This window comes from Pectobacterium peruviense (genome assembly GCF_002847345.1).
Taxonomy (GTDB): domain Bacteria; phylum Pseudomonadota; class Gammaproteobacteria; order Enterobacterales; family Enterobacteriaceae; genus Pectobacterium; species Pectobacterium peruviense.
In genome coordinates, this window is sequence record NZ_LXFV01000019.1 from 57,672 (window position 1) to 112,288 (window position 54,617).

Consider the following 54,617-nt stretch of genomic DNA (forward strand, 5'->3'; position numbering starts at 1 on the left):
ACCTATGCTCGTTTCCTGCCCTTTGCGTTCTCACAACGGAAGCCGTTTATGCCATCCCACTCGCCGTCAGATTTGATGCAGCACGCCAAAACACATCTCAGTGCAATTAATGCACGCTGGGCCAGCGTGATCGAGCAGGTCGGCGACTGTCGTCATCAAACTGCACCACACCGGGAACCCTATGAGGCGCTGATGCGTGCGGTTGCCTATCAGCAACTGACGACGCGTGCCGGAGATGCGATGGTCGCGAAGCTCCTGAGAGTGCATGACGATGTCTTTCCCAGCCCGGAACAGATGCTGACCTGCCCCACCGACACACTGCGGCAGTGCGGCTTTTCTGCCCGCAAATCGGATACGCTACATGGCATTGCACAGGGTGCACTCAGCGGGCTGGTGCCGAGCCTCGAACGGGCCGCAAATATGGACGATGATACGCTTATCCAGCAGCTCACCTCGCTCAAGGGAATCGGGCGCTGGACGGTAGAAATGTTTTTGATTTATTCGCTGGAACGCACCGACATCATGCCGCTCGACGATTTGGGCATTCGTCAGGGATTGCGCTACGTCTATGATTTACCGGATATGCCGAAACCGCGCGATTTGCAGGCACTGAGCCTGCAATGTCAGCCTTATCGCACGGTGGCATCATGGTATTTATGGCGATCGCTTGAGCTACCGGCGTATCAGAGTTTCAAACTGACACACCGGTAAAGGAAGGGACTAGCGCAAGCGGGAGTTCGCCGACACGTGTTGAACATGATTGCGACGATTCACAATTCGCTCACGTAACGTGTCGTAAGCCCAGTTATACACCACGGTGTAGGGCAGGAAGAACAGGAAGAAGCCGATCTCCACCATCAGCGCCTGCCACAGCGTAACGTTCAGCATCCACGCCGCCAGCGGCAGACCAATCAGGATAAAACCGCCTTCAAACCCCAACGCATGCGCGACACGGATCGGCAGCCGACGCTTCACGCGATCCGCAGGCCATAAGCGATCAAATATCGAGTTGTAGATCATATTCCAGATCATCGCGACGCTGGACAACATAATCGCCAACGCGCCCATATCGAAAAGGGATTTATTCAGCAGCCAGGCACCCGCTGGCGCACAAATCATCAACGCAATCAGCTCAAAGCCTACGGCATGGCACAGGCGTTCACGTAAGGTTTTGCTGCTCTTATTCTGCATAGCATATTCACTTTTATTTATTGCACGTTACTGGTCAGTTTTTTGCCATGACCATGGATGGCATCGTATTACGGCCTTATTTTCATCGCATAAGATGGTAGAGTACAGTTAGATTCCATCGATAAAAACGATAGGTGCATTATGCGTTATTCACCAGAATCCTTGCTGGCTTTTATCACCGCCGTTGATGCAGGCTCGTTTTCTGCCGCCGCACGACGATTACATAAAAGCCAGTCCACCATCAGCGCCGCCATTGCCAATCTGGAAGCCGATCTGGGGCTGACGCTATTTGATCGATCCGGTCACCAGCCCGTTCTTACGTTGGCAGGCAGAAAAGTGCTTTCTCACGTACAGGCTATCTTATCCGCCAGCGAGCAGTTGGATGAACTGGCGATCCGTCTGGCCGACCATATCGAGCCCCACCTGACGTTCGTGCTGTCCGACATCTGGCAAGCCACCCATTACGAACCCGTGATTCAGCGTTTCGCACACAACTTTCCCGATATTGAATTTGAATGTCTGGTTGCGGAAGGCGACGATGTCATCGACCTGCTGCAAATGGACCGCGCGCATGTCGGGCTATTACGCGCTCAGACAGATTATCCACCCGATATTGCCGCTGCGCGTTTGCAGGTTAAGACTGAAATGGCCGTTTTCGTGTCGGCAGCTCACCCGCTCGCGACTGAAAAAACCGTAACACGTAGCCAGTTGGCGACCGTCCGCCAGCTCTATCTCAATACCTATAAACGTAGCGACCGACTGCAACCGGAAGGGATCGTCTGGTCTGCACCGTCCTACCTTATGCTGTTGGAAATGGCACAGCAGGGGCATGGTTGGAGCATCCTGCCGCGCTGGCTGGTGGCGCAATACGACCGACAAAAACTGGTGGAACTGCCTGTGTCAGGCTGGCCGCAGTGGATTGACGTCGATGTCGTCTGGTCTAAACCTCATCCGCCCGGCCCTGCTGGCCTGTGGATGATCGACAATCTCCTTGCTCAACAAGAGAATACGCCGTCATAACGCAGGCAAAATCACAGCGGTCATCCTACGGGTCACAGCACTATGGCTTTTGTGATGCGCTCGTTTTCCATGAAGAGATAAAAAGCCGACAACGGTTCCTTTATATCGCCAATGGATAACATTAAAGATTAAATGGTTATTATTTTTAATTTCACCGTTTACTTTACTTAATTAAGGCAATTAAAAGAGGAATATTTCCACGCTAATCCGTGTGCATTTTCCTGTGTCACCTGCACACGAAAAACCTGTGCTGCGCCGCGGCTTCTCTCGTCTGTCACAGGAAAAAATAATGCACATCATCATTATTATTGTGATGTACCAAAGTAGTACTTCCCGACAAAAAACCATACTATTATAGGGATTACTACTTTTGTATTCGAGACATCCCTGTGGTGCTGCGGTAATACGCCTTACCTTAATAATAAGACGTTGAATCCTATAAAGGTCGGAATTTACTAATTAATGCAATTGCAAGTGAGAAAAAAATGTCGAATAAACCCTTCTATTACCAAGATCCTTTTCCACTAAGTAAAGATGACACCGAATATCGCCTGCTGAGCAGCGATTTTGTCTCTGTCGCGCAATTTGAAGGCCAGGATATCCTGAAAGTCGAGCCAGCAGCGTTGACCCTTCTGGCACAGCAAGCCTTCCACGATGCTTCTTTCATGCTCCGCCCCGCTCATCAGCAGCAAGTTGCCGATATTCTCCACGACCCAGAAGCCAGCGAAAACGATAAATACGTTGCCCTGCAATTCCTGCGCAACTCAGAAATTTCCGCCAAGGGCATTCTGCCGACCTGTCAGGATACCGGTACCGCGATTATCGTCGGTAAAAAAGGCCAGAACGTCTGGACTGGCAGTAACGATGCCGAAGCACTGTCGCAGGGCGTGTACAACACGTTCATTGAAGACAACCTGCGCTACTCGCAGAACGCCGCGCTGGATATGTACCAAGAGGTCAACACTGGCACCAACCTGCCAGCACAAATTGACCTCTACAGTACCGAGGGCGAAGACTATAAATTCCTGTTCGTCACCAAAGGCGGCGGTTCTGCCAACAAGACCTACTTGTATCAGGAAACCAAAGCGCTGCTGACGCCGGGTAAATTGAAGAGCTTCCTGATCGAGAAAATGCGTTCATTGGGTACGGCGGCCTGTCCGCCGTACCACATCGCGTTTGTGATTGGCGGTACCTCGGCAGAAACCACGCTGAAAACGGTGAAGCTGGCCTCGACTAAGTACTATGACGCGCTGCCAACCGAGGGCAACGAGCACGGTCAGGCATTCCGCGATGTCGCACTGGAGCAGGAGATTCTGGAAGCGGCACGCGATCTGGGTCTGGGGGCGCAGTTCGGCGGTAAATATTTTGCGCACGACGTGCGGATTATCCGCCTGCCGCGCCACGGTGCTTCTTGTCCGGTCGGGATGGGCGTATCCTGTTCCGCTGACCGTAACATCAAAGGCAAGATCAACCGCAAGGGCGTCTGGCTAGAGCAGCTAGAGCAGAATCCGGGCAAATATATCCCTGAGCACCTGCGTGAAACGGGCGAAGGCGATGCAGTTAAAATCGACTTGAACCGCCCGATGGCCGAGATCCTGAAGACGCTGTCGCAGTATCCGGTATCCACCCGTCTTTCCCTGACCGGCACCATCATCGTGGGTCGTGACATTGCTCACGCCAAGCTGAAAGAGCGTCTGGATAACGGTGAAGGTCTGCCGCAGTACATTAAAGATCACCCGATCTACTACGCAGGCCCAGCGAAAACGCCGGAAGGCTACCCGTCCGGTTCGTTAGGCCCAACCACCGCAGGCCGCATGGATTCCTACGTCGATTTGCTGCAAGCCAACGGCGGCAGCATGATCATGCTGGCAAAAGGTAACCGCAGCCAGCAGGTGACCGACGCATGTCATAAACACGGTGGCTTCTACCTCGGCAGCATCGGCGGCCCGGCAGCGATTCTGGCGCAGAACAGCATCAAGAGCCTGACCTGCGTCGAGTACCCTGAACTGGGTATGGAAGCTATCTGGAAAATCGAAGTCGAAGATTTCCCTGCCTTTATTCTGGTTGATGATAAAGGCAACGATTTCTTCCAGGTGATTCAGAGCGCCAAATGCGTGAAATGCGGTTAACTCACTTCTGCTGTGACTAGAGGTGAAGCATCAGCGCCCCGATTTTAGGGGCGTTTTTTATTTGATGCCCAGTCGCTTTGCCAGACGGTGTAGGTTGCCGCTGTCCATTTCCAGTTCTCTTGCACAGGATGACCAGTTGCCCTCATGGCGCGCCAGCGTTTGTTGGATAATCCGACGCTGGTAATCATCCGTTGCCTCTCGCAGGCCGCCGCTGATGAAATACGCGGGCGCGGTTTCAATAGCATTCGACGATCCTGATCTGGAATGAATAGGTTGAGAGGGAAGTTCGAGATTGAAATGCTCAGGGCCTAAAAGCACCTCGCCCGATTCTTGTCCGGCACGCGCCAGCACAGTGGCGCGGTAAATGGCGTGCTCCAGCTCGCGTACGTTCCCCGGCCAGTCGTACTGTTCCAGCAATGCGCCCGCTTCCGCGGTTAACGCCAGACGTGCCAGCCCAAGCTGTGCACGACTGCGCTCACAGAAGAAACCGGCTAACAGCGCCACATCCTGACTGCGCTCACGTAGCGGCGGAACAGACAGCGGGAACACGCTCAAGCGGTGGAATAAATCAGCACGAAACGCGCCATCCAGCACCGCCTGCCGCAGATCGCGGTTAGTTGCTGCCAGCACGCGCACGTTCACTTTCAGGCTGCTGTCATCCCCCACGCGCTGTAGGTCGCCATACTGCAACACGCGCAGCAGCTTCGCCTGGAGCGTCAACGACAGCTCGCCAATCTCATCCAGAAACAGCGTACCGTTGTCCGCCATTTCAAACTTGCCGGTTCGATGATGAATCGCACCAGTAAACGCCCCTTTCACATGACCAAATAATTCGCTCTCTGCTACCGATTCCGGCAGCGCGGCGCAGTTCAGATACACCAGAGGATGATTTGCACGACTGGAACCATGATGAATCGCCCGTGCTACCAGTTCTTTACCGACGCCAGTCTCTCCCATGATCAGCACGTTCAGATCGGAACCCGCGACGATATCGACCTCTTTCTTCAACCGCTGCATCGGTTCTGATAATCCAACCATTTCTTCCACGCTTTCCGCTGCCGGACTTTCGGCACGCACCGGCGCGGGCAACTGCCGTTCAAGGCGTTCCATCAGCAGCGCATTACTTAGCGCCGCCGCCGCCATCGCCCCCACCAGCCGCAGTTCCTCATCACTAAAATGATCGAACTGGCACGGGTCCATGCCGTCTACGGTCAGCGCCCCGATCAGGTTCTGATTGGCAAACAGCGGCAGGCCGACGCAGGCGTGCACCTTAAGATCCTCCTGACTGGGAATCAGGCCGTCATACGGATCGGGAAGCTGACTGTCCGCCGGAAAACGCACGACATCCCCAGCACGGGCAATCGCCTCTAGACGAGGATGATCGGACAGACGAAAACGTCGCCCCAGCACGTCCGGTGCCAGGCCATCTATCGCCAGCGGGCGGAATAGCTGATTTTCGTAACGCAGCAACGCCGACGCATCACAACGCAGCAGTTGGCGCAGGCTGTTGATCAAGCGCTGAAAACGATCCTGATTCGATAGCCCCATTTGCAGCTCGATAGCGATATGGGCAAGGGCGTTAATAGAAAGCGTCATGGTGTGTCCTAATGACAATACCTGTGTCATTAAGACAATAGATAAAGTGTGTCACTTTGACAAATGCTATTTATCAAAACCTTATAAATCAATATATTAAAAACTGGCACGCTTCCTGCAATCCTTACAGCATATTTTCTCGCATATGCTTATTGAGGTTTCAGAACATGACGATTCACGTAAAGAACAACATCCACTGGGTTGGACAACGAGACTGGGAAGTCCGTGATTTTCACGGCACGGAATACAAAACGCTGCAAGGCAGTAGCTACAACAGCTATCTGATCCGCGAGGAGAAAACCGTACTGATCGATACCGTCGATCACAAATTCAGCCGTGAGTTTGTGCAGAACCTGATGGCGGAAGTGGATCTGAACACGATTGACTACATCGTGATCAACCATGCCGAAGAGGATCACGCTGGCGCGCTGAGCGAGCTGATGGCGCGTATTCCCAACACGCCGATTTACTGCACCTATAATGCGATCGATTCCATTACCGGCCATCACCATCATCCTGAATGGAATTTCCACACCGTCAAAACTGGCGACACGTTGGATATCGGCAACGGCAAGCAGTTGATCTTTATCGAAACACCGATGCTGCACTGGCCGGACAGCATGATGACCTACATGACCGAGGATGCCGTGCTGTTCAGTAACGATGCGTTCGGTCAGCACTACTGTGATGAGCATCTGTTTAATGACGAGGTGGATCAAACTGAGCTGTTCGAGCAGTGTCAGCGCTATTTTGCCAATATTCTGACGCCATTCAGCCGTCTGGTAACTGCCAAGATCCACGAAGTCCTCGGCTTTAATCTGCCACTGTCGATGGTCGCGACCTCGCACGGTGTGGTGTGGCGCGACGATCCTGCCCAGATCATCCACCTCTATCTGAAGTGGGCGGACAGTTATCAGGAAGATCGCATTACGCTGTTTTACGACACCATGTCCAATAACACCCGCATGATGGCCGACGCCATTGCGCAAGGCATCAATGATGTCGATCCGGGCGTCGCGGTGAAAATCTATAACGTCGCTCGCCACGACAAGAACGAAATCCTGACGCAGGTCTTCCGCTCGAAAGGCGTGTTAGTCGGTTCATCCACCATGAATAACGTAATGATGCCGAAAGTTGCTGCCATGCTGGAAGAGATCACTGGCCTGCGTTTCCAAAATAAGAAAGCCTCGGCATTTGGTAGCTATGGCTGGAACGGCGGTGCGGTAGACCGCGTTCAAACCCGCCTGATGGACGCCGGTTTTGAAACCACGCTGGCGCTGAAAACCAAGTGGCGTCCTGACGGTTCAGCGCTGGAAATTTGCCGCGAGCACGGCCGCGAAATTGCTCGCCAGTGGGCGCTGCATCCGCTGGATGATACGCCCGCCCGTCGCGTCATCTCGCCCACAAAACAGGCCGTCGTATCGCAAGCCGCAACCGCACCACAAAGTGTAAGCGCCCCTGCCGAAAGCGCCTGTGGATGCAACGAAGTCGCTGCACCACAGTCAGCAGCACAGCCAACGGTGCAGTCAGAAAGCGGCTGTATGCAGTGCAGCGTCTGCCAGTGGATCTACGATCCGGCACTTGGCGAACCGATGCAGGATGTCACACCTGGCACCATGTGGTCGGATGTACCCGACAGCTTCCTCTGTCCGGAATGCGGGCTGGGTAAAGACGTTTTCAATCCGATTCGCTAAGGAGAGGGTGATGAAAGATATCGTGATTATTGGCGCAGGCTTTGCTGCCCGCCAGCTTATCCGGCAGCTACGTAAGCTAGATGCCCACTGCCCTATCCGCTTGATCACCGCCGACAGCGGCGATGAGTACAACAAGCCGGATTTAAGCCATGTGATGAGCCTGCAACAGCACGCCGACGATCTGACCAAGATGCAGGCAACCGCGTTTGCTGAAGAAAACCGCATTGCGCTGCTAGCCAATACGCGCGTTACCGCCATTGACCGCAACGCGCAACAGGTTGTCTGTGGCACGAAGCGTTACGATTACCACAAGCTGGTGTTCGCGACCGGGGCTAGCGCAATCGTGCCACCGATTCCAGGGTGCGAACATATGCTGACGCTCAACAGTCAGCAAGAATACCGCACTCACGAAGCCCGACTCTGGCAGGCCGAACGCGTGCTGGTGCTCGGTGCCGGACTCATCGGCACTGAACTGGCAATGGATTTGGGTCGTGCCGGAAAACGCGTCACGCTGGTTGACTGCGCCAGCAGCATTTTGCCTGCGTTGATGCCGCCTGAAGTCAGCGCACGTCTGCAATTCACGCTGACACAGCAGGGCGTTTCTCTGCTGCTGAACACAACCGTGCAGCAGTTGGAGAAAAACGAAACCGGCGTGCAGGCTATGTTTACCGATGGGCGCACGGTGGAAGTAGACGAAATCATCTCCGCTGTCGGTTTGCAGGCCAATACACAATTGGCGAAAGCGGCAGATTTAGCGGTGCAGAAAGGCATCCAAACCAATGCACAACTACAGACCATCGATCCGCAGATTTATGCGCTAGGCGACTGCGCGGAAATTGGCGGTAAACTTTTACCGTTCCTGCAACCCATTCAGCTCAGCGCGATTACGCTGGCGAAAAACCTGCTGGGCGCCAATGAGGCGTTAACCCTGCCGCCGATGCTGGTTAAAATCAAGACGCCGCTGTTTCCCTTACAGATGGCAGGCGATACCACCAGCAGCGATTTGCACTGGCAGCAGGAATGGAACGAACAGGGTATGGTGGCCAAAGCACTGGATAGTCAGCAAAGGCTGCGTGCCTTTGTGGTCGGCGGCGAGCGGATGAAAGAGGCATTTCCGCTACTTCGACAGCTTTCTGCCACCGTCTGAGACGGCAAAAATAAATAATGCATTTAAAATACATATTTCTGGTCAGCCTGCGTGCGGATTAATAGAATACGGCTATACCCTAAATAATTCGAGTTTCAGGAAGGCGGCAAGGGAAGGAATCCCGATGAGCTTACTAAGGTAAGTGATTCGGGTGAGTGAACGCAGCCAACGCACATGCAACGTGAAGTATGACGGGTATATAGATTGTAGAATTTACAGACCGAGGTAACGATGCAAGATCTCATTTGTTATAAGAAGATGCCACAGTGGAACAGCCAGACGCTGCCTGCCGCGTTTCAGGAAAAGCACAACACGCAGGAAGGCACTTGGGCAAAACTGACCGTATTGAAAGGGGAAATGACCTTTTCCATGCTGACCGAAGATGGCGATACGCTGGAGACGTTCCACTTCTCTGAGCAAAATCAGCCGCCGTTTGTGGAGCCGCAGGCGTGGCATCGCATCGTCTCGTTCTCTGACGATCTGGAATGTCAGCTTAGCTTTTTCTGTTCGGCGGAAGATTTCTACCATAAAAAATACGGCCTGACGCGAACCCATTCCGAAGTGATCAACGCAGTACAGCACATCAAACCGGGTAAAACGCTGGATTTAGGCTGCGGTGGCGGACGTAACTCGCTGTATCTGAACCTGCGCGGGTTTGACGTGACCGCCTGTGATAAACACGAGCAAAGCATTGATTCGCTGAATAACATCATCCAGAGCGAAGCGCTGGAAAACATTCGAGCGGGCGTTTACAACATCAATCTGGCTGAAATCAAAGAGCAGTACGACTTCATCCTGTCGACCGTCGTATTGATGTTCCTGGAACGCGACCGTATTCCGCACATCATCAGCAATATGCAAAACAGCACCGTTGACGGTGGCTATAACCTGATTATCGCAGCAATGTCGACGGAAGACTGTCCGTGCCCGATGCCCTTCTCGTTTACCTTTAAAGAAGACGAGTTGAAGAACTATTACACCGATTGGGAAATCCTTAAATACAACGAGGACATGGGCGAACTACACAAGACAGATGCGCAGGGTAATCGCATCAAGCTGCGTTTCGCTACGCTGTTGGCAAGAAAAATCTAATCGCATCAGCCGTTAAAAAGCCTAATTCATTAAGAAATAGGTCGTTAACAACCTGAACCATAAAATAGAAAAGGGCCGATTAATCGGCCCTTTTGGTTCTCTATCTGCGTGAATCAGCTCGCTTTGCGCTCTGCCGCTATGCGGTAAGCAACGAGATCTTCAATCGTCAGCACCGGCATGTCGTGCTGCTTGGCAAACGTGATCACTTCCGGCGCGTGCGCCATTGAGCCGTCATCGTTCGTCAGCTCACACAGTACGCCAGACTGCTTCAGGCCCGCCAGCGTCATCAGATCGACTGTCGCTTCAGTGTGACCACCGCGCGTTAGTACACCACCCGGCTGAGCACGCAACGGGAATACATGACCAGGGCGATTCAGATCGCTCGGTCTAGCGTTATCCGCAATCGCAGCACGAATGGTGGTCAGACGATCGGCAGCGGAAACACCTGTCGTCACGCCTTCAGCGGCTTCGATCGTCACAGTGAACGCCGTTTGGTAATGGCTGGAGTTCTTCTCAACCATCATCGGCAATTCCAGTTGCTGGCGACGCTCTTCCGTCAGGCACAGGCACACAATGCCACTGCCGTGACGAATCGTCAGCGCCATTTGTTCAACGGTCATATTTTCAGCGGAAAAGATCATGTCACCTTCGTTTTCACGATCTTCATCATCCAGTACCAACACGCCGCGGCCATGACGCAATGCATCAAGTGCGCGTTCTACGCGTTCAGTAGGATTGCCAAATTCAGAAAGTAATGTCTGATTCATGGTAAAAAACCTCAATGTTATTATGGGTTACCAGAATCAGGGCGAGCTTGAGGAGTAACCACTACTACTAGTTGCATAGCAATGGTTAACAAAAATAACGCGAGCGAGCATAAAGCTCGACAGATACCGTTACTCTCTCCCATCCGGACTTTAACCGTCGGCCCCGGAATTACACCGGGTCTGCTGACCTCACGTTGTGAAATCGATAATAAAATCGGAAAACCAATCAATATCGAAAAACATAGCGTGAGCGCTCGCGGGCTTCCAGTACACAGAACCTTATTCGTTCATATGTTCACTGGTTTACCGCCGGTGGGGAATTACACCCCGCCCTGAGAATAAGCGGGTTTACTATAACGCTAATACCTCGAGAGGGCAATTGATCCACGGCAGGAAATAGGGCAAAACGTATGCTGGATTACAGTAAAATTATGCTGAATATGTGCAAAGCAGATGTCGGATTTCGTTTATAGGCATTACACTTGCTTTTGCTATAGTCATTACTTACATAACCTAATCAGGAAAGCGACATGATTGACCCAAAGAAGATTGAGCAAATCGCCCGTCAAGTGCATGAATCCATGCCAAAAGGTATCCGGGAATTGGGTGATGATGTGGAGAAAAAGATTCGTCAGGTCTTGCAAGCACAGTTGACCCGACTGGATTTGGTGAACCGTGAAGAGTTCGATATTCAGACGCAAGTTCTGCTGCGCACGCGCGAGAAGGTTGCGCGCCTGGAACAACGCATGACCGACCTGGAAGCAAAATTGTCTGCGGAAGAAAAGCCAGCCGTAGTGCAGGAAGTCGCGCCGGAAAACGACTAATCATCATCGCGATACAACGCCCTGCTCAGGGCGTTGCTCGATTATCACCACAACAGCGACGATCGCCCGCTCAGTGGGAAATCAGTTCAACCGACTTGCGCGGCAGAAACAGCCATAACACGGCCAGCATAATTAACGCGTACAGCGATTTCCAGCCGATCATCAGCAACAGCGCACAACAAATCATGCCTCCTATTGCCGCCATCACTCTGGCGCGGCCTTTCAGCAAACGCCACCCTGCCAGCATACACAGCAGATAGATCAGCACAAAGATGCCATTCGCGTACACAATCAGCATATCCAACGGCAGCCTGAGCCAATAAATTAACAGGCAGCACACCAGACAACAGGCAACAACAATCGACAGCGCATTCACCGGCGCCTGCCCTGCGGACAGCTTCGCCAGCGCACTGCCTTTCGGTGCCTGCGACCAGACTAAACGGGCGAATCCCTGCGTGTAGATATTCACGCTGGCAAAACAGGCCAGATACCCAACAAAGCAGGCAATCCACAAGGCGTGCTGACCAAACAACTGCACGACGATCCCTGGCAGTGACGCCGTTGCGGCAATCCCCTCCCCGTAAGCCTTAAAATGCAATACCGCTACCGTGCATCCCCAATAAACCGCGCCAGCAACCAGCATGCCGATGAGTAAAGCCCGTGGAAAATCTCGCTCCGGCACCCGAAATTCCGTCGCCATGTGAGCGAACGCTTCAAGACCAACGAAGCACCAGAACATCACAGCCAGCGCGCCGAAGGTGTTAGGCCATGACAGTTCACTCACCGACGGCCAAGGAATGTGCGCAGGCGCAATATCACCCTGCCACCAGATCGCGGCAACCAGCCCTACAACTAACATCGCGATGACGATCTGAATGTTAGCGCTGGACCCTGCACTGCGCAGGCCAAGCAGCCAGATACCACCTAACGTCAACAGTTGTACGCAGAGCAGCCCCAGATCGCTCCAGCCAAATGCCGCCTGCCAGAACCCCGCAGCAATCTGCAAAGCCGCAGGCAGGCCAAGAGGAATAACGGAAAGGAATAGCCAGCCGGTCACACGCGCCATGCGCGGCCCAAAGGCTAAATGAACAAAGTGTGCGGCACCGCCCGCATGAGGAAAACGTTGCCCCAGCGCAGCAAAGCCAATGGCGATAGGAAAAACAAACAGGATCAATATCGGCCATGCCCACAGACTGTCTTGCTGTGCCAATTGCGCGACCAGCGCAGGAACCGCAAACACCCCGGTCCCCAATAGCGAAGTAGAAAGCAGCCCAACGCCTTGAATCAGGCCAAGCTCTTGTTTTAATCCTTTTGCTTCACTCACAACGTTTCACCTTTTCCTGCTTTTCTACATCAATGTCGGATCAAAGAATCACGGTCGGATCGAAGGATAAAAAAAAGCCTCCACTGACGGAGGCTTCTCTCTCACCTACTGCTTTCACATACATTATGCTATCAAGTGTTGGCCTTCAGCACATCGCGAATGCGAGCTTTGTAGGATTCAACCTTTTGCGGCGTCATCATACGACGCTCATCGTCCTGCACTACACCGCCAACATCGTCAGCGATACGCTGCGCAGACTGTAGCATCAGTTTAAAATTTTGGCTGGCGTCACCATAAGACGGCACCATCATGAAAATGGACACGCCGGGCGTCGAGAATTCAGACATTGTGTCCACATTAAACGAACCAGGTTTAACCATATTCGCCAAGCTGAACAACACCGGCCCTGCGCCAGCGGGGTTCACATGGCGATGGAAAATATTCATTTCACCAAACTGGAAACCGGCCTGAAGCAGGCTTTGTAACAGCAGTTCACCACCGATGACACCGCCTTGATGTGCCACCACGTGCAGCACCAAAACGGCTTCTTTTGCCGCAGCAGGTTCAGCAGGTTGCTGAGGTGCAGGCTGTACTTTCTCATGTAGCGAATGCGCGACAGGCTGTTGTGGCGCAGATGGCGGAGCATCATATGCAAACGGTTCACGCGGGGCGTCAGGAATAGGGTTTTCTCTAGGGTCGACAGCAAGCGGATTGGCATCGCCACGCACCTGAGAACGCGGAGAATCTACTGGCGTCGCTTCGTCCAGTAACGGATCGTAAGAAGAGACGGGAGACAGATGTTCAAACGGCGATTTCGCCTCTGAACGAGCCTCTTCGCGCGCGTTGTAGTTATCAAACGAAGTGTTATCAAATGAGGAATGATCAACCGAAGCACTGCCAAATGAAGGTTCGCTCTGCTGCGGACGAGCACCTTTCACGCGAACTTCGCCAACGCCTTCATCCAGATCGTCAAGCGGCGTTTCATCGCGCGCTTTCTTTGCACGTTTAACCGGGCGGTCACGAAAAAGGGACGAACGCTCTTTACGGCTGGTCCACAAGCCGTGAAGTAAAAGCGCTATTATAGCGATAGCGCCAACAACGATTAATATCAGACGCAAGTCCTGCATCATTGCTATCCCAATTTTTCCGACAATACATTGCCAACATGACAAATACTTATACTACTAACTCTATTTGCCTGAGTACACAAGTGCAAGCCTGCACGGTACTTTATGACAATAAAGATAGGCATAACGCACTTTTTTGCTGTTTTTTCATCCAAATGCAGGCTAGCCAGCATAAGATCATCCCGATATGATGCCTTAACAAACAAATGACTGAGTATATCGGCACCATGTTTCCAGAAAAACCATCGTCTTCCGAAAAACCGTCTTACAACAACACGCCAGACCAAACTCGCAGCGGCGTACACTATTTTCTTGCCGGATGGCGCTTGATCTCACTGCCGGGCATCCGGCGTTTCGTTATTCTTCCTTTGCTCATGAACATCGTGCTGATGGGCGGCGCTTTTTGGTGGCTTTTCACTCAGCTGAATGCCTGGATTCCTCAGATCATGAGTCATATTCCAAGCTGGCTTCAATGGCTCAGCTACCTCATTTGGCCACTCGCCGTACTCTCCATCTTGCTAGTATTCAGCTACCTATTCAGTACTATCGCCAATTTTATTGCCGCACCGTTTAACGGCTTGCTGGCGGAGCAGTTAGAAGCAAAATTAACCGGCCAAACGCTGCCAGACAGCGGCATATTGGGTATCGCCAAAGACGTCCCTCGCATCATGAAGCGTGAGGTCCAAAAGCTGGCGTACTACCTGCCGCGCGCCATTGTGCTATTGCTTCTCTATTTCATTCCCGGCATCGGGCAAACTGTTGCTCCGGTTCTGTGGTTCCTATTCAGCGCGTGGATGTTGGCAATTCAGTACTGCGATTATCCTTTTGATAACCACAAAGTGGGCTTTGCCACGATGCGGCAGGCATTACGCCGCCACAAGGTCGCCAATATGCAGTTTGGCGCATTGGTCAGCCTGTTTACGCTGGTACCTTTTTTGAATCTGGTCATCATGCCCGTCGCAGTCTGTGGCGCAACGCAGCTGTGGGTGGATCGTTATCGGAATCTATCCGCAACGCTGCCGAAAAAAGCGCCATAAGAAACAATGTGCACTGGCTCACAGCGGCCAGTGCTTTCTATTGTAATGAAAAGATATTTCTTAAGAACATAACGATATAGCAATTCTTTACTTCACTGAAAAGTGTGAACGGGTATTCTCTCTACGTTCGCAAAAATTTCATACAGTTATAAGGACAGGCTATGAGCAAGATCTACGAAGACAATTCTTTCACAATCGGCCATACGCCGCTGGTTCGCCTGAACCGTATCGGCAACGGACGCATTCTGGCTAAAGTAGAATCCCGCAACCCCAGCTTCAGCGTAAAATGCCGTATCGGTTCCAACCTGATTTGGGATGCAGAAAAGCGCGGCGTTCTCAAACCGGGTATCGAACTGGTTGAACCTACCAGCGGAAACACAGGGATTGCCCTGGCCTACGTCGCGGCGGCTCGCGGTTACAAACTCACGCTCACCATGCCTGAAACCATGAGTATCGAGCGTCGTAAGCTGCTGAAAGCGTTGGGTGCTAACCTGGTGCTGACCGAAGGCGCAAAAGGCATGAAAGGAGCTATCGCCAAAGCAGAAGAGATTGTCGCTAGCGATCCGAGCCGTTATCTGCTGTTGCAGCAGTTCAGCAACCCAGCTAACCCAGAGATCCACGAAAAAACCACTGGCCCTGAAATCTGGGAAGATACCGACGGTCAGGTTGATGTCTTTATCTCTGGTGTCGGTACAGGCGGTACGCTGACTGGCGTGAGCCGCTATATCAAGAACACCAAAGGCAAAGCCATCATCAGCGTGGCGGTTGAACCTACTGATTCACCAGTAATCACCCAAGCGCTAGCAGGCCAAGAATTAAAACCAGGCCCACACAAGATTCAGGGCATCGGCGCAGGTTTCATTCCCGGTAACCTGGATCTGGAACTGATTGACCGCGTAGAAAAAGTAACGAATGAAGAAGCGATCAGCACCGCACGCCGTTTGATGGAAGAAGAAGGCATTCTGGCTGGTATTTCTTCCGGTGCAGCCGTTGCCGCAGCGCTGAATTTGCTCAAAGAGAAAGAGTTCGACGGTAAAACTATCGTCGTAATTTTGCCTTCTTCCGGCGAACGTTACCTCAGCACCGCACTCTTTGCCGACCTGTTCACCGAGCAGGAACTGCAACAATAGTCCACTAGGTCATCCTCGGACAATAAGTAACCAATGTGTTAAAAAAGCACCTATTTAGGTGCTTTTTTGTGGCACACTTCAAACTTTCCACCACATACAGATTGCTTTTCTGCATCAGGTTTAGTATTTAACCGAACAATTATTTTGATGCGTGAAATTAATATCCGACAAAGACCACGCCCCATCACATTGTTTTGTCCTGCGTACGACGGTTTGTTTCCTGCGCACGATAGCCCACATCGCCGTTTTGCGACTGAGGTTAAGATAATGGGTGGCGGAATCTGCGGTGTTTGATGGTATTTTATTCAGGAAATACGTTTGACGGTTTTCTTGTCGCATCGTGGCCTGCCCCTGTAACATAAATCAGGAGCTAACCAAACAGGCTAAAGTTCAGTGAATCAGCTAAACTTTAGTTCCACAACATTAATCTAATCCATAAGTTGGGGAAAAAAGCATGTTCCAGCAAGAAGTGACTATCACCGCACCGAATGGCCTGCACACTCGTCCCGCTGCTCAGTTCGTCAAAGAAGCTAAAGGCTTCACATCAGACATCACCGTGACGTCCAACGGCAAGAGCGCTAGCGCCAAGAGCCTGTTCAAATTACAAACACTCGGCTTAACACAAGGAACTGTGGTTACTATCGCTGCGGAAGGCGAAGACGAACAAAAAGCGGTTGAACACCTGGTCAAGCTGATGGCTGAGCTCGAGTAACCGACGAGTTTTTTAGTGAACACCAGAATCGAGTAAGGTAGGGTTATGATTTCAGGCATATTAGTATCACCGGGTATTGCTTTTGGTAAGGCACTGTTACTGAAAGAAGATGAAATTCTCATCAACCGGAAAAAAATCTCTGCGGATCAGGTAGAGCAGGAAATTGAACGTTTTCTGACTGGCCGTTCCAAAGCATCCGCACAGTTGGAAGCTATCAAGAAGAAAGCGGGCGAAACGCTGGGCGCAGAGAAAGAAGCCATCTTTGAAGGGCACATCATGCTGCTTGAAGATGAAGAGTTCGAGCAGGAAATCATAGCCCTGATTAAAGATGAACATGCTTCCGCCGACGCTGCTGCGTTTTCCGTTATTGAAAATCAGGCCAAAGCACTGGAAGAGCTTGATGATGAATATCTGAAAGAACGCGCTGCGGACATGCGTGATATTGGGAAGCGTTTGCTACGCAACATTCTCAATATGACCATCGTCGATCTGGGCGATATTCAGGATGAAGTCATTCTGGTCGCAACGGACCTGACACCGTCAGAAACCGCGCAGTTGAATCTGGACAAAGTGCTGGGCTTCATTACCGATATCGGTGGCCGCACGTCCCACACCTCCATTATGGCCCGTTCTCTGGAACTGCCTGCGATCGTCGGCACGACCGATGTGACCCGTCAGGTCAAAAACGGCGACTATCTGATTCTGGATGCGGTAAACAACAAGATTTACCAGAATCCGACTGCGGATAAAATTGAAGAATTAAAAGCTGTTCAGCAGCAATACCACGCTGAAAAGTATGAGCTGGCCAAGCTCAAAGATCTGCCAGCCATCACGCTGGACGGTCATCAGGTTGAAGTCTGTGCCAACATCGGTACCGTGCGTGATGTCGCAGGTGCAGAACGTAACGGCGCAGAAGGTGTCGGCCTGTATCGTACCGAATTCCTGTTCATGGATCGTGACTCACTGCCAACCGAAGAAGAGCAGTTCCAAGCGTATAAGGCCGTTGCCGAAGCCGTTGGCGCTCAGGCCGTTATCGTCCGTACCATGGATATCGGCGGCGACAAAGACCTGCCTTACATGAACCTGCCGAAGGAAGAGAACCCGTTCCTTGGCTGGCGTGCCATCCGTATCTGTCTGGATCGTAAAGAAATCCTGCACGCACAGCTGCGTGCTATTCTGCGCGCGTCCAAATTTGGCAAACTGCGTATCATGTTCCCGATGATCATCTCCGTGGAAGAAGTACGTGAGCTGAAAGCCGAACTGGAGATGCTAAAAGCGCAGCTGAGAGAAGAAGGTAAAGCCTTCGACGAAAGCATTGAAGTCGGCGTTATGGTTGAAACACCTGCCGCCGCTGCTATCGCGCCACATTTAGCCAAAGAAGTCGACTTCTTTAGTATTGGGACAAATGACTTAACCCAGTATACTCTGGCAGTTGATCGCGGTAATGAGCTGATTTCTCATCTCTATAATCCGATGTCCCCAGCCGTTCTGACGCTGATTAAGCAAGTCATCGACGCATCTCACGCCGAAGGCAAATGGACAGGGATGTGCGGTGAGCTCGCCGGTGACGAACGTGCTACACTACTGTTATTGGGAATGGGTCTGGACGAATTCAGCATGAGTGCGATCTCTATCCCGAGCATCAAGAAAATCATCCGTAATGCGAATTACGAAGATGCGAAGGCGCTGGCGGAGCAAGCATTAGCTCAACCGACAGCACAAGAGTTAAGCAATCTGGTGAGCCGCTTCATTAAAGAAAAAACGCTCTGCTGATTCTGCTTTACCTAATAGGTTTCAAGGTGGCAATCAGCACCCCCGACAGGCGATACCATCGCAGTCGGGGTAGCGAAGAAAGCTAATGCCACACCGACTTGAAAGATTAGGGTATACGCTGGCCCAATATTAATACTTAGGAGAGAATCATGGGTTTGTTCGATAAATTGAAATCTCTGGTTTCTGACGATAAAAAAGACACTGGCAGCATCGAAATCATTGCCCCGCTGTCTGGTGAAATCGTCAATATTGAAGATGTTCCTGATGTCGTGTTTGCAGAGAAAATCGTCGGCGACGGCATTGCCATCAAACCAACTGGCAACAAGATGGTCGCACCGGTAGACGGCACCATCGGTAAAATCTTTGAAACCAACCATGCGTTTTCCATCGAGTCTGACAGCGGCATTGAGCTGTTTGTGCACTTTGGTATCGATACCGTTGAACTGAAAGGCGAAGGCTTCAAGCGTATCGCCGAAGAAGGCCAACGCGTGAAGAAAGGCGATGTCGTTATCGAGTTTGACCTGGCTCTGCTAGAAGAAAAAGCGAAGTCTACCCTGACACCAGTGGTTATTTCCAACATGGATGAAATCAAGGAATTGACCAAACTGAGTGGTACGGTTGTTGTCGGTGAAACGCCGGTTATCCGTATCAAAAAGTAAGCCGCCACTCTACGGATGGTTTACTACGTTTGCACGAAACGGCACCAGGATGGTGCCGTTTTCGTTTCAGGCTTTCCAGCGCGGCACACACAGCCGAATCACTAACCCGCACTGCTCACCATTATCCGCCTCAATATGTCCACCGTGCGCCAGCACCACTTTACGGGCAATCGCCAGCCCTAATCCATAGCCTTTGCCGGACAGCGGCGAATCAACCCGAATGAAAGGGTCGAAGATACTGGAGAGCTTACTTTTCTCCACGCCAGGCCCCTGATCGGCAACCTGAATCGTCCACTCCTGCTCATTGCCAATTAACGACACCGCAACCTGCTGTGCGGGTGCAGAAAAACGTAACGCATTGCGCATCACATTATCGACAGCCCTACGCATCAGCTCCGCATTGCCTTTAATCGTGTAATCGTCGTCTTCATCCGCGGCGAGCAGGATTTCAACGCCCGTGACCTGCGCTTCATAGCGTGTATCGTTTACCACGGCTGTCACCAACCCCAGTAGATCGAAATAGGCTTCCTCAATGCCGGAATTCTCCGTGCGCGATAGCGTCAGCAGTTCGCCGATCATCTTATCCATCAATAAAGCTTCACGCTCGATGCGCTGCAAGGAATTCTCTAGATTGTCCCGGTTCTGCCTCACCAGCCCGATGGCAAGCTGCAAACGCGCCAGTGGGGAACGTAACTCATGCGAAACATCATGAAGCAGCTGTTCACGCGCGCTAGCCAAGCTGTCCAGCCGTTCGACCATGGAATCAAAATCGCGCGCTACATCGCTAATTTCATCGTGACGTTTACGCATCACCGGCAGCAGGCGCACATTCAGATCGCCCTGCGCAACCTGATCAAAACCGGCGCGGATCTGGTTCAACGGACGTGCCAAACTCCATGCCAGCACCGAGCTGAACAGCAGTCCACCAAACCCCGCAATGACTACAAACGGCGCAGGCACATTGAGGAACTCGACGGGACGAGGAGGACGAAATTCGCTGCGTAGCAATTCAGCGTCATAGCGTATCTGATACCACTTTCCTGCTGGGCCGCTGACCTGTTTGATAACGTAGGTGGCACGCTGCACGCCACGTTTTTCCGGTGCAAAAGCCTCGTCGAGCAAAGCGTTTTGCGGGGAGGAAACTAATTCCTGTTCCGACAGCGGCAGAGGCGATTCCGTGATGGAAATGTATTGCTGCTCTTTCTCCGGTAGCAGCGACATCACATCGTTCAGCTCCCCCAAACCGCCATGTTGCAACGCCGCGGCCACTATCTCGGTTTGCATCGTCGCAATGCGTGAAACCACAATTTCTTCCAACGGCTTATGACGATCTCCACTCAAGGAAAAAGCCAACCACAGCAGTTGAGACATGACGAGAAACGTCAGCCAAAATCCCAGTAATATCTTCCAGAAAAGTCTTCCACGAATCATCATCAGCGAATCCGGTATCCTACGCTGCGCACGGTTTCAATCGTCATCGTGTTGCCTGCCAAGGCTCCAAGCTTCTGACGAATATTGCTGATGTGCACGTCCACACTGCGGTCATAGGCCTCGCGGCGACGCCCCAGACATTTTTCGGACAGCTCATCTTTTGACACAACCCGCTCAGGGGAACGGAGCAGCAACTCCAACAAATTAAACTCAGACGCCGTCAGATCAAACGGCTTCCCACGCCATTCGCTGATGCGCGTTGCGGGGTTCAATACCAGATCGCCACTGGCAGCCACACTTTCGTCTCGTTTTGTACTCGGCTGATCGTCATAGCGACGTAGCACCGCACGCAGCCTTGCCACCAGTTCACGCGGGTAACAAGGTTTAGGCATGTAGTCATCCGCCCCCATTTCCAAACCGATGACCCTGTCGATGTTGTCACCTCTCGCCGTCAGCATAATAACGGGCAGTTGCTGGGTTTTTCGGATCTGGCGCAGCACATCAATCCCGCTCATATCCGGCAACATGACATCCAAGATCATCGCGGTATAATCACCCGATATCGCGCCATCGACGCCTTCTTTTCCTGTTAGCACGCGAGATGTGGAAAACCCTTCCGCGTTCAGATACTCACAGAGCATATCGCCCAGCTCTACGTCGTCATCGACCAATAAAATATTCATATCCAGTCCTCATTAATCGGATATACCCTAAACAATTCGAGCTATGAGAGGGAAAACACACAGGTAGCTTGAAGTATGACGAGTATAGATAATGTATTCTCAGGCCTGACGTGAATATTCGCAGCCAGATTTACTTAATCCTTACCATTTCTTTCAGCAAAGATTACCGATACCTTTACGGACTCAGGGTAAATTACTCACCTGCGCTATTTACTCCCGTTAAGAGCATTCATTAAGGACGACTCCCCCTGATGCAACCACGATTTTTTACACGCCGCCGTACAACGATCGCCATTGGTCTTATCGTCACTGCCGTGCTTATTCATCTATTTTTCAACAAGCCATCGCCAGCACCCAATGCGCTCACTGCCGCCGCAGAGATTGCGGATCTCGAACAGACAGTACTCGCCGACGGAGAAATTGAGGCACAGAAGCAGGTCAGCGTCGGGGCACAAGCCTCAGGACAAATCAAAGCGCTGCACGTCGAACTCGGCGATAAAGTGAAAAAAGGGCAATTGATCGCCGAGATTGATGACCTCACTCAGCAGGACACATTAAAGAATGGCGAGGCTGCGCTAAAAAACGTTCAGGCTCAGCGAGCCGCCAAATTGGCTGAATTGCGTAATAACGAATTAAGCTGGCAGCGTCAGCAAATGCTGGTGAAGCGCGGTGTGGGCGTACAGGCTGATTACGATAGTGCGAAGGCGACACTCGACGCGACCAGAGCCAATATCGACGCGCTAGATGCCCAAATCGTTCAGGCACAGATCACCGTCAACACCGCCAAGGTTAATCTGGGATACACGCAGATTCGCTCACCGATGGATGGCACCGTCGTCGCGATTCCGGTTGAAGCAGGCCAAACGGTGAATGCGATCCAGACGACGCCGACCATCGCCAAGGTCGCCAATTTGGACACCATGACCATCAAGGTAAAAATCTCAGAAGCCGACGTCGTCAAGGTAAAAACCGGTATGCCCGTCTGGTTCAGTATTCTGGGCGAGCCGAATAAACGCTACGAAGCCACGCTGAGTTCGATCGAGCCCGCGCCCGACTCCATCAACACGGATACCACCACGACGTCATCCAGCACAAGCAGCTCCAGTTCATCATCCAGTACCGCAATCTATTACAACGGCCAGTTCGATGTGAAAAATCCCGACGGCGTATTGCGTATTTCAATGACGGCGCAGGTCTATATTCTGCTGTCCTCGGTGAAAAATGCCATCGTCGTCCCCGCGACTGCACTCACTTTACGCAATGGCATGTGGTACGTGCAGGTCGTGAACGCGAATAAGAAGATTGAGTCTCGTCTGGTGACGCTTGGCCTCAACGATAACGTGCGTACCCAGATCCGCTCGGGGCTCAGCGTCGGTGAGCAGGTGGTTGTCACCCAGTCATCCGGCGATGCAGCCTCCACGCATCCCGGCCCGCCGATGGGGATGTAACGCATGTCCACATCCATACTTAAGCTGACCGGTATTACGCGCCGCTTTTCCAACGGTGAACAGGACGTTACCGTTCTCAAAGACATCAACCTGACCATCAATCAGGGCGAAATGGTAGCGATTGTCGGCGCGTCAGGATCGGGAAAATCCACGCTGATGAATATTCTCGGCTGCCTGGATAAGCCGTCCGCCGGTGACTATCAGGTAGCAGGACGTTCCGTTGGTGAGCTAGATAACGACCAGCTCGCTGAACTGCGCCGCGAACATTTCGGCTTTATTTTTCAGCGCTATCACCTGCTTGGCGATCTGACCGCGCTAGGGAATGTCGAAGTACCCGCGATTTATGCAGGAAAGAGCCGACTGGCGCGCCGTCAACGGGCAGCAGATCTGTTGACCAGACTGGGGCTGGAAAATCGTCTTCACTATCGACCCAGCCAGCTTTCCGGCGGCCAACAGCAGCGTGTGAGTATCGCGCGGGCGCTGATGAACGCTGGCGGCATCATTCTGGCGGATGAACCGACCGGTGCGCTGGACACCCACAGCGGCAATGAAGTTCTGAGCATACTTCGCGACCTGCACAGACAGGGCAATACGGTCGTGATCGTCACGCACGATATGACGATTGCTGAACATGCACAGCGCATCATCGAATTGCGCGATGGCGAAGTGATTGCCGATAGACAGACGCGCCCCGAAGAAGCTATCGCATCGTTACCGGAAGCGGCAAACTCTCCGGCCACCTCTGCCCTGAATCAGTTCAAAGATCGCTTTATTGATGCGTTTAAAATGGCGCTGCTGGCAATGAACGCCCAGCGGATGCGCACCTTTTTGACCATGCTCGGCATTATCATCGGTATCGCGTCCGTCGTTTCAGTGGTCGCTCTGGGAAAAGGCTCACAAGAGCAGGTGCTAGCCGATATCAACTCGATGGGCACCAGTACGCTGGAGATCTTCCCCGGCAAAGGTTTCGGCGACATGGATGCCAGTGCTATCCAGACGCTACGCGCCAGTGATATTCAGCCACTGACGCAGCAGCCCTACGTGCATAGCGTGACGCCCTCGGTCTCCACCAGCGTAACGATGCGATACGGTAACATTGCCGTTTCCGCCAGCGTTTCTGGGGTCGGCGAACAGTTCTTCACCGTGCGTGGCTATACGTTGGAACGTGGAGTGCTTTTCCCTCGTAGCAGCGTCGATGAGCTAACGCAGGATGCGGTGATTGACAAAAATACCCGCGATAAGCTCTTTCCCCACGGCGAAGATCCTATTGGCCAGGTGATTTTGCTGGGATCGTTGCCCGTTCGGATTATTGGCGTCGTCAGCAAGAATCAAAACGGCTTTGGCAGCGATGAAAACCTGAACGTCTGGTTGCCGTACACCACGGTGATGAAGCGCATGGTCGGGCAGTCCTACCTGAAAAGCATCACGGTGCGGGTGAAAGACAATATTGATATGAGCATCGCCGAGCAGAGGATTACCGACCTGCTGATGCAGCGGCACGGTACGAAAGACTTCTTTATCATGAACACCGATAGCATCCGACAGATGATCGAGAAAACCACCACCACGCTTACGCTACTGGTTTCGATGATCGCCCTGATTTCGCTGCTGGTCGGCGGTATCGGCGTGATGAATATCATGTTGGTGTCGGTGACGGAGCGAACCCGAGAGATCGGCGTTCGTATGGCGGTCGGCGCACGCACTAGCGACATCATGCAGCAGTTTCTTATCGAAGCCGTGCTGGTTTGCCTGTTCGGCGGTATTGCGGGCGTGGCGCTGTCGTTGGCTATCGGCGTGCTATTCGCACAGCTCAGCAGCAATTTTTCGATGATCTATTCCAGTTCATCGATCATTGCCGCGTTCCTGTGCTCCAGCTTGATCGGCATTATCTTCGGCTTCTTCCCCGCCCGTCGCGCAGCGCGGATGGAACCGATTCATGCGCTGGAGCGGGAGTAATCATTCGAAATACTCTAAATAATTCGAGTAACCTTAATCAAATACCCCGGTGGACAGATACCGATCGCCGCGATCGCAGGCGATCGCCACAATCACGCTGCCGGGGTTTTCCACCGCAATCCGCAGCGCGCCAGCCACCGCCCCACCGGTGCTGACACCGCAGAAAATACCTTCCTGACGCGCCAGTTGCCGCAGCGTATTCTCGGCATCCACTTGCGTCATATCCAGAATACGATCGACCAGATCGGCGCGGAAAATGCCTGGCATATAGTCCGGCGTCCAACGGCGAATACCGGGAATGTGGCTCCCTTCAGCAGGCTGTAACCCTACGGTACAGACTGCCGAATTCTGCTGCTTTAGATAGCGGCTAACACCGGAGATTGTGCCTGTCGTCCCCATACTGGAGATAAAATGCGTCAGCTTGCCCGCCGTCTGCTGCCAGATTTCTGGCCCCGTTGTGAGAAAGTGCGCCAGCGAGTTGTCCGGATTATTGAACTGGTCGAGCGTTTTCCCTTCTCCCGCCAGCACCATCTGTTTCGCTCGATCTCGTGCCCCTTCCATCCCCAGCTTGCGATTGACCAACACCAGCTCTGCACCATATGCACGCATCGCAGTCTGGCGCTCATAGCTCATGTTGTCCGGCATCAGCAGGCGCAGCCGGTAGCCTTTTAGCGCCGCAATCATCGCCAGCGCAATACCGGTATTACCGCTGGTCGCCTCGATCAGCCGGTCACCGGGGGTAATGTCACCGCGATTTTCTGCCTGCTGGATCATAGAGAATGCAGCGCGATCCTTTACCGAACCGGCGGGATTATTCCCTTCCAGCTTCAGCCAGATTTCACTCTTCACCCCCTGCGTCATGCGCTGCAATTTCACCAGCGGGGTATTGCCAATACATTGCTCAAGCGTTGTCACAAGTTGAGTCCTAAAAAACTCACGCGTACAACGTGAGTGAGATAAACGTTAGTGTTTGTTCATTTGCCGTTTTACACGCCACTGAATGGCGCTTTTGATCAACAGCGTCAGTATCGCCATCACGGTTAATAGCGCCGCAGCGGTAAACGCCCCTACGCTGTTATAATCCTGATGCAGCAATTCGACCTGCAACGGCAGCGTATAGGTTTCGCCACGAATCGAACCAGAAACCACAGATACCGCGCCAAATTCGCCAATCGCCCGCGCATTGGTGAGCACAACGCCATAAAGCAGCGCCCAGCGAATATTCGGTAATGTCACCTTGTAGAACACCTGCCAACCTGACGCGCCGAGCAGCACGGCAGCTTCTTCCTCCTGGCTGCCCTGACTCATCATCACCGGAACCAGTTCCCTGACCACAAACGGGCAGGTCACGAATATCGTCACCAGCGCAATACCTGGCCAGGCAAACATCAGCTGTAGCCCCTGCTCGTCCAGCCAGCCGCCAACCGGGCCGTTAGTGCTGTAAAAGAGCAGATACAGTAAACCGGCGACCACCGGCGAGACGGCAAAGGGAATGTCGATCAGCGTGAGCAACAGTTGTCGCCCCGGAAACTGAAAGCGCGTGACCAGCCACGCTAGCAGCGTGCCAAAGACCAGATTCACTGGCACGACAATCGCGACCACCAGCAGCGTGAGGCCGATCGCATGCAGCATGTCAGGATCGCTCAGATTACGCCAGACACCGCCCAGCCCGTGCGATAGCGCAGCGGCAAAAATTGACACCAAGGGGATGACCAGCATGATGAGCGATAATATCACGCCCAGCGCAATCAACGCCGCTTTCGCCCAGTTGCGCTCCTGCCGAACAGGATGAGGTTGGTGCCGCCGCTTCACGTCAGGAATTTCCGCCATTACACGCTCCGGGTCCGTTGACCAAAACGGCTTTGCAGCACATTGACGGCAAACAGTATCAGTAAGGAAACCGCTAACACGACGGAGGCAATCGCGCTGGCGGCAGGGAAATCAAACTCCTGCAAACGGATAAAAATCATCAGCGAAACGACTTCCGTCTGCCAGGCAATATTCCCCGCAATAAAGATAACCGCGCCAAATTCGCCCAGACTGCGGGCAAACGACAGCGCGGTGCCCGTTAATAGCGCTGGAGTTAATTCTGGTAAAATGACGTAGCGAAAACACTGCCAGCGATTCGCCCCCAGTGTCTGCGCAGCTTCTTCGTATTCTGGACCCAGATCCTCCAACACGGGCTGAACGGTACGCACCACAAAAGGAATACTGGTGAACGCCATCGCGACTGTAATGCCAAGCCAGGTATAGGACACCTTGATACCGTATTCTGCCAACCATGCGCCGTACCAGCCAGTCGTTGAAAACAGCGCGGCCAGCGTCAGCCCCGCCACGGCGGTGGGGAGCGCAAAGGGTAAGTCCATCAGACCATCCAGCAGAGCACGCCCGGGAAAGCGATAGCGCGTCAGAATCCACGCCATTAACAGGCCAAATCCCGCATTAAATACCGTCGCCAACCCAGCCGCTAAGAGCGTCACCTTGTAAGCGGCCACCACCTGTGGATTGGTAATCACCGCCCAGTACTGCCCCCAACTCATTTCAGAGAGTTGCATCACCAGCGCACTTAAGGGCAGTAACAGAATCAGACAGACAAATAGCAGGCTGCTGCCCAGACTCAGCGCGAATCCCGGCAGCACCCGTTTACTGGAACCAGAAAAGAGGTTACCCGAACCAAAAGACATTATTGACGACCAGCCGCCAGCAATTTATCCAATTCACCACCAGTGTCGAAGTGAGTTTTCATCACTTGGGGCCATGACCCAAACTGATCTTCTACCCGAAATAACGTGGTCTCTGGGAAGCGGGATTTTAGCGCTTGCGCCAGTTCAGGGTTATTCACACGGTAGTAAAAATCGGTAATCACCTTCTGTGCTTCCGGCGTATAAAGGTAATTCAGATAGGCTTTTGCCGCCTGCTCGGTGCCATTCTTCTCGACATTCTTATCAATCCACGCCACCGGGAATTCCGCCAGTACGTTAACTTTCGGGACAATCACCTCGTAATTCTCAGCACCGTACTGATTACGGATGTTATTCACCTCGGATTCAAAGCTGATCAGCACATCGCCCAACTGACGCTCCACAAACGTGGTCGTTGCCCCACGGCCGCCAGTATCAAATACCTCGACGTTCGCCAGAAAACGCGTTATCCACGCACGGGTTTTAGCCTCATCACCACCGTTAGCTTTACTGGTCGCGCCCCAAGCGGCCAGATAGGTATAACGCGCATTACCGGAGGTTTTTGGATTCGGGAAAATCAGCTTAACGTCGTCACGTACCAGATCGTTCCAGTCGTGGATCCCTTTTGGATTACCTTTACGAACCAGAAAGGCCATGGTTGAGTAGAACGGAGAACTGTTATTCGGTAAACGCGCCTGCCAGTCGGCGGGAATCAACTGACCGCGATCGTGCAGGATCTGGACGTCAGTCACCTGATTATACGTTACGACGTCAGCCTTCAAGCCTTGCAGGATAGCCAGTGCCTGCTTGGACGAACCGGCATGCGACTGCTTGATCGTTAGTGGATCGTTGGGGTGCTGCGCTAACCACTGCTTTTCAAAGCCGGGATTGAGCGCAACAAATAGCTCACGAGACACATCGTAAGAACTGTTCAGCAACTCGGTAGCAGAGACAGCGCTCTGTCCGCCCAGCAGCAATGACAGCGCCAGAGAACCCTTCACCAGCCAGCCTTTCACCTGTACTTGATTCATCTTATTTCCTGCCAGAGTTAGAGCCTATTCGGTAGGCCTTGTTATGGGTGGTCTATCGTTTGCATAGCCATTTTTTGAATAAAATGCACTTGTCAGCGCAAATCAGTGTAGGGGGAAGTGGTGGTTAACATATAACCTTTATATATAATATTTCGGAGTTTTTAAGCGCTAAAGGGCATAACACCACGGCGAGAGATAACAGGAAAAAAAGAGAAGAGATAGCAGAAGAAAATGCGGCAGGTTAGCCGATGAAAGAAAGCTGAAAGAACCGATGCCTGCACGGAGACAGGCACCAGGAAAACACGTTGGATCTTACAGGGACAAAAGCTGATCCAGAGACGGCGCGAAGAAATAACTGCCGCTGACAGCACGCGTAAAGCGCAGCATGTCGTCACGTTTACCGTCACGATCGCCGAACATGCTCAGCAACTGCTGCTCAATGTTGTGCAAACGCGCGCAGTAAGCGACGAAGTAAAGCCCGTTCTTCCCGCTGGCGGTGCCATAAGGCAGACTCTGACGCAGGATTTTAAGCCCTTTGCCGTCCTCCTTTAAATCCACGCGGCTGAGATGCGAAGTCACAGGGCGCTCATCGGACGACAGCTCTTCATTATCCTGCTTTGTACGCCCGATCATCTGTTCCTGCTGTTCCACGCTAAAGCGCTGCAACTGCTTCAGATTGTGTTCCCAACGCTGGGTAAATACGTAGCTGCCACCCGCATCCGGCTGGCCTTCAGGGATAATCGCCACGGCGTGGCGGGCATCGCCCTGCGGGTTTTCCGTGCCGTCGACAAAGCCACTTAAATCGCGATCTTCCACCCAGCGGAAGCCGTGTGTTTCTTCTTCGATACGAATCGCACTACCAAACGCGGCCAGCGCCGCCTGTGCTAGCGTGAAATTGACATCATGGCGGAGCGATTGAATATGGATCAGCAAATCGCGCTGCGTAGCAGGAGCAAGCCCGTTACCCAACGGCGTAAATGATTTCAGCTCTGCCGCGCTGTGGTTACAGTCCAGATCGCGCCAAACATCGTTGCCGAACGCCAGCACCGCGCCTAACCCGGCGTCGGGATACTGCTGCTGCAAATCGTGTAACGTCTGACAGAATTTTTTGCATCCCTGCCGGATAGCATCAAACTCTCCCTGAATCATCGCTTCCATAAAAATGGCAAAACGGCGGTGTTCCAATAAAATACCGCTTTGAATTGGTGTCATTTCTGCTTCCTCAAGCGTCAGTTTTTTCTTTTGTTGTTATGGTTTACTACGGTAGTGATGGCAAATACGGCTGCCGAAAAAATATCAGGCGGCGCGGGTATCATACCCGAAGCCACCTGACTTTTACCTTGCGTAAAAACAAATTAGTCTTTTACATCAAGATGAATTAATTTCTCGCCTGCGCATGCCAGACGATTTTGCTCACTTTCCAGGTTTTCAGGATATCGTCAGATGGCATCAAGCCTTCTGGGCCGCCCCACTCGCCGGAATAGACATAGCTGATATGCGCGCTCTGCGGCGCAGCACACTCAACGCTCTGCGCATCGTCACCTTGTCCCAACTGGCAGGATTCAAACGCTTTGCTGTAAGTATTACTAAAGGCGTCACCGATTTTCACGCCACCTGCGCTGCCAATCGCCGGATCCATGACTTCAACTTTACGTACACTGCCCTTCGGCTGGCCGCTGATGATTATCTTCACGTCTTTGCCGTCCAGCGCCTGATAAAACGCGACCAGTTGACCGTTGGATGTCCCCATTCCGCTACGCAGTTGATAATTACCATCCAGCGCGTTCTGTAACGCCCCTTCGGACAACGGTGTACCCGCATTGATGCCGCCGACGCCTGCATCGGTGACCTGTAATGCACTGCCGAACCAGTTAAACGGCGACAGGCTAGACCAGGAGAAATTGGAAAGCGTGCTGCATCCAGCCAGCAACAGCGGTAAACCCAACACGAGCGGGCGAAAATTCATGGTGTGTACTCCTCAAAATTGAACGGCTTCTGTCGTCAGCCACCCTAGCAAGATGGGGATTTGAGTCTGCGAGCGACGAAAAGTGCCGTAAAAGACGAAATCACGCTGATGCCATACCGTTCACCTAATCGTGGATTGAGGGGAAACACGGGGATGAGGCTCCCGCAGGGATGCCTCGCACCGTGGTCGCCCCGTTATCTCGATCTTTAAACGATCGGCATTAGATAATCTTGCAGAGGATTATAGGGGGCATATGGGAAGAAACCTACCAGAACTGCTGGCCTCCCGAGGGTCGGAAGGCCAGCGGACAACATTAACTACGCTGTGAGGCAAAATCCGTTAAGTCATAACGATGCGGGAACAGATCGTCCAGCTCCGTCTGGTGCGTAATTGCCACCACGGTGCACATCGGCAATGCCAGTTTGACCAGCGCCAGAAGTTGTCTGGCAGAGTCATGATCCAAATTGCTGGTAGCTTCGTCCAGATAGAGCGTGTCAGGTTTGGCAATCAACGCACGGGCAAAGGCAATACGCTGCCGTTCGCCACCGGAGAATACCCGATCCCAGTTTAATTGCTCATCCAACCGATCGCGCCATGCACCCAGCCCGACACTATCCAGCGTCTGACGCAGCATCTCGCTATCGGCCAGCGGTGGATGCGGGTAGCAGAGAATCTCTGCCAGCGCCCCCTGCCCCAAATAGCTTTGCTGCGGTAACAGTAAGCTATGACCTTCAAGCGACTGCCAGCGGCCATCGTAATACGGCCACAGACCGTTTAACGTACGCAGCAACGTTGATTTCCCCAGCCCGCTGCGGCCAGAAAGTTTACTCCAGCTACCTACGTCACAACTCAGATCCACATTTTGCAACAGCGGAGAACCTTGCGGGGTAGCCAAGGAGAGTTGCTCAATACGTAAATCCTGCCCTACTGGTGCATCGGTCTGCTCAGACTGATGACGTTTGATTTCTTCCTTAAACTGGCTCAGACGCGCCATACTGGCGGACAGAATCACCAATTCCTTGTATTTATGGATAAACCAACTGAGTGCACCGTGTACCTGAGCAAACGCCCCACGGATCTGCATCAGTCCGCCCAGCGTTACCGTCTTACTCAGGAAAGCAGGCATGGCAACAAAGACAGGCACAATCAGGCTCACACGCATGTAGCCCGTGGTGAAAAAGCCCAAATTACGCTCGGCACTCATAAAACGCCGCCAGTTCGACACGATGGACGAGAAATGACGCTGAAGGTGACGCTTCTCTTGCGCCTCACCGCCGTACAGCGCGATTTGTTCCGCGTTATCATGCTTACGCAGCAAAGCAGCACGGAAATCGGCCTCCGCCTTTTGCTTCTCGTAATTAATATCATGCAGGCGCTTTCCAACCACATGCGTGATCAGGCTGCCGATCAACGTATACAGAATTGCGATCCAGACCAGATAACCTTTGATTACCCACTCTTCACCGAACAGGGTAAAGCGCTGAACGCCCGATAACCCCCACAGGATAACGACAAAAGAGAACAAACGTGCCGTCACGATCAAAAACTCGACAACGAGGCTAACAGCTTTGTCGACGAACAGGTTGATATCTTCGGCGATACGCTGATCTGGGTTATCAATCTTGCCCGCAACTGACATGCGGTAAAATGCCCGCTTCGCCAGCCAGCTATCCACCAGCTCTGCGGTTAATGCACTGCGCCAGCGGATAATCAGCAGTTTGGTAAACCATTCCTGATACACGATCACCCCGATATAGATCAGGATGTAAATACCGTAATCCTTCATCAGGGAAAGCAGCAAACTGCTGTCGAATGCGCCTAACGCATCATAGAAGGATTTGCTCCACTCGTTTAACAACACGTTGAGATAGACGATCATTCCGCCCATCCCGATAGCAATGAACAAGAGCAACCAAGCCTGCCAGCTTCGTTTACCGCCCCAGAAGGGACGGCACAGATCGACAAACTGTGCCATAACCTTCTTCACTCTTTCACCTCTTGCGGCAAGGTGATGTAAAGCACGCGGTTATCCGGGTTATACAGCTTCGCTGACATCGCGCGTACGCTTTCCAGCGTGATGCTGTCTGCCAGCGTAGAGACACTGCTCAGATAACGCGGATCGTTGTAGTGGCGATAGCTCAGCAGCAGGCGGCGCTGTATCGTCATGAGATCGCTCTGACGCCCTTTTTCAGCACGGATGAACTGTGCTTTCTGCTCATCCACATCCTGCTGAGTAATCTTCGTCGGCAGTTCAGCGAAGGCTTGCTCAGCCAGTTTCCACAATTCTTGCGCACGTTCAGGCGCACTGGTGAAGCTCACTTCCGTCTCAATACGCTGTTTTTTATCTTCGAGCTCGCTATCGACACGCATACGGTAAATACCCAGAGCGTCATCACGCAGGCTCGTCTTGAGATATTTACTCGCAATGTTACGGGCAATGCTCACCTGCACCGCTGCCTGCGGCGTCCACGCATGTGGCGTGAAGCTCCAGGTCAGGATATCGGCACGCGGTTCGATATTGATGGCAGAGGTTGCTTCACGTTTGCCCGACAGTGCCAGATGCTGTTTTACCTCGCTGGCAGGCTGACGAGGAATGGTCGCGAGATAGCGTTCAACCGGTGGCAACAACTGTGCAGCAGGCATATCCGCGATCAAATAGTACGTCACCGGCGCAGAAGCGGCTTTATGCCACTGTGACAGTAATGCTGGCGCAGATATTTTCTTCAGTTCTGCAATTTCAGGCTGCTGCCAGGCGGGTTCACCAAAGCGCAGTTTAGTCATTTCGCTAGCACGTTTTCCACCGACGGACTGATCGTCATTGGCCTTCTGACGCGCCAGACTCATCATGCTCTCTTTCATCACATCAGGATCGATGCCCGGCGCCACATTCAGCTCACGGTATAACCCCAGCAGATTTGCTAACTGTTCCGTTGGTGCGGTTCCACTCAACGTCAGTTGTTCCGCTTCCTGATCGATGCTCAGCGACAGCGTTTTTTCTTTTTTCCAGTTACTTAACGCTTCACCACTCCACGTCGCGGGGCCGCTTTGATTGACCAGTTGACTCGCCAACTGTGCCTGCCATGGGTTCAGCGAAGTTGCCATGAACCCTGCTTGACTGACGGCAGTCAGCCAGATTTTTTTACCCGCTTCCGGCGCACGCAGCCATACCACACGGTCGCCATTACTCAACTGCCACTGTTCGACTTTTTGTGCGGCAAAGGTCTTCACCGCAGTACGTTTTCCGCTTTGTGTCACAGCAGGAAGTTCAGGGATGACTTTCTCTTTTTCCACCTGCAACGGTGTCAGTGTCGCCACCGCCCATTGCTTCTGTAATTTGATAATCGCATCCGACTTAGGCAGCGTGAAAGGCGTCGCGCCCGGCACGCTAAACTGCACCAGAGTATCTGGTGACGCTAACCAGCGTTGCAAATGGCGATTCACATCTTCCGCCGTGATGGTATCCAACGCTTCCAGCGCATCTTTACCACGCTGCTGGCTACCAACATAAGGGCGGTCCTGTTGCCATACGATGGTCAACTGCTGAACCCAATCCGCGAACTCGCGAGTTTCAGGAGTAACGCTCATACGCTGCGCGACCTCACGAATGTCGGAGGTGATCTCCGTCATGTCCTGCGCGTTTAACGGATAGCGTTTTAGCCGCTCAATTTCTTTCAATACCGCAGAAATCGCAGCGTCATGGCCACCTGGCATCACGTTCGCGAAAAAGCCCAGTGCGGCGGTAGTTTTACCGATATCCGATTTACGCACTACCAGACTACTGGCGTCTTGCGGTAGTTCCGCTTGTTGTCGACGAATCTGACGCGTGACCGCAGACATGGTGATTTGCGTCAGTAAACGGTGACGGTAATCTGATTGGCCGAATGCGTCTTTATCATTGAAACGGTAAACAAATGACACCTGGCTGCTGCCGCTTTGGCTATCCTGCAAACGCGCCACGTTAAGCCGCGGCTTCAGTAACGGCTCGTAGTAATCACGTACAGGCACCGCGACATTGGGCAGCGCTGCGAAATAGCGTTGAATTTCACGCTCCGCATCCGCAGGCGTGATATCACCAATAATCATCAAACGCATATTCGACGGGTGATACCAGCGCTGATAGAAATCCTGTAGCACGCTAGCTGGCGTGTCATTAATCGACTGTTCCGTGCCAATCACAGGGCGAGAAGGATAACGGGAGTCATGGCGAATCGCCTGTACGCGCTGCTGGTTCATGCGCTCTGCTACACCCAGCTTGCCACGCCACTCTTCCAGAATGATTTTGCGCTCATCGTCGAGATCGCTTTGCAACAGCTTTGCATGGCCCGTCATCTGGCTCAACGCCTGTAGCGTCACGCCCAGATCGAGATTGCCTTTCGGCGGGCTCATCATATACATGGTGCGTTCGTAGTTGGTCACAGCGTTATAGCTCTGTCCGCGTCCCCAGCCTTGTTTATGCAGCTCCGTACTCACACCTTGAGGAAACGCATCGCTGGCGCGGAACACCATGTGCTCCACCATGTGCGCCACGCCGGATTCATTGTCTTTCTCATCAATCGAACCAACATCAACAATCAGGCGAACATCCACCCGCGTCTTCGTCCCTTCCAGCGGCACGAGGGTGTAACGAAATCCATTCGCCAGCGTGCCTTCTTTAATGGCTGGCAACGGGCTTTTTATTTCTTCGGCCTGGCTTACCACGCTTCCCGCTAACAGGCTGACAGCCGTTAGCGATAACCAGCAACATTTCTTCCAGTTCATAACAACCTTTTCGTTTTTATATTTGCCTGTAAGGCAATTTTTGAGTGCATCAATGCAAAATGCCCCGTCATACGTCAGCATGTGACGTATGACGGGGCATAGGATTTACCAGGTGTAAGCGACGCCAAGCCAGAACTGACGGCCGGGTTTGTAGGTGACAATTTTGCTATTGAAACTCGATTTCTGACTCGTTTCTACCACATTATCGAGCACATTCAGCACGTCCAGCGTGATGTCCAGCGTTTGATTTTTGTAGACAGGCTGCGAATAGGATAAACGCCAGTCGTAGGAGATAAAGTCGCTGTATTTAGTTGAAACATGTTCCGCAACACTCCCTGAAAAGCCAGGATCCGCGTTACATGCAGGACTACCTCCTGGGCACACCGTCTGTGATGCAGCAGTCATATAGCCTTTGTAGCCGGAGGTATAACCCACGCGCTGTCCCCAGTTGACACGAATCGCCGGGAAGTAAGTATCCACATTCAGGAAGGCAGTCCAGGGGGTATTGAAGTCCATCGCATCCATCTCGCCCCTGTACATCAGTTGACCGTCAACAATCACCCGCTGTTCGTCATTATTCAGATCATCGTAGTAAAAAATCGAATTAGTTTTATTTTTCGCAATACCGGCACCTAATGTCCAGTTCACTTCAGCAAAGCTAAAGCGATGCGGACTAATTGGCTGTACTTCCAGAGAAAATGTATTTCCTTCTGTCTGGCCGTTATTATTCATTACACGATAACGTTGCCCAGCAACGGTCATCGATTCAGCACCAAACTGATCTTTGCCCTGACGGTTGACCCACTTAGCTGTCCACACGGTATTCATCACGCGCTGTGATAACCCCAGCGTCACTTCATCGCTATAAGGTGTTTTTAAATCAGAAACATCATAGTTGTTGCCCGTTATTCTCGCTGGGTTGGATGTCCACGGCGTAGTCGATGACGTGCGATTTTGCTGGACACTCGAGCCAATACCCTGACGCAATTTATAGGACAGAATATTAGTACCATAATAGCGGTTGGCTCCGCCGAACAAACGCGTTGAACGATCGCCGAAGACATCATAAGAGGCGGCGAAACGAGGGGCAACATTCAGATTTTGCAGAAAGTCGTCGTAAGTAACACGCACACCAGGGGTAACTTCAAGACGACCGTAGCTCATACTATCCTGCAGATAGGCGGCATAGCTGCTATAACTGGTCTGCACGGAGCGGGCAGAAAAGAGTGTACGGGTGCCTGCAAATTGCTCACCGGGAATACACATTGAATCACCGGGTAGGCACACAACGTTGGGATTGACATTAGTCGCCCGAGCCACAGCATTACTCGTATAGGCATCCTGAAAACGGCGATATTGTGCACTAGCAAAGTCAGCCTGCCAGCCGAAATCGACCTGATGGGTCATCCCCAGCAAGAAGGCGGGGTTAAGTTCGTAATCCTGCTTGAATGTAGTGGTGTTTTTTTCTGTGGCAAATGTGCCATAACCGCCAATCTGTGAAGTCCTGCTTGATGATTGCCAATCCAGTGACGGAGAGATAAAACCTAACGAAGGCGCATTGTGGATCCAAGTAATAAATTCATTAGACTCATGTTCAATCTTGTTCTGTTCAAACTGGTATCCAGCCAAGCTGGTCACTTTCCCCCAAGTGGCATTGTGATCCCACTCCATATTGAAGCGATAGCCGCCACCAGTATTGGTAAATGCACCGTTCTTTATATTCTTTTTATAATATTTAGATTCATGCGGGGAATACATACCCGTCATGCGGACAATATCGCCGTTATCCGTCAGATAGGTACCTTTTAACAGGTAGGTTTCACTCATCCGCTCCTGATCTTCCCACGTCTGCAAATACTGCTGATAATAGGGAATATCTGACTGCTGGCGGTTATAGGCAAAAATAAAGCCCGCTTTATCGCTCAACGGTTGGTTAAAACTGGCTGAATAAAACTGCTTCTTAAATTTCGGCTGGTAGTAAAGGTTAGTACCTGAATAAAATTCGTCGCTAATACCCTCATCGACATGATAACTGGTCCAACTGTCACGCGAGGTGCGATAAGAGATCTTGCCGGATGCTTTATCCAGCTTGGGATCCATGAGCTTGGCATCTACCACACCGCCGGTAAAATCACCGTACTTAGCGGAGATGTTACTGTCAAACACTTCCAGCGATTCAATCAGCTCCGAGTTAATCCAGAACGATTGCGTGCCACCCGCAGGTAAATCAGTCGGGTTGTAACCATCAGGATCAGTATCTAGCTGACCTTTATTGGCCCCTGGATTGATATTACTATTGTTCGATAACCCATCGATCATAAAGTTATTGTTGTAAAATTTCTCGCCGTGGAACGAGACGTTTTCTGGTGCGAGTTCCCCCGGAATATTGCTGCTATTCGCTGTGTTCGAGAACTGCACAGCTGGGTTATTCTTTAATAACTCCGGCACCGAGCCATTTCCGGTCGGCATCTTTTTAATCTGCTCAGCATTAATGATCTGCGTCCCCATCGACTGGCTGGTCGGGGTTGAGCGAACTAAAATGGTATCTTCACTATTTCCCGAAGAGGAATCACCCTGCTGTTCTTCTTCGCTTTCTGCATTTTTTTTCTGCTGATTTTCATCGGCAGAGGTGTCGTTTTGCTGTGCGAGTGCAGGCCCTGATAATAATGACAGTAGCATCATTAAATAGACGTTCTTATTCATTTATTCAAAATCCCCAATGAATCCAATTATTAAGAAATAAAATTATTGTTGTATGTACTGCATGTAATGCTTACGACTAATCGTCAACCTGAATGTGTCCATTAAGTTTGAAAACGATGGAAACCACCTGATTCTCAACCGGTGCCTCTGTCCGATAGCGCCAACGCGCCATGTCCTTCATCACATCATCGCCAAATACGCCGTCTGGCGTTTCAGACAGAATTTGTACGTTAGTGACCGTCCCGCTACCGGTAATATCGAATTTGACGCGCACGTTTCCTTCCACGCCCAGCGCTTTTGCCCGAGAGGGATAATTCACACGGCGATGCAGCGCTTTGAAATTTTGGCTATTACTTTTCCCTGCACCACGCGCTGCCTGACCGCCCTCGCTTTCTCCTACTTTGGCCGTTGACGCACTACCCGGCATGCCAACAGAAGATGGCATCGGAGACGGGGCATCACCGGTTTGAGCTGTCGCTACCGGAGACTCACTTTTCTTCTCTGCCTGCTGTGTTTGCTGTGTCTGCTGCGATCGGGCCTGCTGCTGTTCTTTCGGTTTCTCTTCCGGTTTTTTTTCAGGCTGTTTTTTCTCACGCACTGGCGGTTTCTTTTCCGCAACAGGGGTGACAGGCTTGCGCTCGATGACTGGCTGTTTAATGACAGGATTGGGGTGTTCTGGTAATGGCGTTAAAATCGGCATCACGACGGGAGTCGGTTGAGCACCGGGAGGGTCGGCTACGGGTGGCGACGAATCAGCAGCCTGTGACATCGCCGCAGCCATCATCGTCACCTGCATGCTTCCGCCTGCGTTTCCCGCCATCTCTTCAATGCTTTCTTTCGGGGAATAGTGCAATAAAAAGAAAACCGCCAGCGCCGCATGCGCCACGCAGGACAAAACAAAAAAGGCCAGCGAGCGCCAGTTAGGCACATCGGGGGTTAGCGCTGTTGTTGAATAGGAATGAGTAAGAGGAGCCAGCAATACGCTGCTGCCGGTGCGATTCGCACCCAATAAAGCCCCATGAAGATTTTCACGACTCACCATCCAACTCCGTCTCTTGAACGTCAACTTCCTGGTGTCAGTCGTGCAATCACAATCTTCCAGGCGATAAAAATGTCAGCAAGATCGAAACACCAAAAAACATGTCAAGGTCGATCGGGCAACATTAATAAATAATAATACAAATGAGAATCGTTTTACAAATGAAAACTGTTATCTACAAGATCTAACACGTTGCATGCAATATCATTACAAGTCGAAGTAACGCATTGAGGTTAAATAAAAAAGTGCGCTGGCGAAGGCACACTTTTTTACTTAAAGGGAAAATAGAGGGGGCAAAACAGTACGGGAATAGCGGTTTAGCGTCAGTGAGATAACGCTCAATATTCCCGATCTTCAATCAGACGCTTTCCTAGCGTGATGCAATCGACGGTCTCATACTCGAGTTTTTCATACATGCCGATCACGGCGTCGTTGTCTTCACGCACCATCAGGTGGATCTTCGGACAACCGCGGGCAATCAGCTTTTTCTCCAATCGGCTAATCAACGCATTCGCAATGCCGCGTCCGCGAAAATCAGGATGCACGCCCAGATAATACGCCGAACCGCGGTGGCCGTCGTAACCACCCATTACCGATCCCACGATTTCACCGTTCACCTCTGCGACCAGAAACAGATCGGGATCGTGATTGAGCTTACGTTCGATGTCCATTTCAGGATCGTTCCACGGGCGCAGCAAATCACAGCGTTCCCAGAGGGTGATCACGGCTTCAAAGTCATCCTGCCTGAATATGCGGATTTCCATCACAGTCGCCATTTTGCAATAAGGTAAATCGTGATTATCGCGTGATTTTTATCAGACGCAATCCAAAATTGCGCGCCGCTATCAGGAATCACACGACGGGTGACCGGGGATCGATTTTATTGATGGTATACTGCCCGCCTTATTACTGTGCCACCATCGCTATGGAAACGAGATCCCCACTATGTCTGACATCAACGCGGTAAAACATTTTTTGCTTAGCTTACAGAAAGATATCTGTCAGCAGCTTGCGGAGATCGATGGCGGAGCCGATTTCGCCGAGGATGAATGGCAACGTGCCGAAGGCGGCGGTGGATGCAGTCGCGTGCTGTCGGGCGGACGTATCTTTGAACGCGCTGGCGTAAACTTTTCCCACGTGACCGGCAAGTCATTGCCCCCTTCTGCCAGCACGCATCGCCCCGATCTGGCAGGTCGTAGCTTTCAGGCGATGGGCGTGTCGCTGGTAATTCATCCGCTAAGTCCCTACATTCCCACCAGCCACGCCAACGTACGCTTGTTCGTCGCCGAGAAACCGGGAGAAGAACCAGTTTGGTGGTTTGGCGGCGGGTTCGATCTCACGCCCTATTATGGTTTTAAAGAAGACGCAGTGCACTGGCACCAGACCGCCCACGACCTGTGCCGGCCGTTCGGTGACGATGTGTATCCACGCTACAAAAAGTGGTGCGACGATTACTTCTTCCTCAAACACCGGAATGAAGCTCGCGGTATCGGCGGGCTCTTTTTTGACGATCTGAACGAGCCGGATTTTGCCACTAGTTTTGCTTTCATTCGCGCTGTCGGTAATGGATTTATCGATGGCTATCTACCCATCGTCGAGCGGCGTAAAGATCTGCCGTGGGGAGAGCGCGAGCGCGAATTCCAGCTCTATCGTCGTGGCCGCTATGTGGAATTTAACCTGATTTGGGATCGCGGTACGCTGTTTGGCCTGCAAAGCGGCGGACGCACCGAGTCCATTTTGATGTCGATGCCGCCGCTGGCACGCTGGGAATACCAGCATCAACCTGAACCGGATAGCCCGGAAGCCGCACTTTATCGAGATTTCCTGCCCGCCAGAGACTGGCTGGCAGAAAGTAATACGCACAACAAGGAAGCATAAGTCATGCAGATTTGGGTCGACGCCGACGCCTGTCCTAACGTCATTAAAGAAGTGCTATTTCGCGCGGCGGATCGCACACAAATGCAGGTCACGCTGGTCGCCAACCAGACCATAAAAGTACCGCCGTCACGCTTTATTAGCACGCTGCGCGTCGCGGCAGGCTTTGATGTCGCCGATAATGAAATTGTACGCCGCGTTGAATCAGGCGATCTGGTGATCACCGCCGATATTCCGCTGGCATCAGAAGTGATAGAAAAAGGTGGCATCGCGTTGAATCCGCGCGGCGAGCGCTATACGCCAGATACCATTCGGGAACGGCTGAACATGCGGGATTTTATGGACACCATGCGCGCCAGCGGGATACAGACCGGTGGCCCCAGCACCTTGAACCAGCGGGATCGTCAGCAGTTTGCTAATGAACTGGACAAGTGGTTGCAGCAGGTGCGGAAGCCATAACTATCTGAGAGTCGTTATCTGGAACGCTCGCCATCCTGTCTCTTATGCTTTAGCAGGTCACAGGGATGGCTATATCGACTAGCGATAAACCGGTAGCAAGTCGAGGCTAGAAAGAATATGTATCAGCGCGGTGCCAATACCAAATAGCAGCACCAGCGCCACCATCGCATTACCGCCACGAACACGAAACAGCGGGCTACCGAAGCGGCGACGCGATGCAAGTGCCAGCAGCGCAGGCGTAATCACCGCCCATACGGTGGCGGCTAACCCAGCAAACCCAATCGCGTAAATAAAACCGTTCGGATAGACCAGCCCACCGATGATAGGGGGCAAAAAGGTTACCAGCGCCGTTTTAGCTCTTCCGATTCGACTATCGTCAAACTTCAGTAAATCGGCCAGATAGTCAAACAGCCCCAGCGTTACCCCAAGAAACGAACAGGCGACGGCGAAGTTGGAAAAGACAGTGAGCAACACGTCCAGATAAGGACTGTTCAGCACGCTACCCAACGTCTGTACCAGAACATCAATATTGCCGCCCCGCTCTGCAATCCCGATAAAATCAGGACGGGCAATATTTCCCATAGTGCCAATCAACCAGATGGCATACATCACCAGCGCCAGTACGCTGCCAATAAACAGACAGCGCTTAATTACCTGTGGCTTGTGGCCGTAATGCTTCACCAAACTGGGAACGTTGCCATGAAAACCGAAAGAAGCCAGACAAAATGGCAATGTCATCAACACATATGGAAGGTAGCTGGGTGCTTCTTCCGCAACGTTGAGTAGAACAACGGGCTTCACATTCCACAGCAGGCTGCCGAACGTCATGAAAAAGGTCAGTACCTTTGCTGCCAGAAAAAACGCGGTCATGCGGCTCACCGCCGCCGTGCTCAGCCATACGGTAAACGCAACAAACAGTGCAAACAGGCAGCCACCGACGCGGGCAGAGAAATCGACCGACATCTCAGCCAGCGTGTGGTGAATGATTGAACCACTCGCAGAGATATAGGCGTAGGTCAGAATGTAGAGGACAAAGGCAATCGATATGCCGTTAATTACATTCCAACTCTTACCCAACAGATCTTTAGTCAACGTATCGAAGCTGGCACCCGCCGGATAATTAAGGTTAGCCTCCAGAATCATTAATCCCGAGTGATACATGCAAAACCAGGTGAAGACCAACACGGCAAATGACCAAAAAAACCAGGCGCCCGACATCACCACCGGCAGGGAAAACATCCCAGCGCCAATAATCGTCCCTGCAATAATCATCGCCCCACCAAACAGCGAAGGAAGACGTTTTTCTGTACCGTTTTTTTCTACTGTATTTTCTTTCACTGCGCGTGTTGCCATAGCCGATATTCGCTCGTTGGTTTTTTTATCGAGTCCGGAAAAAAGGGGCTCCTACAGACGAGGCGGGATCATGGCATAAAACGAAAATTATTCCATTGATTTAACTTATGCCACCGTATGGGAAAATCCACGCTCTGCTAAAAATGACGTGTTAGTTGTAAGAGGTTAAAGGAAAAGTAATTTAAGGATGATGAAGCAATGCTGAAAGCTGTGAAATCTGTTTTATTCGATATTCTTTCCATGATACTGACATTTATTCTCTGTATTTTTTCTATTGTTGTCGTCGTATCTATATTCCCAGATAACCTGTTGTTTCCCGCCGGCGTTTTTGGCCTCATAGGTTCATATTGGTTAGGCGATTATTTGGTCGATAAACTGCGGTAAATAAAAAACCCAGCCAACAATCGACTGGGTTTGTCTGTATTACTGGAAATAACTTACAGCGGTTGAGTTTGTGCTTCCACCACCGCCAGCGCGACCATGTTTACAATCCGGCGTACCGAAGCAATCGGCGTCAGGATATGTACCGGTTTCGAGATCCCCATTAGCACCGGCCCAACCGTCACACCTTCTGAAGACGACACGCGCAGCAGGTTATAGCTGATACGCGCAGATTCCATGTTCGGCATGATCAGGATGTTGGCGGAGCCTTTCAGCGGGCTGTCCGGCATTTGCTCGCGGCGGATCGCTTCCACCAGCGCGGCGTCACCGTGCATCTCACCATCAATTTCCAGTTCCGGTGCCAGCTTATTGACCAGCGCCAGCGTTGCACGCATTTTCTGCGCCGTCGGAGAATCAGAGGTGCCGAAGCTGGAATGAGACAGCAGCGCGACTTTCGGTTCGATACCGAAACGACGTACGCTTTCTGCCGCCATCAGGGTAATTTCCGCCAGTTGTTCCGGTGTCGGATCCGCATTGACGTAGGTATCGGCGATAAAGGTGTTGCCGCTCGGCAGCATCAGCGCGTTCATCGCCCCCGCCGTATGTACGCCCTCGCGGTAGCCGAACACTTTCTCGACGACGTCGAAGTGCTCTTCATACGTGCCAATCGTGCCACAAATCAGCGCATCCGCTTCACCACGGTGAACCATGATCGAACCAATCAGCGTTGGATTACCGATCACCGCACGCTGCGCTTTTTCCTGCGACACACCGCGACGCTTCATGAGTTCGAAATACTCGCTCCAGTACTCTTTGAAGCGCGGATCGGATTCGTTATTAACCACTTCGAAATCTTTACCGATGGTCAGTTGCAGCCCCAGCTTTTGCAGACGCATTTCAATGACGCTCGGACGACCAATCAGAATCGGGAACGCCAGCCCCAGCGTCACCAGTTCTTGCGTGGCGTGCAATACGCGAGCATCTTCACCTTCGGCGAATACCACGCGTTTCGGCTGCTGACGAGCCTGTGCGAAGACCGGCTTCATGAACAGGTTAGTTTTGTAGACGAACTGAGTCAGTTTTTCGACATAGGCATCGAAATCTTCGATCGGACGCGTCGCCACACCGGAATCCATCGCCGCTTTCGCCACCGCTGGTGCGATCTTGATGATCAGACGTGGATCGAACGGTTTCGGAATCAGATAATCCGGGCCAAATGACAGCTCCTGATCGCCGTAGGCAGAGGCGACAACTTCGCTCTGCTCTGCCAACGCCAGATCGGCAATCGCGTGCACGCAGGCCAGCTTCATTTCTTCGTTAATCGTGGTGGCGCCGACATCCAGTGCGCCACGGAAGATGAACGGGAAGCACAGTACGTTGTTCACCTGATTTGGATAGTCTGAACGGCCAGTACAGATAATCGCATCTGGTCGTACTGCTTTCGCCAGCGGCGGCAGAATCTCCGGTTCCGGGTTAGCCAGCGCCATGATCAACGGGCGTGGTGCCATGGTTTTCACCATGTCTGGCGTCAGTACGCCGGGGCCGGAACAGCCAAGGAAAATATCCGCATCAGGGATCACGTCAGCCAGCTTGCGTGCGCCATTGTCTTCAATCGCGTAAGCGGCCTTGGTTTCTTCCATATTTTCATCACGGCCGTGGAAAATTACGCCGCGCGAATCACACACCACGATGTTGTGCTTCTGAAGACCCAGCGCCACCAGCAGGTTCAAACAGGCGATAGACGCCGCGCCCGCACCGGACACCACCAGACGCACATCGGAAATATTCTTCTCGACGACGCGCAGACCGTTCAGAACGGCGGCGGTACAGATGATCGCAGTACCGTGCTGATCGTCGTGGAAGACGGGAATCTTCATCCGCTCGCGCAGTTTCTTCTCGATGTAGAAACACTCCGGTGCCTTGATGTCTTCCAGATTGATACCGCCGAACGTCGGCTCCAGCGAGGCGATCACATCGATCAGCTTGTCAGGATCCAGCTCGTCGACTTCGATATCGAAAACATCAATGCCGGAGAATTTTTTAAACAGAACGCCCTTGCCTTCCATTACCGGTTTACCGGCCAGTGCACCGATATTGCCGAGGCCCAGAACGGCGGTTCCGTTAGAAATAACGGCGACCAGATTGCCGCGCGCGGTGTATTTGTAAGCGGCCAGCGGATCCGCCGCAATTTCCAGACAGGGTGCAGCGACACCTGGGGAATACGCCAGCGCCAGATCGCGCTGCGTTGCCAGCGGCTTCGTTGGGGAAACCTGAATTTTGCCGGGAATCGGATACTGGTGGAAATCAAGGGCGCTTTGCTTTAGCTGTTCATCCATTTTATGTACCTTTTCGGTTTTGTTGTGTCTGTAGGGTAAAGAGTACCCAGTATAGTGTTTGCCAATGGCTAAACTACCGAGGATGGCAAAAACTGAGGGGCAATGCTGGTTAATATAGTTATTTTATTTGACGGTTTTTTGTTCATCTGACAGTCAGCGTCAGATACGCCGAGCGGGATCATCGGGAGAAATTCAGAGAATTCGGGGAAGATCGTCGCGTGATGTAAACACACCACGCAACGGGGAAAGAGAGGTTACTGCGTCATATTCAGAATAGTACGAATGTTACCTGCACTGGTGGCGATAATGTCGATGGCTCCCGTGCGCAGCGCGCCGAGAATCGCTAAGGCTTTAGTGTTTTCAGAGGCAATCGCAATCACACAGGGGATTTTATGTAACTCTTCAATACTCACGCCAATCACCCGTTCGTTCATCACCGTATCAACATGCAGGCCCTGCGCGTTAAAGAAATCATACCCAGCGATATCGCCAATCACGCCCTGATTGAGGCTGGCGTCAATAATTTCATGCGGGGTGAACCAGCCAAGTTTGACCATGTAGCTGTTCTCATTCATATCCCCAATGCCCACCAGCGCGATATCGGCTTTGCGCGCCCGATCCAGCGTTTCTTTAATCGTGCCGTTCTGCATGAACGCTTCTTTCAGCGCCCGGTTTTCGACATAGGCGGGTGAATACAGCGTTTCGCTGCTGCCACCAAATTTCTTTGCCAGACGGCGGCTGATATGGTCGGCGTTAATCGCATCGCCGGGACGGTGTGTTCCGCCGATACCACAGATAAAGCGACAGTTACGTTCCGTCACGTTGCTCACATGGTCGGCGACCGCCGCCACATTACGTCCTTGACCCACCGCGACCACCGTATCGTCTTTCAACGACAGCGCCAGATAATTGGAAACCAGCGCAGCAACCTGCCGCCGCTGTTCCTCCTCATCCTGATGATCTAATGCAATCAGGGCGCGCTTGATCGAAAAGCGCTCCAGCATCTGCTGTTCAAGGCGCGTGCTGAATACCGGATGATAGCGCACGGTAATTTCAACAATGCCCTCTTCTTTTGCTCGTTTCAGCAAACGCCCGACTTTGATGCGCGAAATACCGAATTTCTTGGCGATCTCTTCCTGAGTAATTTCGTCCTGATAATAAGCGACGGCGATTTCAGTCAGAAGTTCGCTTTCCTGAGATCCTGATTGTTTTTCCATCTGGTCACATTTTCCTTACGCAGGGGGATCGGTTTATACAGACGCTGTGTCTACAGATGAAAACCGTCGCAATGAATAATTGTTACACGCCGGGAGGAGAGGCTCAAGCCCAGCGCGATTATCCCTGATGGTGGCGCAAACGGACAGAGGCAGAAGCGCCGGAGCCAGACAAAAAGACTGACTCCGGCAACGTGACACATTACCGCTCAATAGCATCGATCTTCAGCATTTTTGCAATCACCAGATCGAGCTCTTTCTCATCGAAAATCTTCTTCCAATCCGGCTTGATGATGTTCTCTTTACCATATTCAATCGCGATCATACACGCATCCGAGAACGGATTAGTGCTGCGGAAAGCCACGGCCAATGCAATCTGAATGTGACCATAAAGCATGGCTTTCGCCGCCGCTTCCGGCACGCCAATCGTGTTGATGGTTTCATCCAGCGCTTCTTTCATCAAGGTACCAACCATACAGGCTACGGTTTCAACCAGCGTCGGTTCCAGATAGGCCAGCTGTTTTACCGTCACCCAGTGCACATCGATCACCGGGCCATACATCACTTTAACTACGCGGGCTAACGTGGCTTTCTGCTCGTCACTGCCCGTCTCATAAGAAGCGGCAACGTGCTGTGGCGCGGCCACGCCGCCAAAAGCATCGGCATGTTCTTCCGGCGTGAAGCGATCCAGGAATACGGAAGGATGGCACGGATGAGCGACGGCATAATCGATATCATCACGTTTGGCGATAAGATTGGCGTAGGCCGCAGCTGGGTCCAGCGTCAGCAGCACTGCATTGCTTTTCATCTGCGGAACGACAATCCCGGAGACCGCTTTCAGTGCAATATCCGGCACCGCTAAAATCACCACATCGCTTTCGGGAATCACCTGTTCAGCAACGGACAATTCCCTACCTGCGGCAACCACTTGCTCCTGCGCACGTGGCGAGTTCTCGCAGTAAAACACCTGATAGTCACTTTTCTGGAAATTGGCAGAGATACGCATGCCCATTTTGCCGCCAGCGCCCAGTACGGTAATAGTTTTCAATTCAGCAGCCATGATTGTTACTCCTCAGATTTGGGATATTCAAAGAATGTGTGATGAACGGTTCGCATAGGGATTACGCGTGTAGAGATAATTCAGGCTATGGCGCGTCCAGGCGTCTTCCAGACGGCACGTTTCTTCCGCATTGGCCTGCCACGGCAGCCAATGCTCGACGATCTGGTTAATATTTCGTTCGTTCGGGCGTACGATCTGGTGAAGCGCGTCGTAATCCAAAAGGCCAGTTCCCAGCAGACAGCCGGAATAGGTAAAGCCCACCCATCCTTCCTGACGGGCAAACGCAAAATCTTTGATGTGCAGGTTAACCACCCGTGAGGCGGTTAATTCAATCACCTCATGCGGGTATTCCAACGCGGCAACACAGTTACCGGGATCGAGACAAATACCCAGCGCCGGGCTGTCGATGGCGTCAACTACCGCCAGCACGTCGCGCGTTTTGACCTGTTCGTAGGTTTCCAACCCCAGTTGGATGTTGTGCTGCTCAAACTCAGGCAGCACGCGACGCAGCAAAGCAAGCGCCTCATCTTGCGTCGGCTTATGTGTTGCGCTGTTAAACATGGTGCGGATAAAACGGACATCCAGTGCGCGAGCCATCGTGAGATAGCGCGTCAGGTGGTCCGTGGCCAATCCTCGTGTTCCCAGTTCCAGTTGAATACCGAGATCGACCGCGCGCTGCCGCAATTTTTCCAATTCAGCAGGCGAAAGAGCTTCCACCGCCGCGTAATCACAAATCTGAAAAACGCCCGCACCAGACTCTGCCGTTTGCTCCAGCATGGCTTCCAAACCCAGCGGATTTGGTACGCGGGAAGAGGCTCGCCAAAAGAACGCGTAGGTACTTAATCCAATTGCCATGGTTATTTCCTCTCTCTTACGCCTGCGAGCTGAGCGTGAAGGCTTCATCCATAATGGCGTTAAACGCAGCCGGATCGTGGGCAAAGCGCCCCAGAAACAGGCCATCAACAGCATCGCCAAGCTGGCTCAGCAATCCCGGCCCAGCGCTACCGCCATAAATAATTCGCCCTTCGCGCACGCCAGCCTGTGTTGGAAGATGCTGTTTTAATGCCTGACAGACTTCGCTGATGTACGCCGTCGGGGCGGGTTCCGTGCTACCAATCGCCCACTGCGGTTCATAGGCCAGCACCAGATCGCCCGTCAGTTGTTGCTTCTGGGCCAGATTCAGCGCCGCTGCCAATTGGGCATGACAGGTGTCGATTGCCTGCTGCGGCGAGCCACGTTGTTCCTCGCCGACACACAGCACCGGCGTTAGGCCATTTCGCCAGGCCGCCGCCGTTTTCAGCGCGAAATGTTCATCCGTTTCGCCGAAATAGCGGCGACGCTCGGCGTGCCCGATTTCAACATAGCGACACCCCATTTCGTGCAGCAGGGTGCCGCTCACTTCCCCAGTGAAAGCACCGTTATCCGCCCAGTGAAGATCTTGTGCACCGACATGAACGGGAGACTGAGCAAACCGCTGCACCACGGGAGCTAACGTCGGGAACGCAGGTAGCACAAACAGCCGGGCTGAGGGTAGTGACGCCAGCGGATGCTGTTCGGCTATCTCGTGGATTTTCTGGCACCAGTCGAGTGTCTGCTGATAGCCGAAATACATTTTCAGGCTGACGCCCAGCGTCAATTTGCGCGAACTCATCACTCACTCTCCGCTTGTGTCGCCGTCTGATGCGAAGAAGTCGACGTCGTATCGCTGTTCAACACGGCCGACACCGCGTCAAGGATCATGGCTAGCGATATCGCCCCCGCATCGGGCGTGCCCAGACTTTTTTCTGCCAGCGGACGGGCGCGGCCAATTTTGGGTAACAGTTGTGCCGTGTCGTCAGCCGCCTGTTGGGCGCACTGTGCGGCCTGCTGCCAGGCTTCTGGCAAGCTCATTCCCGCTTCTACTCGTTGCGTAAGTGCCACACTAAAGGGGATTAAGGCATCCACCAGCGTTTTATCCCCCGGTTTTGCTTTACCGAAATGCATCACGCTCTCTTTGGCCTGACGTACCCCATCTGCCACACGGCGACCGTCAGGGCGTTGTTCATCACCCAACACGGTTCCCAGCGCATTTAACGCAACGCCCCAGATTGCGCCAGACGTCCCTCCAGCCTGATCGGCCCAAGCATCTGCCGCACGTTGCAATAACGTACCGGCACCCGCCTGCCGTTCCAGCATCTCCGTGGCTTTTTCCGCTGCGGCAATCACCCCGCGCTCCATGCCAATACCGTGATCGCCATCTCCGGCAACCGCATCGATACGGCCCAACTCGGTGACGTTAGCCAACACAATGTCACGCGCCGCATTCAACGCCGCGGCAACACAATGTGCTGCCGCTTTCGATGCTGCCGTAGCGGGTGGGATCACCTCGAGTTCTGCCGTGAATGTGCGCTCAGCCAGCGGTTCGGCGGGAGACATACTGCCTTTACGAAAGGCTGGTGCATCAGCAGGCGCACGCCAGAAACGCTCCAGTTCTTCATCCAGCCAGAACAGCGTGAGCGATAAGCCCGCCATGTCAAAGCTGGTTACCAGCTCACCGACTTCCGGTTCAACCACCGTCAGCCCCTGCTCAACCAGCAGTTGTGAAACGCGGCGATAAACCACAAACAACTCTTCGTATTTCACGCCACCGAGGCCGTTGAGTACCACGCTGATCCGCTGTCCGGAGAGCGTCGCAATATCGTGCGGCACCTCTTTCAACAGTGAACTGACCAACAGCTCAGCCAGTTCATCGGCGGTTGATATGGGGACATCACGAATACCCGGCTCGCCGTGAATCCCCATGCCCACCGCCATCATTCCTTCAGGAACGGTGAACAGCGGGTGTTCCGCGCCCGGCAAGGTGCAGCCAGAAAAGGCCACGCCGAGCGAGCGGGTGCGCTGGTTGGCACGTTCCGCAACCTCAAGCACGGCAGCCAAATCGTAGCCCGCTTCCGCCGCTGCAGAGACCGCCTTGAAGACCATCAGATCGCCGGCAACCCCGCGACGCTTTTGCCATTCGTTCAGTGACGCACTGGAAATATCATCGGTAACCGCCAGCAGCTCACACGGAATTCCTTCCGCATTCAGACGTGCCTTGGCCTGTCCGAAATGAAGCACATCGCCCGCATAGTTACCGAACGTCAGCAGCACGCCACCGCCATTGTGTGCCGCTCGGGCGACGGAGCAGATTTGCTGGGCTGATGGCGATGCAAACAGGTTACCCATCGCCGCACCGTGCGCCAGCCCCTGACCGACCAGTCCGGCAAACGCCGGGTAGTGGCCGGAGCCACCCCCGACCACAATGGCGACCCCACCTTCACGACTGCGAGTACTTCTGACCACGCCGCCAGGTACCTGACGCACTTTGTCAGCATGCGCCGCCACAAATCCTTCGGTCAGTTCCCGGGCAAAGGCGGAAGGTTGGTTGAACAAATACGTCATATCAATGCTCCTGTGTGGCTGATGCGGCTTTCGATAACCGGTCCGAACGGCTGAGCAGGACAATCAACACGGCGGAGAGCAGCATCAACCCGCCAACAATCATCATGGGCAGCACGTAGGTACCCGTTACGCCCCGCACCGCACCGGTGATGTATCCCGCTGAAAATCCGGCAACATTGCCAATGGTATTGATGAGCGCGATGGCTGCTGCCGCTGACGCTCCCGTCAGGAACTGGGTCGGTAATGTCCAGAAGTTAGGTAGCGCGGCAAAGATGGAACAGGCCGTTACAGTGATCACCGCAATGGTCGCCGTCGGGGATTCCATAAACAGCGCCAGCGGAATGCTGATCGCACCGGTCAAGGCTGGGATGGCGATGTGCCATGAACGGCAGCCGCGGCGCGTTGCATCACGCGACCAGAAATACATTACGATGGCCGCTGGCAAGTAAGGGATGGCGGTAATCAGCCCTTTATCCATGACATTAAACGTCGTGCCGAACTGCTGTTGGAAACCCGCGATAATGGTGGGCAGGAAGAACGCCAGCGCGTAGAGGCCGTAAATAAAACCGAAGTAAATCAGGCACAATACCCAGACGCGTTTGTTGAACATCACAGTCGTCACGCTAGGGTGTTTGCTGTGGTTTTTGGTGGCATGTTCGCTTTCCAGCTCGCTAACCAGCCAGCGTTTCTCATCGGCGTTAAGCCACTTGGCATCAGCCGGACGATCCACCAGATAGAACCAGGTAATGATACCGACGATAATGGCTGGAATAGAGACACCGAGGAACATCACCCGCCAACCGGACAGTCCGAACAGGCCATGCTGCTCAATCAGCCAGGCAGCCAGTGGCGCACCGAGTACCACCGTCAGGGGTTGTGCCAGATAGAATAATGACAGGATTCTGCTGCGATAGCGGGCAGGCACCCACATACTGAGGAACAAGATCGCCCCGGGGAAGAACCCCGCCTCTGCAATCCCCAACAGGAAACGTAGGATATACAACCCTTCAAGACTGCTTACCCAAGTAAACAGCAGTGACACGATGCCCCACGACACCATAATGCGTGATAGCCACTTGCGTGCGCCGAAGCGGTGCAGCGCCAGATTGCTAGGGACTTCCAGCAGAATATAACCAATGAAGAAAATGCCAGAAGCTAGCCCGAACTGTGCGACGGTTAGCGCAAGATCGGCATTCATGCCATTCGGGCCCGCAAACGAAATGGCCGTACGATCGAGGAAGTTAATGAAGAACATCAAGCCGACGAAAGGCACCAAACGCCAGGAGATCTTGCGAATGGCCGATTGTTCTACAGCAGATGGTTTTGTGGTGGACGGGTTTGTGGCAGATTGTCCCGCCGTTGCAGTAGCCGATACTTTACTCATACAGCCCCCTTACTACCGATAGCCAATCCCTTCCCTGTCATTGCCTCTACGCCAGGCTGTTCCTGCATTTCATCCTCTTTCGTCATTCGATACCCGGTGTGACCTTTGTTATTTGTTGTCTTTTTTATGGTTTGCATACAGGTCTGACACATTGTTATGTCCTCTAAAAGATTTAGATCATTAATACACACAATGAACATATGAACGATATATTCGCCCCAATCTTTTGCCTATCTCTCTGTTTAAAATTTGTGAGCATGATCTAAATATGTATCAAAAAGGTAAAATACCGCCATAAAAGGTGTAAAAGCGACCAGGATCACTCTTTTTACCGCCTTATCTTCCCTGACAAAACAAAAAACAAATAATCACACATTGAACATTTGAAAGAAGCGGTATATGTTTAGCCATGAAAAGGCCGGAAATGTACGGAATCAGGCAGGGAGATTCTCGTTAGCTTCTGTTTATTAATGCTTTTATAAACAACCTAACGAAAGCGACATATCAGGCTCACTTTGACCCTCAGCCAGGCAGGAGATAGATATGCTCTCGATTGCAATTGGTGCAGACAGCGCCGCGATTGATCTGAAAAACACGATTACTGATTATTTACAGCAGAAAGGGCTGACAGTGACCGACTACAGCTACGATCCCAGCGGGGAAAATCCGATCTACCCCGATGTTGCCTACACGCTGGCGCACGCGATTAAAGACGGTAAGCACCAGCGTGGGATCCTGTTGTGCGGCACCGGGATCGGCATGTGCATCGTGGCTAACAAGGTCAACGGCATTCGTGCCGCTCAGTGCCATGACACCTATTCCGCTCAGCGAGCCAGAAAAAGTAACGATGCGCAGGTCATCGCACTGGGTGCGCGGGTTATCGGTCCCGAACTGGCAAAAGAGATTATTGGCGCCTGGCTGGATGCCGAGTTTGAAGGTGGCGGATCCGCGCCTAAAGTCGAGAAAATCGGCTACTACGAACATCAGGAAAAACACCAGTAATCCTCTCTGACGGCCCGCAGTTATCCCCAGACTGACTGGCCGTCCGTCTTACTGTTCGTTCAGTCGACTTTCCGTGCAGCAAAATAGTGTTCAGTCGAGAGAGCCCAACCGCAGCAATCGGAAAAAGCGCATGTTATTCCACGACCTCATGGTGCAGTGTGTTAGCTCTGTTTTGCGCATGCCATTTCTCTATTTACATCAAGGAGCTCAATCATGAATCAATTAGAAGCCCTTAAGCAGTTTACCGTAGTGGTCGCCGATAGCGGCGATATCGACTCCATTCGCCAATTTTCACCACAAGATGCCACCACGAATCCGTCTCTGATTTTGAAAGCTGCCACCCTGCCCCAATACCAGCCGCTCTTTGATGACGCGATTGCCTATGCTAACCAGCAAGGTGGTAGCCCGGAAACGCGGCTCATCAACGCCAGCGACCGACTGGCGGTGAACATCGGCGCAGAAGTGCTGAAAAGTATTCCCGGCCGCATCTCCACCGAAGTGGATGCCCGCCTCTCGTTCGATCGCGGGATGTGCGTCGCCAAAGCCCGTAAACTTATTGGGATGTATCAGGAAAAAGACATTCCGCGCTCGCGTATTCTGATCAAACTCGCCGCCACCTGGGAAGGCATTCGCGCGGCTGAAGAGCTGGAAAAAGAAGGGATTAACTGCAACCTGACGCTGCTTTTCTCGTTTGCTCAGGCGCGTGCCTGCGCGGAAGCGGGTGTCTTCCTGATCTCGCCGTTTGTGGGCCGGATTTATGACTGGTATCAGGAAAAAAAACCCACCAGCGATTATCAGGCCGAAAGCGATCCCGGTGTGATTTCTGTACGTGATATCTATGATTATTACAAACGCCACCGCTACCAAACCGTGATCATGGGTGCCAGCTTCCGCAAAGTGGAACAGATTCTGGCGCTGGCGGGATGCGATCGCCTGACGATATCCCCTGCGCTGCTGGAGCAGTTGAAAAACAGCAGTGCTCCTGTCGAACGCCAATTGACACCGTCCACCGAAGCATTCCATCCCCCTTCACCGCTGTCTGAAGCCGAATTCCGCTGGGAACACCATCAGGATGCGATGGCTGTCGATAAACTGGCGGAAGGCATTCGCCTGTTCGCCGCCGATCAACAAAAGCTGGAAGCGCTGCTGGCGGCCAAGCTGTAACTTTTGGAGTCAAGCATGTCCTCTCGTAAAGAACTTGCCAATGCTATCCGC

At 52.6% G+C, this 54,617-nt stretch carries 44 protein-coding genes and 1 riboswitch; of the genes, 18 read left to right on the top strand and 26 right to left on the bottom strand.

The genetic code is table 11. From position 1 onward, the window contains the following. The first annotated feature begins 48 nt into the window (after positions 1–48). On the top strand, positions 49–711 hold the full coding sequence (locus A0G03_RS14790) for a DNA-3-methyladenine glycosylase family protein (protein WP_048259010.1): 663 nt from the start codon (positions 49–51) through the stop codon (positions 709–711). 9 nt (positions 712–720) lie between these two features. Here the strand turns inward: A0G03_RS14790 and A0G03_RS14795 are convergent, their stop codons facing one another. Then, positions 721–1,191 carry a multidrug/biocide efflux PACE transporter gene (locus A0G03_RS14795; protein WP_048258905.1) on the bottom strand — a complete coding sequence of 157 codons (471 nt, stop codon included), beginning with the start codon at positions 1,189–1,191 and terminating at the stop codon, positions 721–723. A gap of 141 nt (positions 1,192–1,332) precedes the next feature. On the opposite strand from A0G03_RS14795, the gene A0G03_RS14800 reads away from it, so the two are divergent. Together A0G03_RS14800 and fumA are read left to right on the top strand one after the other, a co-directional pair. Next, on the top strand, positions 1,333–2,211 hold the full coding sequence (locus tag A0G03_RS14800; RefSeq protein WP_048258904.1) for a LysR family transcriptional regulator: 879 nt from the start codon (positions 1,333–1,335) through the stop codon (positions 2,209–2,211). Positions 2,212–2,696: 485 nt separating this feature from the next. Further along, positions 2,697–4,340 carry a class I fumarate hydratase FumA gene (fumA, locus tag A0G03_RS14805; RefSeq protein WP_048258903.1) on the top strand — a complete coding sequence of 548 codons (1,644 nt, stop codon included), beginning with the start codon at positions 2,697–2,699 and terminating at the stop codon, positions 4,338–4,340. Between the two features lie 57 nt (positions 4,341–4,397). Here fumA and norR read toward each other — a convergent pair whose 3' ends face one another. Further along, on the bottom strand, positions 4,398–5,936 hold the full coding sequence (gene norR / locus A0G03_RS14810; RefSeq protein WP_048258902.1) for a nitric oxide reductase transcriptional regulator NorR: 1,539 nt from the start codon (positions 5,934–5,936) through the stop codon (positions 4,398–4,400). 167 nt (positions 5,937–6,103) lie between these two features. On the opposite strand from norR, the gene norV reads away from it, so the two are divergent. The 3 genes from norV (at position 6,104) to tehB (ending at position 9,869) form a co-directional block, all read left to right on the top strand. Continuing rightward, the gene (norV, locus tag A0G03_RS14815) at positions 6,104–7,630 is read left to right on the top strand and encodes an anaerobic nitric oxide reductase flavorubredoxin (protein WP_048258901.1); all 1,527 of its coding nucleotides are present in this window, start codon (positions 6,104–6,106) and stop codon (positions 7,628–7,630) included. Positions 7,631–7,640: 10 nt separating this feature from the next. Then, on the top strand, positions 7,641–8,777 hold the full coding sequence (norW, locus tag A0G03_RS14820) for an NADH:flavorubredoxin reductase NorW (protein WP_048258900.1): 1,137 nt from the start codon (positions 7,641–7,643) through the stop codon (positions 8,775–8,777). Between the two features lie 231 nt (positions 8,778–9,008). Then, entirely contained in the window at positions 9,009–9,869 is an 861-nt protein-coding gene (gene tehB, locus A0G03_RS14825) for an SAM-dependent methyltransferase TehB (RefSeq protein WP_048258899.1), read from the top strand. A 113-nt stretch (positions 9,870–9,982) separates the two neighbouring features. Here tehB and ribB read toward each other — a convergent pair whose 3' ends face one another. Further along, positions 9,983–10,636 (bottom strand): 3,4-dihydroxy-2-butanone-4-phosphate synthase, encoded by a 654-nt coding sequence (gene ribB / locus A0G03_RS14830; protein ID WP_048258897.1) that lies wholly within the window; start codon positions 10,634–10,636, stop codon positions 9,983–9,985. Between the two features lie 127 nt (positions 10,637–10,763). Further along, positions 10,764–10,980: riboswitch (FMN riboswitch) on the bottom strand. Positions 10,981–11,166: 186 nt separating this feature from the next. On the opposite strand from ribB, the gene ubiK reads away from it, so the two are divergent. Beyond that, positions 11,167–11,460, top strand: a complete 294-nt coding sequence (gene ubiK / locus A0G03_RS14835) for a ubiquinone biosynthesis accessory factor UbiK (protein WP_048258896.1) — start codon at positions 11,167–11,169, stop codon at positions 11,458–11,460. Positions 11,461–11,530: 70 nt separating this feature from the next. On the opposite strand, the gene yjeH is transcribed toward ubiK, so the two are convergent. Continuing rightward, positions 11,531–12,784 (bottom strand): L-methionine/branched-chain amino acid transporter, encoded by a 1,254-nt coding sequence (gene yjeH / locus A0G03_RS14840; RefSeq protein ID WP_048258895.1) that lies wholly within the window; start codon positions 12,782–12,784, stop codon positions 11,531–11,533. Between the two features lie 131 nt (positions 12,785–12,915). Next, complete coding sequence (zipA, locus tag A0G03_RS14845; protein WP_189339537.1) at positions 12,916–13,914, bottom strand: cell division protein ZipA; 999 nt, start codon at positions 13,912–13,914, stop codon at positions 12,916–12,918. 203 nt (positions 13,915–14,117) lie between these two features. Here zipA and cysZ point away from each other — a divergent pair, with 203 nt between their 5' ends. The 5 genes from cysZ (at position 14,118) to crr (ending at position 19,222) form a co-directional block, all read left to right on the top strand. After that, the gene (cysZ, locus tag A0G03_RS14850; protein WP_048258894.1) at positions 14,118–14,948 is read left to right on the top strand and encodes a sulfate transporter CysZ; all 831 of its coding nucleotides are present in this window, start codon (positions 14,118–14,120) and stop codon (positions 14,946–14,948) included. A 161-nt stretch (positions 14,949–15,109) separates the two neighbouring features. Then, positions 15,110–16,078 (top strand): cysteine synthase A, encoded by a 969-nt coding sequence (gene cysK / locus A0G03_RS14855; RefSeq protein WP_048258893.1) that lies wholly within the window; start codon positions 15,110–15,112, stop codon positions 16,076–16,078. A gap of 454 nt (positions 16,079–16,532) precedes the next feature. Further along, a complete protein-coding gene (gene ptsH, locus A0G03_RS14865; protein ID WP_002441228.1) occupies positions 16,533–16,790 on the top strand; it encodes a phosphocarrier protein Hpr in 258 nt (85 codons plus the stop codon). A 45-nt stretch (positions 16,791–16,835) separates the two neighbouring features. Beyond that, entirely contained in the window at positions 16,836–18,563 is a 1,728-nt protein-coding gene (ptsI, locus tag A0G03_RS14870; RefSeq protein ID WP_048258892.1) for a phosphoenolpyruvate-protein phosphotransferase PtsI, read from the top strand. Positions 18,564–18,712: 149 nt separating this feature from the next. After that, complete coding sequence (crr, locus tag A0G03_RS14875) at positions 18,713–19,222, top strand: PTS glucose transporter subunit IIA (protein WP_011092494.1); 510 nt, start codon at positions 18,713–18,715, stop codon at positions 19,220–19,222. Positions 19,223–19,288: 66 nt separating this feature from the next. Here the strand turns inward: crr and A0G03_RS14880 are convergent, their stop codons facing one another. Continuing rightward, positions 19,289–20,656 carry an ATP-binding protein gene (locus tag A0G03_RS14880; protein WP_048258891.1) on the bottom strand — a complete coding sequence of 456 codons (1,368 nt, stop codon included), beginning with the start codon at positions 20,654–20,656 and terminating at the stop codon, positions 19,289–19,291. Then, the gene (locus A0G03_RS14885; protein WP_048258890.1) at positions 20,656–21,336 is read right to left on the bottom strand and encodes a response regulator transcription factor; all 681 of its coding nucleotides are present in this window, start codon (positions 21,334–21,336) and stop codon (positions 20,656–20,658) included. The genes A0G03_RS14880 and A0G03_RS14885 overlap by 1 nt, the downstream gene beginning before the upstream one ends. A gap of 251 nt (positions 21,337–21,587) precedes the next feature. Between A0G03_RS14885 and A0G03_RS14890 the strand changes: the two genes are divergently transcribed. Both A0G03_RS14890 and A0G03_RS14895 read left to right on the top strand, forming a co-directional pair. Then, entirely contained in the window at positions 21,588–22,784 is a 1,197-nt protein-coding gene (locus A0G03_RS14890; protein WP_048258889.1) for an efflux RND transporter periplasmic adaptor subunit, read from the top strand. A gap of 3 nt (positions 22,785–22,787) precedes the next feature. Next, complete coding sequence (locus tag A0G03_RS14895) at positions 22,788–24,740, top strand: MacB family efflux pump subunit (protein WP_048258888.1); 1,953 nt, start codon at positions 22,788–22,790, stop codon at positions 24,738–24,740. A gap of 33 nt (positions 24,741–24,773) precedes the next feature. Here the strand turns inward: A0G03_RS14895 and cysM are convergent, their stop codons facing one another. From cysM to A0G03_RS14950, 11 genes are all read right to left on the bottom strand, one after another. After that, entirely contained in the window at positions 24,774–25,655 is an 882-nt protein-coding gene (cysM, locus tag A0G03_RS14900) for a cysteine synthase CysM (RefSeq protein ID WP_048258887.1), read from the bottom strand. Positions 25,656–25,703: 48 nt separating this feature from the next. Continuing rightward, on the bottom strand, positions 25,704–26,570 hold the full coding sequence (cysW, locus tag A0G03_RS14905; protein WP_048258886.1) for a sulfate/thiosulfate ABC transporter permease CysW: 867 nt from the start codon (positions 26,568–26,570) through the stop codon (positions 25,704–25,706). Further along, entirely contained in the window at positions 26,570–27,424 is an 855-nt protein-coding gene (gene cysT / locus A0G03_RS14910) for a sulfate/thiosulfate ABC transporter permease CysT (RefSeq protein ID WP_048258885.1), read from the bottom strand. The genes cysW and cysT overlap by 1 nt, the downstream gene beginning before the upstream one ends. Then, on the bottom strand, positions 27,424–28,452 hold the full coding sequence (locus A0G03_RS14915; protein WP_011092486.1) for a sulfate ABC transporter substrate-binding protein: 1,029 nt from the start codon (positions 28,450–28,452) through the stop codon (positions 27,424–27,426). Before A0G03_RS14915 ends, cysT begins: the two co-directional genes overlap by 1 nt. Before the next feature lie 312 nt (positions 28,453–28,764). Continuing rightward, the gene (locus tag A0G03_RS14920) at positions 28,765–29,664 is read right to left on the bottom strand and encodes a Dyp-type peroxidase (RefSeq protein WP_048258884.1); all 900 of its coding nucleotides are present in this window, start codon (positions 29,662–29,664) and stop codon (positions 28,765–28,767) included. A 166-nt stretch (positions 29,665–29,830) separates the two neighbouring features. Next, complete coding sequence (locus A0G03_RS14925) at positions 29,831–30,418, bottom strand: RpoE-regulated lipoprotein (protein ID WP_048258883.1); 588 nt, start codon at positions 30,416–30,418, stop codon at positions 29,831–29,833. A 313-nt stretch (positions 30,419–30,731) separates the two neighbouring features. After that, positions 30,732–32,405 carry an ABC transporter ATP-binding protein/permease gene (locus A0G03_RS14930; RefSeq protein ID WP_048258882.1) on the bottom strand — a complete coding sequence of 558 codons (1,674 nt, stop codon included), beginning with the start codon at positions 32,403–32,405 and terminating at the stop codon, positions 30,732–30,734. Beyond that, positions 32,402–35,176: a M16 family metallopeptidase gene (locus tag A0G03_RS14935; protein ID WP_048259008.1), complete on the bottom strand. Its 2,775-nt coding sequence runs from the start codon at positions 35,174–35,176 to the stop codon at positions 32,402–32,404. The genes A0G03_RS14930 and A0G03_RS14935 overlap by 4 nt, the downstream gene beginning before the upstream one ends. Before the next feature lie 105 nt (positions 35,177–35,281). Beyond that, positions 35,282–37,879 carry a TonB-dependent receptor plug domain-containing protein gene (locus tag A0G03_RS14940; protein ID WP_048258881.1) on the bottom strand — a complete coding sequence of 866 codons (2,598 nt, stop codon included), beginning with the start codon at positions 37,877–37,879 and terminating at the stop codon, positions 35,282–35,284. A gap of 76 nt (positions 37,880–37,955) precedes the next feature. Continuing rightward, the gene (locus A0G03_RS14945; RefSeq protein WP_223250530.1) at positions 37,956–38,921 is read right to left on the bottom strand and encodes a TonB family protein; all 966 of its coding nucleotides are present in this window, start codon (positions 38,919–38,921) and stop codon (positions 37,956–37,958) included. Positions 38,922–39,256: 335 nt separating this feature from the next. Further along, positions 39,257–39,682, bottom strand: coding sequence for a GNAT family acetyltransferase (locus tag A0G03_RS14950; RefSeq protein ID WP_011092478.1), 426 nt, complete (start codon positions 39,680–39,682; stop codon positions 39,257–39,259). Positions 39,683–39,863: 181 nt separating this feature from the next. On the opposite strand from A0G03_RS14950, the gene hemF reads away from it, so the two are divergent. Further along, a complete protein-coding gene (gene hemF / locus A0G03_RS14955) occupies positions 39,864–40,796 on the top strand; it encodes an oxygen-dependent coproporphyrinogen oxidase (protein ID WP_048258880.1) in 933 nt (310 codons plus the stop codon). Between the two features lie 3 nt (positions 40,797–40,799). Next, positions 40,800–41,252, top strand: a complete 453-nt coding sequence (locus A0G03_RS14960) for a YaiI/YqxD family protein (protein WP_048258879.1) — start codon at positions 40,800–40,802, stop codon at positions 41,250–41,252. A gap of 78 nt (positions 41,253–41,330) precedes the next feature. On the opposite strand, the gene mtr is transcribed toward A0G03_RS14960, so the two are convergent. From mtr to A0G03_RS15005, 8 genes are all read right to left on the bottom strand, one after another. Beyond that, positions 41,331–42,605, bottom strand: coding sequence for a tryptophan permease (mtr, locus tag A0G03_RS14965; protein ID WP_048258878.1), 1,275 nt, complete (start codon positions 42,603–42,605; stop codon positions 41,331–41,333). 437 nt (positions 42,606–43,042) lie between these two features. Then, complete coding sequence (gene maeB / locus A0G03_RS14975; protein WP_039290262.1) at positions 43,043–45,322, bottom strand: NADP-dependent oxaloacetate-decarboxylating malate dehydrogenase; 2,280 nt, start codon at positions 45,320–45,322, stop codon at positions 43,043–43,045. Positions 45,323–45,576: 254 nt separating this feature from the next. After that, complete coding sequence (locus A0G03_RS14980) at positions 45,577–46,539, bottom strand: sugar-binding transcriptional regulator (protein WP_039472020.1); 963 nt, start codon at positions 46,537–46,539, stop codon at positions 45,577–45,579. 199 nt (positions 46,540–46,738) lie between these two features. After that, entirely contained in the window at positions 46,739–47,596 is an 858-nt protein-coding gene (locus A0G03_RS14985; RefSeq protein WP_048258876.1) for a phosphogluconate dehydrogenase C-terminal domain-containing protein, read from the bottom strand. Positions 47,597–47,623: 27 nt separating this feature from the next. Continuing rightward, positions 47,624–48,451 carry a sugar phosphate isomerase/epimerase family protein gene (locus A0G03_RS14990; RefSeq protein ID WP_048258875.1) on the bottom strand — a complete coding sequence of 276 codons (828 nt, stop codon included), beginning with the start codon at positions 48,449–48,451 and terminating at the stop codon, positions 47,624–47,626. 16 nt (positions 48,452–48,467) lie between these two features. Next, the gene (gene lerI, locus A0G03_RS14995; RefSeq protein ID WP_048258874.1) at positions 48,468–49,247 is read right to left on the bottom strand and encodes an L-erythrulose-1-phosphate isomerase; all 780 of its coding nucleotides are present in this window, start codon (positions 49,245–49,247) and stop codon (positions 48,468–48,470) included. Then, positions 49,247–51,016: an L-erythrulose kinase gene (gene lerK, locus A0G03_RS15000; RefSeq protein ID WP_048258873.1), complete on the bottom strand. Its 1,770-nt coding sequence runs from the start codon at positions 51,014–51,016 to the stop codon at positions 49,247–49,249. The genes lerI and lerK overlap by 1 nt, the downstream gene beginning before the upstream one ends. 1 nt (position 51,017) lies before the next feature. Further along, the gene (locus tag A0G03_RS15005; protein ID WP_048258872.1) at positions 51,018–52,400 is read right to left on the bottom strand and encodes an MFS transporter; all 1,383 of its coding nucleotides are present in this window, start codon (positions 52,398–52,400) and stop codon (positions 51,018–51,020) included. Between the two features lie 543 nt (positions 52,401–52,943). Here A0G03_RS15005 and rpiB point away from each other — a divergent pair. Together rpiB and tal are read left to right on the top strand one after the other, a co-directional pair. Next, positions 52,944–53,402, top strand: coding sequence for a ribose 5-phosphate isomerase B (gene rpiB, locus A0G03_RS15015; RefSeq protein ID WP_048258870.1), 459 nt, complete (start codon positions 52,944–52,946; stop codon positions 53,400–53,402). Positions 53,403–53,615: 213 nt separating this feature from the next. Then, entirely contained in the window at positions 53,616–54,566 is a 951-nt protein-coding gene (gene tal, locus A0G03_RS15020; protein ID WP_048258869.1) for a transaldolase, read from the top strand. Positions 54,567–54,617 lie beyond the last annotated feature (51 nt).

Excerpts from the sequence above, each read along its gene's own strand:
- A0G03_RS14790 (WP_048259010.1), top strand. The coding sequence starts at position 49 with ATGCCATCCCACTCGCCGTCAGATTTGATGCAGCACGCCAAAACACAT.
- A0G03_RS14795 (WP_048258905.1), bottom strand. The coding sequence starts at position 1,191 with ATGCAGAATAAGAGCAGCAAAACCTTACGTGAACGCCTGTGCCATGCC.
- A0G03_RS14800 (WP_048258904.1), top strand. The coding sequence starts at position 1,333 with ATGCGTTATTCACCAGAATCCTTGCTGGCTTTTATCACCGCCGTTGAT.
- fumA (WP_048258903.1), top strand. The coding sequence starts at position 2,697 with ATGTCGAATAAACCCTTCTATTACCAAGATCCTTTTCCACTAAGTAAA.
- norR (WP_048258902.1), bottom strand. The coding sequence starts at position 5,936 with ATGACGCTTTCTATTAACGCCCTTGCCCATATCGCTATCGAGCTGCAA.
- norV (WP_048258901.1), top strand. The coding sequence starts at position 6,104 with ATGACGATTCACGTAAAGAACAACATCCACTGGGTTGGACAACGAGAC.
- norW (WP_048258900.1), top strand. The coding sequence starts at position 7,641 with ATGAAAGATATCGTGATTATTGGCGCAGGCTTTGCTGCCCGCCAGCTT.
- tehB (WP_048258899.1), top strand. The coding sequence starts at position 9,009 with ATGCAAGATCTCATTTGTTATAAGAAGATGCCACAGTGGAACAGCCAG.
- ribB (WP_048258897.1), bottom strand. The coding sequence starts at position 10,636 with ATGAATCAGACATTACTTTCTGAATTTGGCAATCCTACTGAACGCGTA.
- ubiK (WP_048258896.1), top strand. The coding sequence starts at position 11,167 with ATGATTGACCCAAAGAAGATTGAGCAAATCGCCCGTCAAGTGCATGAA.
- zipA (WP_189339537.1), bottom strand. The coding sequence starts at position 13,914 with ATGATGCAGGACTTGCGTCTGATATTAATCGTTGTTGGCGCTATCGCT.
- cysZ (WP_048258894.1), top strand. The coding sequence starts at position 14,118 with ATGACTGAGTATATCGGCACCATGTTTCCAGAAAAACCATCGTCTTCC.
- cysK (WP_048258893.1), top strand. The coding sequence starts at position 15,110 with ATGAGCAAGATCTACGAAGACAATTCTTTCACAATCGGCCATACGCCG.
- ptsH (WP_002441228.1), top strand. The coding sequence starts at position 16,533 with ATGTTCCAGCAAGAAGTGACTATCACCGCACCGAATGGCCTGCACACT.
- ptsI (WP_048258892.1), top strand. The coding sequence starts at position 16,836 with ATGATTTCAGGCATATTAGTATCACCGGGTATTGCTTTTGGTAAGGCA.
- crr (WP_011092494.1), top strand. The coding sequence starts at position 18,713 with ATGGGTTTGTTCGATAAATTGAAATCTCTGGTTTCTGACGATAAAAAA.
- A0G03_RS14880 (WP_048258891.1), bottom strand. The coding sequence starts at position 20,656 with ATGATGATTCGTGGAAGACTTTTCTGGAAGATATTACTGGGATTTTGG.
- A0G03_RS14885 (WP_048258890.1), bottom strand. The coding sequence starts at position 21,336 with ATGAATATTTTATTGGTCGATGACGACGTAGAGCTGGGCGATATGCTC.
- A0G03_RS14890 (WP_048258889.1), top strand. The coding sequence starts at position 21,588 with ATGCAACCACGATTTTTTACACGCCGCCGTACAACGATCGCCATTGGT.
- A0G03_RS14895 (WP_048258888.1), top strand. The coding sequence starts at position 22,788 with ATGTCCACATCCATACTTAAGCTGACCGGTATTACGCGCCGCTTTTCC.
- cysW (WP_048258886.1), bottom strand. The coding sequence starts at position 26,570 with ATGGCGGAAATTCCTGACGTGAAGCGGCGGCACCAACCTCATCCTGTT.
- cysT (WP_048258885.1), bottom strand. The coding sequence starts at position 27,424 with ATGTCTTTTGGTTCGGGTAACCTCTTTTCTGGTTCCAGTAAACGGGTG.
- A0G03_RS14915 (WP_011092486.1), bottom strand. The coding sequence starts at position 28,452 with ATGAATCAAGTACAGGTGAAAGGCTGGCTGGTGAAGGGTTCTCTGGCG.
- A0G03_RS14920 (WP_048258884.1), bottom strand. The coding sequence starts at position 29,664 with ATGACACCAATTCAAAGCGGTATTTTATTGGAACACCGCCGTTTTGCC.
- A0G03_RS14925 (WP_048258883.1), bottom strand. The coding sequence starts at position 30,418 with ATGAATTTTCGCCCGCTCGTGTTGGGTTTACCGCTGTTGCTGGCTGGA.
- A0G03_RS14935 (WP_048259008.1), bottom strand. The coding sequence starts at position 35,176 with ATGAACTGGAAGAAATGTTGCTGGTTATCGCTAACGGCTGTCAGCCTG.
- A0G03_RS14940 (WP_048258881.1), bottom strand. The coding sequence starts at position 37,879 with ATGAATAAGAACGTCTATTTAATGATGCTACTGTCATTATTATCAGGG.
- A0G03_RS14945 (WP_223250530.1), bottom strand. The coding sequence starts at position 38,921 with ATGGTGAGTCGTGAAAATCTTCATGGGGCTTTATTGGGTGCGAATCGC.
- A0G03_RS14950 (WP_011092478.1), bottom strand. The coding sequence starts at position 39,682 with ATGGAAATCCGCATATTCAGGCAGGATGACTTTGAAGCCGTGATCACC.
- hemF (WP_048258880.1), top strand. The coding sequence starts at position 39,864 with ATGTCTGACATCAACGCGGTAAAACATTTTTTGCTTAGCTTACAGAAA.
- A0G03_RS14960 (WP_048258879.1), top strand. The coding sequence starts at position 40,800 with ATGCAGATTTGGGTCGACGCCGACGCCTGTCCTAACGTCATTAAAGAA.
- mtr (WP_048258878.1), bottom strand. The coding sequence starts at position 42,605 with ATGGCAACACGCGCAGTGAAAGAAAATACAGTAGAAAAAAACGGTACA.
- maeB (WP_039290262.1), bottom strand. The coding sequence starts at position 45,322 with ATGGATGAACAGCTAAAGCAAAGCGCCCTTGATTTCCACCAGTATCCG.
- A0G03_RS14980 (WP_039472020.1), bottom strand. The coding sequence starts at position 46,539 with ATGGAAAAACAATCAGGATCTCAGGAAAGCGAACTTCTGACTGAAATC.
- A0G03_RS14985 (WP_048258876.1), bottom strand. The coding sequence starts at position 47,596 with ATGGCTGCTGAATTGAAAACTATTACCGTACTGGGCGCTGGCGGCAAA.
- A0G03_RS14990 (WP_048258875.1), bottom strand. The coding sequence starts at position 48,451 with ATGGCAATTGGATTAAGTACCTACGCGTTCTTTTGGCGAGCCTCTTCC.
- lerI (WP_048258874.1), bottom strand. The coding sequence starts at position 49,247 with ATGAGTTCGCGCAAATTGACGCTGGGCGTCAGCCTGAAAATGTATTTC.
- lerK (WP_048258873.1), bottom strand. The coding sequence starts at position 51,016 with ATGACGTATTTGTTCAACCAACCTTCCGCCTTTGCCCGGGAACTGACC.
- A0G03_RS15005 (WP_048258872.1), bottom strand. The coding sequence starts at position 52,400 with ATGAGTAAAGTATCGGCTACTGCAACGGCGGGACAATCTGCCACAAAC.
- rpiB (WP_048258870.1), top strand. The coding sequence starts at position 52,944 with ATGCTCTCGATTGCAATTGGTGCAGACAGCGCCGCGATTGATCTGAAA.
- tal (WP_048258869.1), top strand. The coding sequence starts at position 53,616 with ATGAATCAATTAGAAGCCCTTAAGCAGTTTACCGTAGTGGTCGCCGAT.